The 40,866-nt window shown below is 68.2% G+C and carries 42 protein-coding genes; 16 read left to right on the forward strand and 26 right to left on the reverse strand.

Going from position 1 to position 40,866, the window contains the following annotated elements; genetic code table 11:
* The 12 genes from PMI14_RS00880 to PMI14_RS00935 all read right to left on the reverse strand — a co-directional run.
* On the reverse strand, window positions 1-851 hold an 851-nt coding region (locus PMI14_RS00880), incomplete at its 3' end, for a sigma-E factor regulatory protein RseB domain-containing protein (RefSeq protein WP_238541783.1).
* Between the two features lie 29 nt (window positions 852-880).
* The gene (locus tag PMI14_RS00885) at window positions 881-1,534 is read right to left on the reverse strand and encodes a sigma-E factor negative regulatory protein (RefSeq protein WP_007848146.1); all 654 of its coding nucleotides are present in this window, start codon (window positions 1,532-1,534) and stop codon (window positions 881-883) included.
* A gap of 58 nt (window positions 1,535-1,592) precedes the next feature.
* On the reverse strand, window positions 1,593-2,222 hold the full coding sequence (rpoE, locus tag PMI14_RS00890; protein ID WP_035201873.1) for an RNA polymerase sigma factor RpoE: 630 nt from the start codon (window positions 2,220-2,222) through the stop codon (window positions 1,593-1,595).
* A gap of 14 nt (window positions 2,223-2,236) precedes the next feature.
* Entirely contained in the window at window positions 2,237-2,740 is a 504-nt protein-coding gene (locus tag PMI14_RS00895; protein WP_007848150.1) for a hypothetical protein, read from the reverse strand.
* A 110-nt stretch (window positions 2,741-2,850) separates the two neighbouring features.
* On the reverse strand, window positions 2,851-4,095 hold the full coding sequence (gene fabF, locus PMI14_RS00900) for a beta-ketoacyl-ACP synthase II (RefSeq protein WP_007848152.1): 1,245 nt from the start codon (window positions 4,093-4,095) through the stop codon (window positions 2,851-2,853).
* Window positions 4,096-4,143: 48 nt separating this feature from the next.
* Window positions 4,144-4,383 carry an acyl carrier protein gene (gene acpP / locus PMI14_RS00905; protein WP_003058049.1) on the reverse strand — a complete coding sequence of 80 codons (240 nt, stop codon included), beginning with the start codon at window positions 4,381-4,383 and terminating at the stop codon, window positions 4,144-4,146.
* A 103-nt stretch (window positions 4,384-4,486) separates the two neighbouring features.
* Window positions 4,487-5,236, reverse strand: coding sequence for a 3-oxoacyl-ACP reductase FabG (gene fabG / locus PMI14_RS00910; RefSeq protein WP_007848198.1), 750 nt, complete (start codon window positions 5,234-5,236; stop codon window positions 4,487-4,489).
* Window positions 5,233-6,183: an ACP S-malonyltransferase gene (fabD, locus tag PMI14_RS00915; RefSeq protein ID WP_007848200.1), complete on the reverse strand. Its 951-nt coding sequence runs from the start codon at window positions 6,181-6,183 to the stop codon at window positions 5,233-5,235. Before fabD ends, fabG begins: the two co-directional genes overlap by 4 nt.
* Before the next feature lie 56 nt (window positions 6,184-6,239).
* Window positions 6,240-7,217, reverse strand: a complete 978-nt coding sequence (locus PMI14_RS00920; RefSeq protein ID WP_007848202.1) for a beta-ketoacyl-ACP synthase III — start codon at window positions 7,215-7,217, stop codon at window positions 6,240-6,242.
* Window positions 7,217-8,269 (reverse strand): phosphate acyltransferase PlsX, encoded by a 1,053-nt coding sequence (plsX, locus tag PMI14_RS00925; protein WP_007848205.1) that lies wholly within the window; start codon window positions 8,267-8,269, stop codon window positions 7,217-7,219. The genes PMI14_RS00920 and plsX overlap by 1 nt, the downstream gene beginning before the upstream one ends.
* 108 nt (window positions 8,270-8,377) lie before the next feature.
* The gene (gene rpmF, locus PMI14_RS00930; protein ID WP_005794249.1) at window positions 8,378-8,560 is read right to left on the reverse strand and encodes a 50S ribosomal protein L32; all 183 of its coding nucleotides are present in this window, start codon (window positions 8,558-8,560) and stop codon (window positions 8,378-8,380) included.
* A gap of 98 nt (window positions 8,561-8,658) precedes the next feature.
* Entirely contained in the window at window positions 8,659-9,210 is a 552-nt protein-coding gene (locus PMI14_RS00935; protein ID WP_007848215.1) for a DUF177 domain-containing protein, read from the reverse strand.
* A 25-nt stretch (window positions 9,211-9,235) separates the two neighbouring features.
* Between PMI14_RS00935 and PMI14_RS00940 the strand changes: the two genes are divergently transcribed.
* The 3 genes from PMI14_RS00940 to PMI14_RS00950 are packed head-to-tail and all read left to right on the forward strand — an operon-like array spanning window position 9,236 to window position 11,844.
* Complete coding sequence (locus PMI14_RS00940) at window positions 9,236-9,835, forward strand: Maf family nucleotide pyrophosphatase (protein ID WP_007848227.1); 600 nt, start codon at window positions 9,236-9,238, stop codon at window positions 9,833-9,835.
* The gene (locus PMI14_RS00945; RefSeq protein WP_007848230.1) at window positions 9,832-10,647 is read left to right on the forward strand and encodes an SAM-dependent methyltransferase; all 816 of its coding nucleotides are present in this window, start codon (window positions 9,832-9,834) and stop codon (window positions 10,645-10,647) included. Before PMI14_RS00940 ends, PMI14_RS00945 begins: the two co-directional genes overlap by 4 nt.
* 15 nt (window positions 10,648-10,662) lie before the next feature.
* Window positions 10,663-11,844: a toxin-antitoxin system YwqK family antitoxin gene (locus PMI14_RS00950; RefSeq protein WP_007848233.1), complete on the forward strand. Its 1,182-nt coding sequence runs from the start codon at window positions 10,663-10,665 to the stop codon at window positions 11,842-11,844.
* On the opposite strand, the gene PMI14_RS00955 is transcribed toward PMI14_RS00950, so the two are convergent.
* The 4 genes from PMI14_RS00955 to PMI14_RS00970 form a co-directional block, all read right to left on the reverse strand.
* Window positions 11,845-12,885, reverse strand: coding sequence for a S49 family peptidase (locus PMI14_RS00955; protein ID WP_007848236.1), 1,041 nt, complete (start codon window positions 12,883-12,885; stop codon window positions 11,845-11,847).
* 82 nt (window positions 12,886-12,967) lie between these two features.
* Window positions 12,968-13,345, reverse strand: a complete 378-nt coding sequence (locus tag PMI14_RS00960) for a Rieske 2Fe-2S domain-containing protein (protein WP_007848237.1) — start codon at window positions 13,343-13,345, stop codon at window positions 12,968-12,970.
* Between the two features lie 30 nt (window positions 13,346-13,375).
* Window positions 13,376-14,047, reverse strand: coding sequence for an HAD family hydrolase (locus PMI14_RS00965; RefSeq protein WP_007848238.1), 672 nt, complete (start codon window positions 14,045-14,047; stop codon window positions 13,376-13,378).
* Window positions 14,048-14,059: 12 nt separating this feature from the next.
* Window positions 14,060-15,070, reverse strand: a complete 1,011-nt coding sequence (locus PMI14_RS00970; RefSeq protein ID WP_007848239.1) for an RluA family pseudouridine synthase — start codon at window positions 15,068-15,070, stop codon at window positions 14,060-14,062.
* A gap of 591 nt (window positions 15,071-15,661) precedes the next feature.
* On the opposite strand from PMI14_RS00970, the gene PMI14_RS00975 reads away from it, so the two are divergent.
* The 4 genes from PMI14_RS00975 to queF all read left to right on the forward strand — a co-directional run bounded on the left by PMI14_RS00975 (window position 15,662) and on the right by queF (window position 21,579).
* Window positions 15,662-18,847: a ribonuclease E/G gene (locus tag PMI14_RS00975; RefSeq protein ID WP_007848240.1), complete on the forward strand. Its 3,186-nt coding sequence runs from the start codon at window positions 15,662-15,664 to the stop codon at window positions 18,845-18,847.
* Window positions 18,848-19,000: 153 nt separating this feature from the next.
* Window positions 19,001-19,780 (forward strand): peroxide stress protein YaaA, encoded by a 780-nt coding sequence (gene yaaA, locus PMI14_RS00980; RefSeq protein WP_007848241.1) that lies wholly within the window; start codon window positions 19,001-19,003, stop codon window positions 19,778-19,780.
* 8 nt (window positions 19,781-19,788) lie between these two features.
* Window positions 19,789-20,688 (forward strand): 2OG-Fe(II) oxygenase, encoded by a 900-nt coding sequence (locus PMI14_RS00985; RefSeq protein ID WP_007848242.1) that lies wholly within the window; start codon window positions 19,789-19,791, stop codon window positions 20,686-20,688.
* A 39-nt stretch (window positions 20,689-20,727) separates the two neighbouring features.
* Window positions 20,728-21,579 (forward strand): NADPH-dependent 7-cyano-7-deazaguanine reductase QueF, encoded by an 852-nt coding sequence (queF, locus tag PMI14_RS00990; RefSeq protein ID WP_007848254.1) that lies wholly within the window; start codon window positions 20,728-20,730, stop codon window positions 21,577-21,579.
* A 33-nt stretch (window positions 21,580-21,612) separates the two neighbouring features.
* Here the strand turns inward: queF and PMI14_RS00995 are convergent, their stop codons facing one another.
* The 7 genes from PMI14_RS00995 to PMI14_RS01025 form a co-directional block, all read right to left on the reverse strand.
* Window positions 21,613-21,873 carry a hypothetical protein gene (locus PMI14_RS00995; RefSeq protein WP_007848258.1) on the reverse strand — a complete coding sequence of 87 codons (261 nt, stop codon included), beginning with the start codon at window positions 21,871-21,873 and terminating at the stop codon, window positions 21,613-21,615.
* Between the two features lie 75 nt (window positions 21,874-21,948).
* Window positions 21,949-23,217: a DNA polymerase IV gene (locus PMI14_RS01000; RefSeq protein ID WP_007848260.1), complete on the reverse strand. Its 1,269-nt coding sequence runs from the start codon at window positions 23,215-23,217 to the stop codon at window positions 21,949-21,951.
* A gap of 65 nt (window positions 23,218-23,282) precedes the next feature.
* Window positions 23,283-24,980, reverse strand: coding sequence for a thiamine pyrophosphate-binding protein (locus tag PMI14_RS01005; RefSeq protein WP_007848263.1), 1,698 nt, complete (start codon window positions 24,978-24,980; stop codon window positions 23,283-23,285).
* 47 nt (window positions 24,981-25,027) lie between these two features.
* Entirely contained in the window at window positions 25,028-26,254 is a 1,227-nt protein-coding gene (locus PMI14_RS01010; RefSeq protein WP_007848268.1) for a pyridoxal phosphate-dependent aminotransferase, read from the reverse strand.
* Window positions 26,251-27,150 carry an amino acid ABC transporter substrate-binding protein gene (locus PMI14_RS01015; RefSeq protein WP_007848271.1) on the reverse strand — a complete coding sequence of 300 codons (900 nt, stop codon included), beginning with the start codon at window positions 27,148-27,150 and terminating at the stop codon, window positions 26,251-26,253. Before PMI14_RS01015 ends, PMI14_RS01010 begins: the two co-directional genes overlap by 4 nt.
* An 83-nt stretch (window positions 27,151-27,233) precedes the next feature.
* The gene (locus PMI14_RS01020; protein ID WP_007848272.1) at window positions 27,234-28,409 is read right to left on the reverse strand and encodes an FAD-binding oxidoreductase; all 1,176 of its coding nucleotides are present in this window, start codon (window positions 28,407-28,409) and stop codon (window positions 27,234-27,236) included.
* A gap of 32 nt (window positions 28,410-28,441) precedes the next feature.
* Window positions 28,442-29,974 carry an aldehyde dehydrogenase family protein gene (locus PMI14_RS01025; RefSeq protein WP_007848274.1) on the reverse strand — a complete coding sequence of 511 codons (1,533 nt, stop codon included), beginning with the start codon at window positions 29,972-29,974 and terminating at the stop codon, window positions 28,442-28,444.
* Window positions 29,975-30,179: 205 nt separating this feature from the next.
* On the opposite strand from PMI14_RS01025, the gene PMI14_RS01030 reads away from it, so the two are divergent.
* Window positions 30,180-31,100: a LysR family transcriptional regulator gene (locus tag PMI14_RS01030; protein WP_007848276.1), complete on the forward strand. Its 921-nt coding sequence runs from the start codon at window positions 30,180-30,182 to the stop codon at window positions 31,098-31,100.
* Here the strand turns inward: PMI14_RS01030 and PMI14_RS01035 are convergent.
* From PMI14_RS01035 to PMI14_RS01045, 3 genes are all read right to left on the reverse strand, one after another.
* Entirely contained in the window at window positions 31,095-31,403 is a 309-nt protein-coding gene (locus PMI14_RS01035) for a TipAS antibiotic-recognition domain-containing protein (RefSeq protein ID WP_199234327.1), read from the reverse strand. The genes PMI14_RS01030 and PMI14_RS01035 overlap by 6 nt on opposite strands.
* A gap of 205 nt (window positions 31,404-31,608) precedes the next feature.
* Complete coding sequence (locus PMI14_RS01040) at window positions 31,609-32,004, reverse strand: MAPEG family protein (RefSeq protein ID WP_007848280.1); 396 nt, start codon at window positions 32,002-32,004, stop codon at window positions 31,609-31,611.
* 90 nt (window positions 32,005-32,094) lie between these two features.
* Window positions 32,095-32,955, reverse strand: coding sequence for an IclR family transcriptional regulator (locus PMI14_RS01045; protein ID WP_007848282.1), 861 nt, complete (start codon window positions 32,953-32,955; stop codon window positions 32,095-32,097).
* Between the two features lie 251 nt (window positions 32,956-33,206).
* Here PMI14_RS01045 and PMI14_RS01050 point away from each other — a divergent pair, with 251 nt between their 5' ends.
* The 8 genes from PMI14_RS01050 to PMI14_RS01085 form a co-directional block, all read left to right on the forward strand.
* Window positions 33,207-34,298, forward strand: a complete 1,092-nt coding sequence (locus PMI14_RS01050) for an ABC transporter ATP-binding protein (RefSeq protein ID WP_007848285.1) — start codon at window positions 33,207-33,209, stop codon at window positions 34,296-34,298.
* A complete protein-coding gene (locus PMI14_RS01055; protein WP_007848288.1) occupies window positions 34,295-35,155 on the forward strand; it encodes an ABC transporter permease in 861 nt (286 codons plus the stop codon). Before PMI14_RS01050 ends, PMI14_RS01055 begins: the two co-directional genes overlap by 4 nt.
* A 28-nt stretch (window positions 35,156-35,183) precedes the next feature.
* Window positions 35,184-35,978 carry an ABC transporter permease gene (locus tag PMI14_RS01060; protein WP_007848291.1) on the forward strand — a complete coding sequence of 265 codons (795 nt, stop codon included), beginning with the start codon at window positions 35,184-35,186 and terminating at the stop codon, window positions 35,976-35,978.
* 3 nt (window positions 35,979-35,981) lie between these two features.
* Window positions 35,982-36,296 (forward strand): (2Fe-2S)-binding protein, encoded by a 315-nt coding sequence (locus PMI14_RS01065; protein ID WP_007848294.1) that lies wholly within the window; start codon window positions 35,982-35,984, stop codon window positions 36,294-36,296.
* Window positions 36,293-37,693 (forward strand): NAD(P)/FAD-dependent oxidoreductase, encoded by a 1,401-nt coding sequence (locus PMI14_RS01070; RefSeq protein ID WP_007848297.1) that lies wholly within the window; start codon window positions 36,293-36,295, stop codon window positions 37,691-37,693. The genes PMI14_RS01065 and PMI14_RS01070 overlap by 4 nt, the downstream gene beginning before the upstream one ends.
* Window positions 37,690-38,862: an FAD-binding oxidoreductase gene (locus tag PMI14_RS01075; RefSeq protein WP_007848300.1), complete on the forward strand. Its 1,173-nt coding sequence runs from the start codon at window positions 37,690-37,692 to the stop codon at window positions 38,860-38,862. The genes PMI14_RS01070 and PMI14_RS01075 overlap by 4 nt, the downstream gene beginning before the upstream one ends.
* A 47-nt stretch (window positions 38,863-38,909) precedes the next feature.
* Window positions 38,910-39,977, forward strand: a complete 1,068-nt coding sequence (locus tag PMI14_RS01080; RefSeq protein WP_007848301.1) for an ABC transporter substrate-binding protein — start codon at window positions 38,910-38,912, stop codon at window positions 39,975-39,977.
* A gap of 185 nt (window positions 39,978-40,162) precedes the next feature.
* Window positions 40,163-40,866 (forward strand): c-type cytochrome (locus PMI14_RS01085; protein ID WP_007848303.1); only part of this gene is annotated, 704 nt, incomplete at its 3' end.

Below are 40,866 nucleotides of genomic sequence, written 5' to 3' on the forward strand. Positions count from 1 at the left end.
CCCGCCAGCCGCTTGTGGCAGCTTTGCGGCACAAAGCCGGTCACCGGCTGCCGCAGGCGCCAGCCCTCCTCCAGCGCTGTGGTCTTGGCCGCAGCCGGGGCGATCACCTTGTAGCCCGACACATCGTCCATCATGCGCGCGAGCTTGTCCATGGACACGGAGGCGTTAAAGTCGAGCTCGGAGAACGCCGCCTGCTCCAGCACCCTGCCGTCCGTTGCCAGGGTCTGCATCTTGACCACCAGGCCCGACCCCCTTTCGCTCCAGATGCGGTAGCCGAAACGCAATGCATCGAGCGGCTTGAACCAGACCACATCGGCATCCAGTCCCGCCACGCGCTCCTGCCCGAGCACCTGGGCTTCATAGTGCTTGGCCAGGGAGGTGCCTTGCACCGACGGCAATTGCGGGAAAAGACCCCGCGCATCCCCGCGCTCCGTGCGCACGGTGCGCTCCTCGGGCAAAAAGGTGCGCACCTCGTCGTTGCGCCGAAAGACCTTGCGCGGCGTGCCGCTCAGGCCATCCACGCGCTCAAGTTGCTGCTTGCCATCGCAGGCATTCCAGATGCGCGAGCTGAACATGGCGCCCGACGACGACAGCACCACGAAAGTGCCGACATAGGAGCGCTTGCGCGGCGCCTCGTGCATGCGCTCGATCCATTGGGCGATATCCCGCGCGGGGGTCACCACCGACATCGGCGGCAACGCCGATGCGGACGGCCCTTGCGCGGGCTGGGCCTGGGCGCACGGCACCGCACCCACGACCGCCAAGGCCGCACCCATCCACAACGCCACACCCGCGATCATTCGGCGCCACCACCGGCTTTCCGTGGCACCCACCAGGGCAAGATCAGGCATCAATCCGATTCCAAGGCAAGCGGCAGCCGTCAGCGGCTGGGCGAGGCAAACGTGGCGTTGCGCAGGAAGCCCGCAGGCATCTGCAGCGCCGAGGTGCTGCCGAATTGCTTGTGGGCAGCCAGCAGCTCATCCAGGCGCGGATCGCGGATCATGACCTGCTGCCCCTCGTTGTCGGCCACGGCGACCAGGGGCGCGGATGGCAGCAAGCCCTGGGGCTGCTGCGACGCCTGGATCACCGGCACCCCGGAAGACGCCAGCTGCGGACCAGACGCCCCGCGCCCACCCTGCAACGCACCGACCGACGACCACCCGATGGCCGCCACGGCCGCCAGGGAGGCCACACCGGCCACCATCTTCCAGCGGAACACCGAGGCGTTGGCCGCCGGCAGCTGCGCCTGCGCCACCACGGCCAACCCGGATTCGGGCGCCAGGGCCACCGGGCGCTGCACCGGGGCCTCCTGGGCCATCTGTTCGCGCAGGCGCGACAGCAGCACGCTGCTGCCATCGGCACGCGCCAGTTCGTTCGAACGCAGCACATCACCCACCAGGTGGTAGAGCTGCCACGTGGCCAAACCTTCATCGTCGCCCGTGCACGCCATGGCATCCGCAAACGCATCACCGTGCAATTGGCCATCGGCCAGTGCCGAAATCTGTTCGCGCTTCGCTGTCACATCATTGTTCATGGTTTCACCTGCATATCCGTCACCGAACACTGCTTCGCCCTTGCCGTACACCACACCATCACCACCTTTTGCCCGTCTGGTTTTCCAGCATCGGGCGCACGCGGGCCGAAATCGCCTCCCGCGCACGGAAAATACGCGACCGCACCGTGCCTATGGGGCACCCCATGGCGGCAGCGATCTCTTCGTAACTGAGCCCCTCGATCTCGCGCAGCGTCACGGCCTGGCGCAAATCCTCGGGCAGCGCCTCCATGGCGGCATTCACCGCCTGGGCGATTTCATTGGCCGCCAGCACCGTTTCAGGGGTCTCGTCGCTGGTTAGTTCATGCCCGACACGAGAAGTTTCATCTTCGTCATCGGCACCCCTCAGGGCATTTTCCGAAACCACCGGGTTGCGCTTCATGTCCATCAGCGCCTTCTTGGCCGTATTCACGGCAATCCGGTACAGCCAGGTGTAGAACTGGGCGTCCCCCCGGAACTGGTGCAAGGCCCGGTAGGCGCGGATGAAGGTTTCCTGCGCAATGTCCTGGATGATGTCCGTGTCGCGCACCATGCGGCCGATCAGGCGCTCGATGCGGCGTTGGTACTTGATGACCAGCAGCTCGAACGCCCGCTGGTCGCCCGCCACCGTGCGCTCCACCAATTGAAGATCGCTGTTGTCGGGTACAGGAGGCGGCGTTTGGGCAGTCATCAAATGGGGGTTCTTCACGCCTCTCGGCTGTGGATCGGCGCGAACTCGGCAGCACCCACGGTGCCCGTTCCGGCGCGCGAATATACCGCACGGCGCAGATCGGGCCAGCGCTCGGGCTGTTGGCGGCACTCCAGCCACAGCCAGGTGCGCGCTCGCCCGGGGGTGGCATGGGCACACACCCACAGATGGTCCTGCAGGTCCCACTGCACCTCGGGCGCGCCTTTCAAGGGCATCGGTGAGCCCCCAGGGAGCAGGCGGTCCAGCCACCATTGCTGGCCATCCCAGCGCAGCTCCCCGCAAAACTGGCCGAGCCACCAATGCCAGGCCGCCGCCACTGCGGCCAGCCAGGCGGCAGCACCGGCAGCGGCCACGAGCGCGCCCCGACCCGCTCCCACCAGCCACCAGGCCAGCAATGCTGCGCCCCCGGCCAGCGCCAGTGCCGCCAGCACGCCCCCCACGGCACGGCTGCGCCGCACCGGAAAGCGCACGGCAGGAGCACGGCGTGCCGTGGAACTCATGGAAGAAAAAGGAAGCGCGGGGCCATCATCGCCCTGCAGTTTGCCGCAAACCGCCGGCCAGCGCGCACCGCAGCCCCACGACAGGGGCCCGGCACGGAGGCAGCGGCCGCTCAGACCCGCTTGAACACCAGGGAGCCGTTGGTCCCGCCGAAGCCGAAGTTGTTCTTGAGCGCATAGTCCATCTTCAGATCACGGGCCGTATTGGCGCAGTAATCGAGGTCGCACTCGGGGTCCTGGTTGAACAGGTTGATGGTCGGCGGCACCTTCTGGTGGTGCAGCGCCAGCACGGTGAACACGCTTTCGATCCCGCCCGCGCCACCGAGCAGGTGGCCCGTCATCGACTTGGTGGAGCTGACCACCGTCTTGTAGGCGGCATCGCCCAATGCGGCCTTGATGGCATTGGTTTCATTGAGGTCGCCCAGGGGCGTGGAGGTGCCGTGCGCGTTCAGATAGCCCACGTCCTCGGGGTTGATGCCGGCGTTGCGCATGGCGCTGATCATGGCGCGGCGCGGGCCGTCCATGTTCGGTGCGGTCATGTGGCCGGCATCGGCGCTCATGCCGAAGCCGCTGAGCTCGGCATAGATCTTGGCGCCACGGGCCTTGGCATGCTCGTACTCCTCGAGCACCAGCACGCCCGCGCCTTCACCCAGCACGAAACCATCACGGTCCTTGTCCCAGGGGCGCGATGCCGTCTTGGGATCATCGTTGCGGGTGGACAGTGCACGCATCGCGGCAAAGCCGCCGATGCCCAGTGGGGACACCGTGGATTCCGTGCCACCGGCAATCACCACGTCAGCGTCGCCGTATTCGATCATGCGGCCACCCTCGCCGATGCAGTGCAGGCCTGTCGTGCAGGCCGTCACCACCGCCAGGTTCGGGCCCTTGAAGCCAAAACGCATGGACACATGGCCCGCCACCATATTGATGATGGAGGCCGGCACGAAGAACGGCGTGATACGCCGTGGTCCGCGGTTGGTCAGCTCGGCATGGGTGTCCTCGATCAGCGGCAGGCCACCGATTCCGGATCCGATCACACAGGCGATGCGCGTGGCGAACTCGTCGTCCAGCGCCTCTCCGGTGGGCAGCCCCGCATCCTGTATGGCCTGCGCTGCCGCAACAATGCCGAAATGGATGAAGGTGTCCATCGAGCGCGCATCCTTGGCGCTGATGTACGACTCCAGGTCAAGCCCCTTGACCTCCCCCGCAATCTTGCAGGCAAAGTTCGACGCATCGAACTTGGTGATGAGGTCAATGCCGGAATTTCCGGCGAGGACATTGGCCCAGGCATCTGCCACCGTGTTTCCCACGGGGCTGACGCAACCCAGGCCGGTCACGACAACGCGACGACGGCTCATGCGTAAAAACCTTCTGCTGATCGCTCAAGTCAGGCGCGGTGCGCCGGCTCAGGCCTTCTGATGGGTGTTGGCGTAATCGATGGCGTTTTGCACCGTCGTGATCTTCTCGGCGTCTTCGTCAGGGATCTCGATGCCGAACTCGTCTTCCAAGGCCATCACCAGTTCCACCGTGTCGAGCGAGTCGGCACCGAGGTCTGCCACGAAGGCCTTTTCATTGGTGACTTGGGACTCTTCCACACCGAGTTGTTCGGCAATGATTTTTTTGACGCGTGCTTCGATATCGCTCATGGTTTCCCTCTGGGGGTTGTGAATGAATCCGCGATTCTAGCCGCTTCAGGAGAAGCCCCTCAGCAGCCCGCCGTCCGGATGAACCGGCGTTATCTTTCAACAATTACATGTACATGCCGCCATTGACATGCAACTCCTGCCCGGTCACATAGCCTGCTTCACGCGAAGCGAGGTAGGCGACCGCATGTGCGATGTCCGAAGGCTTGCCCAGATGGCCCAGGGCGATCTGCGTTTGCAGGGCTTTTTGCTGCTCTTCAGGCAGGCCGGCGGTCATGTCGGTCTCGATGAACCCGGGGGCCACGCAGTTCACAGTGATGCTGCGGCTGCCCAGTTCACGCGCCAGCGCGCGCGTCATGCCGGCCACGCCGGCTTTTGCAGCAGCATAGTTGGCCTGGCCTGGATTGCCCGATGCACCGACCACGCTGGTGATGCTGATGATGCGTCCGAAGCGCTGCTTCATCATGGGCCGGATGGCGGCCCGGCTCACGCGAAAGACCGCCTTGAGGTTGGTGTCCAGCACCGCATCCCAGTCATCGTCCTTCATGCGCATGGCCAGGGTGTCGCGCGTGATGCCGGCATTGTTCACCAGCACATGCAGGCCACCCTGCTGCTTGACGATGGCATCGATGGTGGCCTCGATGGCCGCACCGTCGTTCACATTGAGATTGACGCCCTTGGAGCCCGGGTAGGCCGCCAGCGCCGCAGAGATGCGCGCCGCGCCATCGTCGGTGGTGGCCGTGCCGACCACCTGGTAGCCGCGCACCGCCAGCTCCAGCGCGATCGCCGCACCAATGCCGCGCGACGCGCCGGTGACCAGCGCCACCTGGGCGGGTTGTTGAACAGAATCCGTCATGCCAGCAACTCCCGTGCTTCGGCCAGCGAGGCCGTGTCAAATACTGCGGCACCGACCAGCTCGGGGTCGATGCGCTTGGTCAGGCCGGCCAGCACCTTGCCGGGGCCACACTCCACGATATGCGTCACGCCGCGCGCCTTGAGCGCCTGCACGCATTCCACCCAGCGCACGGCACCAAAGGCCTGGCGCACCAGCGCATCGCGGATCGCGTCGGCATCGCTGTGCACCGCCACATCCACGTTGTTGACCACGGGAATGGCGGGTGCCGCCAGCGCCACGCTGGCCAGCGCCTCGCGTAACTTGTCGGCTGCGGGCTTCATCAGGCTCGAATGGAAAGGCGCCGACACCGGCAGCAGCAGCGCGCGCTTGGCACCAGCCGCCTTGAGCACCTCGCAGGCCTTGTCCACGGCCGCCTTGGTACCGGCAATCACGGTCTGGATGGGGTCGTTGAAATTCACGGCCTCCACCACCTCGGCACTGCCGGGGCCGAACGCAGCCACCGCCTCGGCGCAACCGGCGATGACCCTGGAAGCCTCCATGCCCAGGATGGCCGCCATGGCGCCAGTCCCCACAGGCACGGCCTCCTGCATCGCGGCAGCACGCAGGCGCACCAGGGGCGCCGCCTGCGACAGCGTCAGCACACCCGCAGCAACCAGCGCGGAGTACTCACCCAGCGAGTGCCCGGCCAGCGCGACGGGCGCAGCGCCCCCCTCGGCACGCCACACACGCCACGCCGCCACACCGGCGGCCAGCATCACCGGCTGGGTGTTGGTGGTCAGGGCCAACGCCTCCTTGGGGCCTTCCTTGATCAGGAGGGCAATATCTTCACCCAGGGCATCCGAGGCCTCGCGCAGGGTCTCGGCCACCGCGGGGTGATCACCCCAGCCGTCGAGCATGCCGACCGACTGCGAGCCCTGCCCGGGAAAAACAAATGCAAATGACTTCATGCCAGCACAGATAGAAGAAAGGAATCGGGTACTGCAGGCCGCGCGCAGGCGGCAGGCTACAGCTTCAGGAGCACGGCGCCCCAGGTGAATCCACCGCCAACGCCTTCGAGCAGCAGCGTTTCACCCTTCTTGACCTGCCCGCTGCGCACCCCGTGGTCGAGCGCCAGCGGAATGGAGGCCGCCGATGTATTGCCATGCTGGTCCACCGTGACCACCACCTTGTCCATCGGCAGCTTGAGCTTGCGGGCCGTGCCCTGCATGATGCGGATGTTGGCCTGGTGGGGAATCAGCCAGTCCACATCGGCTTCGGTCAGGCCGGCCTTGGCCAGCACGGCGTGGGCCGCCTTTTCAAGCACCCCCACGGCCAGCCGGAACACGGCCTGGCCATCCATCTTGAGCACGGGATCGCCGAGCACCTGGCCACCCGAGACATTGCCCGGCACGCACAGGATGCCGACATGCTTGCCATCGGCATGCAGGTCGCTCGACAGGATGCCCGGCGTGTCGGACGCCTCCAGCACCACGGCCCCGGCGCCATCACCGAACAGCACGCAGGTGGTACGGTCCTTGAAATCCAGGATGCGGCTGAACACCTCGGCGCCGATCACCAGGGCGCGGTTGGCAGCGCCGGTCTGGATCATGGCATCGGCCACCGACAGCGCATAGACGAAGCCGCTGCACACGGCCTGCACATCGAAGGCCGGGCAGCCATTGGCACCCAGCTTGTTCTGCAGAATGCAGGCGACCGAAGGAAACACCATGTCCGGCGTGGACGTGGCGACGATGATCAGATCGATGTCCTGCGCCTGCAGGCCCGCGGCCGAGAGGGCATTGCGGGCCGCTTCCAGACCGAGGTCGCTGGCCGCCACGTCGGGGGCCGCAAAATGCCGCGCCCGGATTCCCGTGCGCTCGACGATCCACTCGTCCGAGGTTTCGATGCCATCGCGGGCCAGCTCGGCCACCAGGTCGGCATTCGTGAGCCGGCGCGGTGGCAGGTAGCTGCCAGTGCCGGTGATGCGGGAATAGCGTCTCATTAATGTGTCGTCGCCGCTGCAGGCCGGGGCTGGGCATCGGCAGGGGCCAGGAGCGGCGCTGCGTGCGCAATCCGGGCCCGGACACGGTCGAGCAGGTTGTTGCGGGCTGCATCATACGCCCGGTTCAGCGCCTGCTCGAAGGCCATGGCGTCGGCCGAGCCGTGGCTCTTGAACACCAGTCCGCGCAACCCGAGCAAGGCGGCGCCGTTGTAGCGCCGGTAATCCATGCGGGTCATGAGCGCTTTTAGCACCGGATAAGCAATGATGGCAGCAGCTTTGGTGAAGATGTTCTTGGAAAACTCATTCTTGAGCCCACCAATCACCATGGCCGCAACCCCCTCGCTGGCCTTGAGCGCCACGTTGCCGACAAATCCGTCACAGACCACGATGTCCACCGTGCCCTTGAAGATGTCATTGCCTTCAACGTTTCCGTAAAAGTTGAGATCACCCGCTTCGGCCGCAGATCGCAGCAGTTCACCCGCTTTTTTGATAACTTCGCTGCCTTTGATGATCTCCTCACCAATATTGAGCAAGCCAACGGTCGGCTCCCCGCCATCATCGCGCAGGGCCGACACCAGGGCCGAGCCCATGACCGCAAACTGCAGCAGGTGCTCAGCCGAGCAGTCCACATTCGCCCCCAGGTCCAGCACCGTGGTGGCGCGCCCCTGGTTGTTGGGCAGTTGGGTGGCAATCGCGGGCCGGTCGATGCCGTCCAGGGTCTTGAGCAGGTAACGTGCAATGGCCATCAAGGCGCCGGTGTTGCCAGCCGAAACCGCTGCTGCTGCCGTGCCATCCTTGACCTGCTGGATGGCCACACGCATGGAAGAGTCTTTTTTACGGCGCAGGGCCACCTCGACGGGATCGTCCATGGCCACCACTTCGGTGGCGGGGACGATGGTGGCGCGGTCGTGGGAAAAATCGTGCAGACTGTCCGCCAGGCCGACCAGCAGCAAGCGGGCATCCGGGTGATTGCCAAGGAACTGACGGCACGCCGCGAGCGTGACGCGGGGGCCGTGATCGCCCCCCATGCAGTCAACAGCCAGTGTGATCATGGGCGACTTGTCCGGCCAACAGCGCGGGCCGGAAGATGGATACAACGGTCAAAACAAAGGCCCGCGCTACAAACTCAGTAGCAACGGGCCTTTGAGGGGTACTGAAGATCAGGCTTCAGACTTGTTCTTGAGCACCTGGCGGCCACGGTAGAAACCGTTGGGGCTGATGTGGTGGCGCAGATGGGTTTCGCCGGTGGTAGGTTCCACAGCAATGCCCGGCACATTCAGGGCATTGTGCGAACGGTGCATACCGCGCTTGGAAGGGGACTTTTTGTTTTGCTGAACGGCCATGATGGCTCCTGGTCTTAAATAGGTTGGTAAATACGCGATGGGCCCATAGAAGACACGAGGGGATTCGCGCGAAGCCCTCGATTATAGCCCAAATGGATTCAGTGCTTGTGGCTGTCTTTTTTGAGGCCTGCCAGCGCCGCAAATGGATTGGGCTTGTCCGCGTTCGCTTCCTCGAAGTCGTCATCCGACGATGCCAGCGGCACGGCCGTAGGGCACTCGTCGTGCTTGGGCACCACGGGCAGCGCCATCAGCAGCTCGTCCTCGATCAACTCGTGCAGGTCGAACTCGCGGCTCATGGCCAGCAGGTCTTCTTCGCTCTCGTCGTCGAGGGCCTCGGCCGTGGCCTCGTCGGCCACGAAACGGAAGGCGCGGTCCACCTCCAGCGGCACGTCCACGGGCGTGAGGCAGCGCTGGCATTGCATCGGGAAGGCGGCACGCACCTTGAGCACCAGCCACACCTGGCTGGCCCCACCGAGCGCCGTGCGCACTTCTCCCTGTGCCTGCCAGTCCACCAGCAGGTCGGGATGCAGGCCCCGGGCCTCCTGGGCCAGGCGCTCATACTTCAAAAGGGAATCATGGCCGGCCAGGCGCGCGCCAGCCAAAGCAAACGCCTTGACGTCGAGCCGGTCCACTGAGAATTCCTTGGTCATGGCGGCAGTGTAAGAGAATCAGCGAATGCATCAATCCCCCGCCCTGCAACGCCCTGTGGTATTGGGCTCCACCTCGCGCTACCGGCGCGAACTGCTGTCCCGCCTGAACCTGCCTTTCGAAGTCGCCTCGCCCGAGGTCGACGAGACCCCCGCCCCCGGGGAAGCCCCACGCGATCTGGCCCTGCGCCTGGCCCTGGCCAAGGCCCGGGCCGTGGCACGCCTTCATCCCGAGGCCGTGGTCATCGGTTCCGACCAGGTGGCGGACCTGGCGGGCCAGCCCCTGGGCAAGCCTGGCACCCATGAGCGCGCCGTGCAGCAACTGCGCCAGATGCGCGGGCAGACCGTGATTTTCCAGACCGCCGTGGCCACCGTGTGCCAGGCCAACGGCTTCGAGCAGGTGGACATCGCCCCCGTGGAAGTGCGCTTTCGCGATCTGTCGGACGAGGAGATCGAACGCTACCTGCGCGCCGAACAGCCCTACGACTGCGCCGGCAGCGCCAAGAGCGAGGGCCTGGGCATCGCCCTGCTCGACGCCATCCACAGCGATGACCCCACAGCCCTCATCGGCCTGCCGCTGATCCGCACCTGCCGCATGCTGCGCGCCGCCGGGGTGGTCCTGCCATGAGCACGCGCCCCGCCACACCCGTGGACGCGCCCGCCCATGCCGCCGCCAGCGGCACGCTGTACCTGGTGCCCGCCCCGCTCGACTTCGGCTGCGACGTGGAAATCCCACTGCAGGAAGCCCTGCCCGCCGGCACCCTGCAGCAGGCGGCTCAGCTCACCCACTGGGTCTGCGAGAACGCCAAGAGCACCCGTGCCTACCTGAAGCGCATCGATGCCCTGCACCCCTTGGCCGCCCCCCTGCAGCAGCAGCAGATCACCGAATTGCCGCGCGAGGTGCACAAGAAGGGCGACCACGGCGACAAGGGCTCGGCCCACTTCGACGCCAAGCCCCTGCTGGCGCCCGCCCTCGCCGGCCACGCCATGGGCCTGGTCAGCGAGGCCGGCATGCCGGCCGTGGCAGACCCGGGCTCGTCCTTGGTGCGCGCGGCGCACGACCTGGGTATCCCCGTCGTGCCGCTGGTGGGCCCGGTCTCGCTGCTACTGGCCCTGGCCGCCAGCGGCCTCAACGGCCAGAGCTTCGCCTTTGCCGGCTACCTGCCGCAGGACGGGCAGGAGCGCACGCAGCGCATCCGCGAGCTCGAGTCCCTGGCCCTCAAGACCGGCCAGACCCAGCTCTTCATCGAGACGCCCTACCGCAACCCCGCGCTGTGGCAGGCCCTGGTACAGACCCTGCAGCCCCACACCCGCCTGGCCCTGGCCAGCGGGCTGACCCTGCCCGACGCGCAGATCCGCAGCCAGCTCGTGCGCCAGTGGCGTGCCCAGCCCCTGGTACCCGGCAACCGCACGCCCATGGTGTTCGCCCTGGGCCGCTGACCCCTCCTTCACGCCATGCAACGCCTGCCCGCCCTTCTGCTTCTTGCCCTGGGCACCTGCGCCACGGGCGCAAACGCCATCATCCGCTGCGAATTCAACGGCAAGCCGGTCAACCCCAGCAATGGGGCTGAAACCGCCGGCCTGACCGGCCTGCTGCGCTGCCGCGACGAGAACACCGGCCAGCTGCAGCGCGAGCAGGAGCTCAAGGACGGCAAGTACCTGGGCAAGGAACGCTTTTTCGACCGGGAGGGCAAGCTGCTGCGCGAGCGCAGCGTGAACGAGCGCGGCAACAGCCAGGGCCGTGTGGCCGAGTTCTGGCCCAACGGGCAGCTCAAGCGCGAGGAATTCGCCGAGAACGGCAGCACCGTCGGGGCGGTGCGCCGCTTCGATGGCAATGGCCGGCCCGAGCGCCTGTCCTTCCACACCGGTGGGCAGGAGCAGTTCGTCATCGAATACAACGCCGCCGGCCAGCCCACGCGGCTGCAGTGCCCACGCACCAGCGTCCTGCCCGAAGACCGCAAGCCCTGCGGCTTCGAGGGCGCCGTCGACACCCCGCTGTTCACCAGCGCGGGTGCCAAGACTGGCCAGGTGCGCTACGACCAGGGCCGGCTGCTGCTGTCCACCGAATGGACAGGCGAGGGCCTGGTCGCGCAGCAGATGCTCTTCGAGGAAGGCCGACGCGTGCACCGCAGCTTTTTCACCGAGGGCGGCAAGAGCGTGCTGCGCGAGGAGCGCATCTTCCTGCCCGACGAACAGCGCTTTCTGCGCGACACCCGTGGGCCACTGCACAGCCTGCGCCGCTTCGGCAGCACTGGCCAGCTGACCGAGCAGCACAGCTATGCCGACGGACGCGAGGTGCTGCTGGAGCGCTGGTACCTGAACGGAGCGGCGCGCGAGCGCTCGACCATGACCGGCACCGGCGAGGCCGCCCGCATCCAGCGCGAACTGCGCGACGACGAGGGCCGGCTCACGCGCAAGGAAACACTCACCGAACAGCAGCAGCGCACCGGCGTGCAGCAACTGTTCTACCCCAATGGCCGCCTGGCCCAGGAAGACCGCTACACCGCGCCCGACGCCCGGGGCCGCACCCGGCTGGAGGCGCGCAAGCAGTGGGATGACTCGGGCAAGCTGCTGGCCGACGACACCATCCTCGAAGACGGCTCACGCCAACGCAAGGCTGGCGGACTGGATTCCTGATCAGCGCAGTTGCGGCCCGGCAGACATCATGGCCTTGGCCGCGCCGATGCCCATGGCCGCGCCGAAGCGCTTGGCCAGGCGTTCGGCCACATTGTCACGGCGGGTGTAGTCGATGATCTCCTCGGCCTTGACCACTTCGCGCGCCACGAAGTCGAGGTTGCCGAGCTTGTCGGCCAGTCCCATCTCCACGGCCTGCTGGCCGGTCCAGAACAGGCCGCTGAAGGTCTCGGGCGTGGTCTTGAGCCGATCGCCCCGGCCCGCCTTCACCACGGCGATGAACTGCTGGTGGATCTGGTTGAGCATGGCCTGCGCATACTCGCGCTGCTTTTCGGTCTGGGGACTGAAGGGATCGAGGAAGCCCTTGTTCTCGCCCGCGGTGAGCAGGCGGCGCTCCACACCGAGCTTTTCCATGATGCCGGTGAAGCCGAAGCCATCCATCAGCACGCCGATGCTGCCCACGATGCTGGCCTTGTCCACGAAGATCTCATCGGCCGCTGCCGCAATGTAATAGGCAGCCGAGGCGCAGGTCTCCTCGACCACGGCATACACCGGCTTGTTGTACTTGGCCTTCAGGCGCACGATCTCGTCATTGATGATGCCGGCCTGCACCGGGCTGCCGCCCGGCGAGTTGATCAGCAGCACCACGGCCTGGGAGCCCTCGTCCTCGAAGGCGCTGCGCATGGCCGCCACCACGAACTCGGCACTGGCCTCGGCCCCCGAGGCGATCTCGCCCTTGACGTCCACCACCGCCGTGTGCGGCGTGCTCTTGCTGGCGCCCGTCGACGCCTGGCGCATGGCCCCCCAGGCCAGCGCGACGATCAGGAACAGCCATGCGAAGCGGAAAAAGATCTTCCAGCGCCGGGCCGAGCGCTGCTCGCTGAGCGCCGCAAAGGCCAGCTTCTCCAGCGTGGCACGCTCCCAGCCGGGCTCCTGCGCCGCCGCGCGGGCGCCGGACGGGGCGGCCGATTGCGACCACAGGTCCTGCGAAGGGGGAAAATTCTTGTCGGAACCCGGGGTTCCGGGCTGTTGCGGATCGGTCATTTCAGGCCTTTTGAGACACCGTGCACCCCGGGCAGGCAGGGGTGCAGAAAAACAGGGGCATGCCCGTTCGGATCATCATGCTCTAGAACACGACGGGCTGGAGGTTGTAGGCAGTATGCCAGTGCACCACACCGTCGGACTCCGAGAGGGTGATCTTCACCAGGCCGCCCCGGCAGGGCCCGCCCGCACACTGGCCCGTGTCGGGCAGGTAGGCGGCGCCATGCGTGGCGCACAGCAGCCAGTTGCCGGAATCGTCGAAAAAACGGTCCGGCTGGTAGTCCATCTCCATCGCCACGTGCGTGCAGCGGTTGAGGTAGGCGTGCGGCGCCCCGCGGTAGCGGATGGCGAAGGCGCGGCAGGTCTGGCCGGCGTAGGTCACATCGAACGGCACCGCAAGGCCGCCGTCCGCCAGGTCGGCGCTGTTGCACAGGGCGATGGGGGCGGATTCGGTGGTGCTCATGGCAGGACAGCAGTGGCGCGGGGGTTCAGATCAGCCATTGGCCCGCAGCCAGTCATGCAACTCGCGCACGGAATGCGCCACGGCCAGCGGCTGCAGCACATGGAAGGCGTCGGGCTCATGGGCGCCATAGCTCACCCCCACGCTGGCACAGCCGGCGTTCAGCGCCATCTGCAGGTCGTGCGTGGTGTCGCCGATCATCAGCACGCGCTCGGGCAGCACATCGAACTCGGCCATCAGCTCCTGCAGCATCAGCGGGTGGGGCTTGCCGGCTGTCTGGTCGGCCGTGCGCGAACCGTCGAACACGCCCTTGAGGTCCTTGGAGTGCAGCACGTCGTCCAGCCCGCGCCGGCTCTTGCCCGTGGCCACCGTGAGCAGGTGCCCGGCGTCGCGCAGGTCGGCCAGCATGGGCAGCACGCCCTCGAACAGGCTCAGGTCGTCCTGGTGCTGCAGGTAGTGGAAACGGTAGCGGTTGCCCAGCTCGGGGTATTTTTCGGGCGGCACATCGGGCGCTGCATGGGCCAGCGCCTGCATCAGCGCCATGCCGATCACGTACGAAGCGGCCTTGTCCGTGGGCACGGTGCCGCCCACGTCCTTCACGGCCGCCTGGATGCAGCGCACGATGATCTGCGTGGAATCGAACAGGGTGCCATCCCAGTCAAAGGCAATCAGGTCGAAGCGGCGGGGACGGGACGTGGGGCGCATGGAGGAAGGCACTCAGGCAGAAGGGACAAAATCGGCCAGTTCGGGCGGCAGTTCGGCGTTGAGCGCTACGCGCTCGCCATTGGCCGGGTGGTTGAACTGTAACCTCCAGGCGTGCAGGAACATGCGCCGCATGCCCAGCTTCTGCAAGCGTTTGTTCAGCTCGAAATCACCGTACTTGTCGTCCCCGACGATGGCGTGCCCCTGGCTGGCCAGGTGCACGCGGATCTGGTGCGTGCGCCCGGTCTTGATGGTCACCTCCAGCAAGGTCATGGCCGGCAGGCCCTGCTCCTGGCGCGCGGGCACCTTCTGGCGCACCTTGACCAGGGTGATGGAGCGCATGCCATCGGGGTCGTCGGCCGTGGTCACGCGCACCCGGCGCTCGCCATCGGCCTGCAAATACTTGTGCAGCGGCAGGTCGATGACCTTGTTGCTGGCAGCCCACACGCCCGTGACCAGGGCCAGGTAGGTCTTGCCGGTCTCGCGCTCGCGGAACTGGTCCTGCAGGTGCGTGAGCGCCGAGCGCTTCTTGGCCACCAGCAGGATCCCCGAGGTGTCCCGGTCCAGCCGGTGCACCAGTTCCAGAAATTTCGCGGCCGGCCGCGCCTGGCGCAACTGCTCGATGACGCCGAAGCTGACCCCGCTGCCGCCATGCACGGCCACGCCTGCGGGCTTGTCGAGCGCGATCACATGCTCGTCCTCGAGCAGGATGGGAAATTCGCGCGCGGGCGCCGGGCGCTCGGCCTTCTCGGCCACCTTCTCGGAGACACGCACGGGCGGCAGGCGCACCTGGTCGCCCGCCTCCACCCGGGTGTCGGCGCTGGCGCGGCCCTTGTTGATGCGCACCTCGCCGCTGCGGATGATGCGGTAGACATGCGTCTTGGGCACGCCCTTGAGATGCCGTATCAAAAAGTTATCGAGGCGCTGGCCCGCCGAGTCCTCGTCGACCTCGACGAGCCGGGCGGCTGGCGGGTTGGAAGCCGGGGCGGGACCGGACGGCGGTTTGCCCCCTATAATGTGTTTCACCTGCGCGTTGCTGTGTAAGTGGTTGATTTGTCTGGAGTTTAGTCCACACGACCGCCACACGGGCGCAGGCCGGTCGATGCCAGCGGGTGTCGCCCACGCAGATTGCAGGCCAGATGCCTGCAATGGCCTGGGCGCCAGCCGGCGGGCTGACAGATTGAAACACTGATACGGAATCCCCCAAGCTGGCAGATGCGCCCCACCAGGGCAAGGTCTGCCAGCGGATCGAAGCGAGCATGTGGTTGTTGATGGCCTGGATTGTGACCTTGTGGCGGTGGCGCATGCCCCTGGCCATGCGCGCGCAATGGCAAGGGCCTGTGGCATCCACCCGGCAAGCGCAACCAGCCGCCTTGTTCGTGGCAAAACTGCGCCTCTCCCACTCGCCCCCTTCCACGCGCCCCTGCCTTTTGCTGCCGCGCTAACGCGCGGCAGGCTTTCGGCATCCCCGGCAATTCCCTTCGTTTCGACGCGTCAGTCCAGGCATTCACGGCTCCTGTAGAGCTTGTTCAATGGTTTGGAACTGCGGGTGGCAGCCCGCTGCAGCACTGATGGCTGCGCCGCTGCCCACCGCGAAACACAAGAAGGAATCGCATCATGAAGCGGATGCTCATCAACGCCACGCAGCCCGAAGAACGGCGCCTGGCCATCGTCGACGGACAAAAGCTCCTCGACTACGAGATCGAGATCGAGGGGCGCGAGCAGCGCAAGGGCAACATCTACAAGGCCGTCGTCACGCGCGTCGAGCCTTCGCTGGAAGCCTGCTTCGTCGACTACGGCGAAGACCGCCACGGCTTCCTGCCGTTCAAGGAAATCTCGCGCAGCTATTTCGCCCCTGGCGTCTCCCCCAGCCAGGCACGCATCAATGAAGTGATCCGCGAAGGCCAGGAACTGCTGGTCCAGGTCGAAAAGGAAGAGCGCGGCAACAAGGGCGCAGCCCTGACCACCTTCGTCTCGCTGGCCGGCCGCTATGTGGTGCTGATGCCCAACAACCCTCGTGGCGGTGGCGTCTCGCGCCGCATCGAGGGCGAGGACCGCGCCGAGCTCAAGGAGGCGATGGACCAGCTGGAATACCCCAACGGCATGTCCATCATCGCGCGCACCGCCGGCATCGGCCGCACCGCGCCCGAGCTGCAGTGGGACCTGAACTACCTGCTCAAGCTGTGGAACGCCATCGACGGCGCCGCCAAGGGCGGCAAGGGCGCCTTCCTGATCTACCAGGAATCGAGCCTCGTCATCCGCGCGATCCGCGACTACTTCAACAACGACATCGGTGACATCCTCATCGATACCGACGACATCTACGAACAGGCGCAGCAGTTCATGGCGCACGTCATGCCCGAGCATGCCGCCCGCGTGAAGCGCTACCGCGACGACGCCGCCCTGTTCAGCCGCTTCCAGATCGAGCACCAGATCGAATCGGCCTACGCACGCACCGTGCAACTGCCCTCGGGCGGCGCCATCGTGATCGACCACACCGAAGCGCTGGTCAGCGTGGACGTGAACTCGGCCCGCGCCATCAAGGGCGGCGACATCGAGGAAACCGCCACCCGCACCAACCTGGAAGCCGCCGACGAAGTGGCGCGCCAGATGCGCCTGCGCGACCTGGGCGGCCTGATCGTGATCGACTTCATCGACATGGAGGAGAGCAAGAACCGCCGCGAAGTGGAAAACCGCCTGCGCGACGCGCTGCGCCAGGACCGCGCCCGCGTGCAGTTCGGCACCATCAGCAAGTTCGGCCTCATGGAAATGAGCCGCCAGCGCCTGAAGCCAGCGCTGTCCGAAGGCTCCTCCATCCCCTGCCCGCGCTGCGGTGGCTCGGGCCACATCCGCGACACCGAGTCCTCGGCGCTGCAGATCCTGCGCATCATCCAGGAAGAGTCGATGAAGGACAACACGGCCGCCGTGCACTGCCAGGTGCCGGTGGAAGTGGCCTCGTTCCTGCTGAACGAAAAGCGCACCGAGATCGCCAAGATCGAGCTCAAGCAGCGCGTGGCCGTGCTGATGGTTCCCAACAAGACGCTGGAAACCCCCAACTACCGCCTGGAACGCCTCAAGCACGACGACCCGCGCCTGGACCACATCGAAGCCAGCTACAAGCTCGCCGAGGAAGTGGAAGACCCCACGGCCGTGACGCGCCGCTCGCAGGAGCCCACCAACAAGCAGACTCCGGTGATCAAGGGCGTGCTGCCCGACGCACCCGCCCCGCAGGTCGAGCCCCGCCCCGAAGGCACGGCCCGCCCCGCACGCGCCGGCCAGGGCCAGCGCCCCGCAGGCACACCAGCCGCCGCTGCCCCCACGCCCGCACCGGCACCTGCTGCAGCTGCCCCGGCCGCGCCGCAGGAGCAAGGCATCCTGGCCTTCATCAAGGGCTTCTTCGGCTTCGGCGACAAGCCAGCAGCACCGGCCCCGGTGGCAACCCCTGCCGCCGCGCCCGCACCTGCCGCGGCAGAAGCCACCGCCCGTGAACCCCGCCGTGATGGCCGCGGTGAAAGCCGTGGCGGACGCCGCAGCAACCGCGACGCGCCTGGCCGCAGCGATGGCCAGCGCGAAGGCGGCGGCCGTGACGGTGGCAACCGCGATGGCGCCGCAGAAGGCCGTGGCCGCCGCGGTGAACGCTCGGCCGAAGGCCGCGCACCGCGCGATGCCGAGGGCCAGGGCAACCGCCCACCCCGCGAAGGTGGCGAGCGCCGCCCCGAGGGTGAAGGCCGCGAGGGCCGTGAAGGACGCGGCGGCCGCAATGGCCGTGGCCGCAACGACGGCGAAAGCCGCAACCAGGCCAACGGCGCTGCGCTGAATGGCGAGCAGGCCGCTGCAGTTGCCGGCGCCCAGGTGGAAGGCCCGATCGGTAGTGGCGCCGACGCCGCCGCCGGCCAGCCCCCCCGTGGCGAGCGCGGCCCCCGCCGCGAGCGCGGCGACGGCTCCGGCCGCCGTGAACGTGGCGAGCGCGGTGAGCGCGCCCCCCGCAATGCCGAGGGCGCTGAACAGGCGGCACCGGCCGGCGACTTCGCCGATACCTCGCCGCTGGCGCTGCTGCCCGACCTGGACCTGACCGGCAACGAGTCGGCCAACGCCGCTGCAGGCAGCGAAGAGCAACGCCGTGAGCGCCGCTCGCGCGACCGCTACGGCCGCGACCGCCGCGAACGTGGCGAGCGCGGTCCGCGCGACAATGCCGAGGGCGCAGCCGCACCGGCACCGGCAGCAGCCCCGCTGCTGGACTTCGATACCTCGGCGGTCCCAGCCCCCGCGGCCGAGCCCCAGGACGATGCACCACGCCGCAGCTACTTCAGCGCCCCTGCCGAAGCCGCAGCACCCGTGGCAGCCCCTGTGGCAGCGCCCGTGCAGGAAAGCACCCCTGCCCCGGTCGCACCAGTCGCAGCAGCACCCGTCGCCCCCGTGCCAGTGGCACAGGCACCAGCCCCTGTGGCAGCACCCGTGGTTGCCCCTGTGACAATGCCTGTGGCCGCCCCGGCGCCCGCAGCCGCCGCCCCGGTGGCGGCAGCCCCGGCCCCCGCAGCCGGCCTGCCCCGTGTGCAGGCATTCACCCTGCCGCTCGGCGAGCTGCAGCAGGTTGCCGAGTCGTCGGGCCTGCAGTGGGTGAACTCCGATGCCGCAAAGATCGCCGCCGTGCAGGCTGCGATCGCAGCAGAGCCCAAGCCCATCCACGTGCCGCGCGAGCGTCCACCCGTGGTGGTGGTCGACGAGGGCCCGCTGGTGCTGGTGGAAACCCGCCGCGACCTCTCGGCGATGAAGCTGCCTTTCGAGCAGCCACCGGCCGCCTGATGCGGTGAGTGCACAAGAAGGCGGCCTCGGCCGCCTTTTTGCTTTTCGGGCCCCCCTTTGCGCAGGCGCATGGCCGATGCCGGTATCCTTGCGGCCACGCCCGCCGGTGCCCCACTTTCCTTTTGTTCGACCTCGACGAACCACCACGCCACCATGCTGTTCCTGCTGTCCCCCGCCAAGTCGCTGGACTACGAAACCCCGCTGCCACCCGACCTGCCGCACACACTGCCGCAGTTCGTGCCGCAATCCAAGGACCTGATCAAGGTGCTGCGCGAGAAGTCGCACCAGGACATCGCCACGCTGATGTCGCTGAGCGACCCGCTTGCCGCACTGAACGTGGCGCGCTACCAGGCCTGGAAGCCGCGCTTTACCGACACCAACTCGCGCCAGGCCCTGCTGGCCTTCAATGGCGACGTCTACGAAGGCCTGGACGCGCGCACGCTGGGCAGCGAAGACCTGCAATGGGCACAGGACCATGTCTGCATCCTGAGCGGCCTGTACGGCCTGCTGCGCCCGCTGGACCGGATGCAGCCCTACCGCCTGGAGATGGGCACGCGCCTGGCCACCGAGGCCGGCAGCAACCTTTACCAGTTCTGGGGCGACCGCATCGCCAGGCACCTCAATACCCGGCTGCGCGCCGACACCACGCCGGTGGTGGTGAACCTCGCCTCGCAGGAGTACTTCAAGGCCGTGGACACCAAGGCCCTCAAGGCGCGCGTGGTCGAGTGCGTCTTCGAGGACTGGAAGGGTGGCATCTACAAGATCATCAGCTTCCATGCCAAGCGCGCGCGCGGGCTGATGGCGCGCTACGCCGTGACCCAGCGCATCGCCACCCCGCACGGCCTCCAGGGCTTTGGCCTGGAAGGCTACACTTTTGCTCCCGCTGCCTCCCAACCCGAGCGCCTGGTGTTCCGGCGCAAGACCAACGTGTGAGATCTGCCATGGCATCGTCTTCCGAACAGTCGCCTTCCACCACCAGCACTGCCGCTGCGGCACGCCAGGCCATCACGCCCGAGCTGCGCCGCTGGATCGTCGAACAGGCCGAGGCCGGCTTTGCCGCGCCCGTGGTGCTGCAATCCATGCGCGATGCCGGTTGGAACGAGGACGTGGCCGCCGAGGCCCTGGAAATCACGCTGCAGGACCACCTCAACGCGCTGGCCGAGCAGCAGGGCCAGCCGCCCGCCGTGAGGGTGCCCGAACCCCTGCTGGACGAATCGCCGGCCCAGATCGACGCTGGCGACCGCGCTGTGAACATCCTGCTGGCCATCGCCAAGCCGCGCATCGTGGTGTTCGGCAACCTGCTCTCTGCCGAGGAATGCGACGCCCTGATCGCCGCGGCCGCGCCCCGCATGGCACGCTCGCTCACGGTCGCGACCAAGACCGGCGGCGAGGAGGTCAACGACGACCGCACCAGCGACGGCATGTTCTTTCAGCGCGGCGAGAACCCGGTGGTGCAGCGCATTGAGGAGCGCATCGCCCGGCTGCTGGATTGGCCCATAGAGAACGGCGAGGGCCTGCAGGTGCTGCACTACCGCCCCGGCGCCGAGTACAAGCCGCACTACGACTATTTCGACCCGGGCGAGCCGGGCACGCCCACCATCTTGAAGCGCGGCGGGCAGCGTGTGGGCACACTGGTGATGTACCTCAACACGCCCGAAAAGGGCGGCGGCACCACCTTCCCCGACGTGCACGTCGAAGTGGCTCCCCAGCGCGGCAATGCCGTGTTCTTCAGCTACGAGCGCGCCCACCCTGCGACCCGCACGCTGCATGGCGGCGCACCGGTGATTGCCGGCGAGAAATGGATCGCCACCAAGTGGCTGCGCGAGCGCGAATTCAAGTAAGGCGGCACCACCGCCCAGCCAACCAGGGAAGCACCCGCCATGAACGACAACACCCCCGAGCAATCCCAGCTGGGCAAGGCCTCCGCCTATGTGGACCAGTACGACGCCTCGCTGCTGTTCCCCATCCCGCGCGCCGGCAAGCGCGCCGAGATCGGCATCACCGCAGCCCCGCCCTTCTTCGGCGCGGACCTGTGGACGGCCTTCGAGCTGTCCTGGCTCAACCAGCGCGGCAAGCCGCAGGTGGCCCTGGTGCACATCACCATCCCCTGCGAGACGCCGAACATCGTCGAGAGCAAGTCCTTCAAGCTCTACCTGAACAGCTTCAACAACACGCGCTTTGCCGATCCGTCCGAGGTGCAGGCGCGCATCCGCACCGACGTGAGCGAGGCCGCCTGGCGCGGTGCCGAGCACCCGGCCACGGTGGGCGTGCGGCTGCTGCTGCCGGAGATGTTCGACCAGGAACCGGTGCACGAGCTCGACGGCCTGAGCCTGGACCGCCTGGACGTGGAGTGCACCCACTACCAGCCCGCGCCACACCTGCTGCACGCCGTGCATGACGAGCCCGCCGTCACCGAAGTGCTCACCAGCAACCTGCTCAAGAGCAACTGCCTGGTGACCGGCCAGCCCGACTGGGGCAGCGTGCAGATCCGCTACACCGGCGCCCCCATCGACCAGGAAGGGCTGCTGCAGTACCTGGTGAGCTTTCGCAACCACAACGAGTTCCACGAGCAGTGCGTGGAGCGCATCTTCATGGACCTGTGGACACGCTGCAAGCCGCTCAAGCTCACGGTCTACGCGCGCTACACGCGCCGCGGCGGCCTCGATATCAACCCGCTGCGCACCAGCCACCCGCAGGCCCTGCCGGGCAACGTGCGCACCGCACGGCAGTAAACACCTGAGCCGGCGCGACCTCTCAGGTGGTGTTCACGCCCTGAGCCAATCGCATCGCAACTTGTTCAAGCGGTGCGCCCGGGCACGCCAGCCCACGTAGAGGCTGGGCAACAGAGTCCCGGCAAAACACAGGGGCGCAGCCCAGGCGTCACCCAGCGCGCACGTGGGCACCCAGCCCACCCAGCCCATGAGCCAGAGCGTGAGGACCATATCCCACAGGTGGTATTCCAGCGGATGCTCCACCCGGTGGTCCACATGCCATTGCTTGATGCGTTGGAGCTCCTTGAGCGTCATGACCATCTCCCGCCAGAGGAATGATCAATGTAAGTTTGACGTAAGACTTCGTCAAGCCCCCCCGCCCGTCGGCCCTCAGAACAGCGGTCGGGTGTGCGGGTCGGCCTCGCGCACCCGGGGGGCGCGTGGTTCGGGCGGGCCGTCGGGCACCTCGCCCTCGCGCTCCAGCGTGCCCACGCGCACGCCCAGCAAACGCAGCTTGCGGTCCAGCGGCACCCGCTTGAGGCACAGGCCCGCCGTGCGGCGGATGGTGGCCGCGTCCTGGGTGTAGCGGTCCAGCGTCTGGTCGCGCGTGGCGATCCTGAAGTCGTCGTAGCGCAGCTTGATGCCGATGGTCTTGCCGACATAGCCCTTGCGCTGCAAATCGGCCGCCACGCGCTCGCACAGGTCGGTAAAGATGCGGCCGAGCTCGGCTTTGTCGCGCACGGCATGCAGGTCGCGGTCGAAGGTGGTCTCGCGGCTCATGCTCACGGGCTCGCTCTCGGTCACCACAGGGCTGTCGTCGCGGCCCCAGGCCACGCGGTGCATCCAGGCGCCGCTCGATTGGCCGAAGCGTGCGATGAGCCACTGTGGATCCTGCGCGGCCAGCTCGCCGATGGTCGTGATGCCCAGCGCCGCGAGCTTCTCGCCCGCCTTGGGGCCGATGCCGTTGATCTTGCGCACGTTGAGCGGCCAGATCCTGTCCTTGAGGTCTTCCTCGTGGACGATGGAGATGCCGTTGGGCTTGTTGAACTCGCTGGCCATCTTGGCCAGCAGGCGGTTGGGCGCCACGCCGATGGAACAGGTCAGGCCCGTCACGTCGAAGATGCTCTTCTGGATCAGCCGCGCCAGCACCCGACCCCCTTCGCGCTGGCCGCCGGGCACGTCGGTGAAGTCGATGTAGACCTCGTCCACCCCGCGGTCCTGCATCACGGGCGCGATCTCGGCGATGGTGCTCTTGAACAGGCGCGAGAAGCGGCGCACCTCGTCGAAATCCACGGGCAGCACGATGGCATGCGGGCACAGTTTGGCGGCCTTCATCATGCCCATGGCCGAGCCCACGCCGAACTGCCGCGCCGCGTAGGTGGCGGTGGTGATGACGCCCCGGCCCACATAGTCCTTGAGCAGTGGAAAGTCGGCCACCGGAATGAAGTGCGGCTCGCGCAGACCCTGGCCATCAGGGCTCTGGTGCAGCAGCTCGTCCACCTTGCGCCGCCCGCCGCCGATGACCACGGCCAGGCCCTTGAGCTGCGGGTAGCGCAGCAACTCGACGGATGCGAAGAAAGCATCCATGTCGAGGTGCGCGATGCGGCGCAGGCGCGGTGCGGAAGGCTCGTCGGGTGGTGGGGAGGTCACGGCCTCCATTGTGCGCAAAAGCGCAGACACCCTGCTGTCAGCCGCCCAGCCGACCACAGGGTTTGGACGCGGTATTACTTCTTGGCGAGCGCCGCGTTGCGCAGGCCCTGCAGCGTTCCCGTCGGCGTGATCGCCTCGGGATCGATCAGGCAGTGCAGCACACTGGGCAGGCCGCTGGCACGGGCGCGGGCCAATGCAGGGCCGAACTCCTCGGTGGTAGTGACGCGCTCGCCATGGCCGCCGAAGGCCTGCGCGTAGGCCTTGAAGTCGGGGTTCTTGAGCGCGGTAGCGCTGACGCGGCCCGGGTACTCGCGCTCCTGGTGCATGCGGATGGTGCCGTACATGGCGTTGTCCAGCAGCACCACGATGATGGGCAGGCCGTACTGCACGGCGGTGGCGAACTCCTGGCCATGCATGAGGAAGTCGCCGTCGCCGGCAAAGACCACCACCTCGCGCTGCGGCCACAGGCGCTTGCCGCCCACGCCGGCCGGCAGGCCGTAGCCCATGGAGCCGCTGGTGGGCGCCAGCTGGCTGGCGTAGGTGGTGAAGGGCCAGAAGCGGTGGATCCAGGTGGCGAAGTTGCCCGCGCCGTTGCAGAAGATGGTGTCGGCCGGCAGCACCTCCTTCAAGTGCTGCATCACCTGGCCCATCTGCAGGTCGCCGGGGATGCGGATGGGGGCGGTGTCGCTCCAGGCCAGGTATTCGGCGTGGGCGGCCTCGGCATGGGCCGCCCAAGGCACGGCGGCCGTGGGGCGCACCGTGGCCAGCGCCGCAGTGAAGGCCTGGGGCGTGGCATGCATCGGTTGCGCCGCGCGGTAGAGCCGGCCCAGTTCGTCCGCATCGGCGAGCACATGCACGATGGGCTGCACGGGGTTGGGAATGGCGAATAGCTCATAGCCCTGCGAGGGCACCTCGGACAGGCGCCCGCCGACCACCAGCACCAGGTCCGACGCGCGGATGCGCGCCAGCAGCTTGGGGTTCACGCCCAGGCCCAGGTCGCCGCCATAGCAGGCATGCGTGGCCGGGAACAGCATCTGCCGGCGGAACGAGCAGTACACGGGCAGCGACCAAGCCTCGGCAAAAGCCGTGAACTCGTGCACGGCTTGCTCGGACCAGCGGCTGCCGCCCAGGATGGCGACGGGCTGCTGGGCCTTGCCCAGGCGCTCGGCCAGCTCAGCCATCTGCGCAGCGCCGGGGTGGGTCTCGGTCACCTGGTAGGGCAGCGCGTCGGCCACCGTGGCGGCCTCGGTCAGCATGTCCTCGGGCAGGGCCACCACCACCGGGCCGGGCCGGCCCGAGGTGGCGACGTGGAAGGCGCGCGAGATGAGCTCGGGCACGCGGGCCGGGTCGTCGATCTGCACCACCCACTTGGCCATGGTGCCGAACACGGCACCGTAGTCCAGCTCCTGAAAAGCCTCGCGCCCCAGCGCCCCGCGCGCCACCTGGCCCACGAACAGGATCAGCGGCGTGGAGTCCTGGTGCGCGATGTGCACGCCGGCCGAGGCATTGGTGGCCCCGGGCCCGCGCGTGACGAAGCAGATGCCCGGCTGGCCGGTGAGCTTGCCCTGGGCCTCGGCCATCATGGCGGCGCCGCCCTCCTGGCGGCAGACGGTGACGGCAATGTCGGCGTCGTGCAGCGCATCCAGCACGGCCAGGTAGCTTTCACCGGGCACGCAGAACAGCTGCTTGACGCCATGGGTGATGAGCTGCTGGACCAGGATCTGGCCGCCCGTGCGGCTGGCGGTGTTGCTGGAGGAGAAAGGCGTGGTCATGTCAGGGGTCCGGAACGAAAGAACAGAAGAAAGAAATTACAGGGGCATCAGCGCAGCGCCTCGCAGGCACGGCGGATGCGCGCGCAGGCTTCCTGCAGGTCGGCCATGGACGCAGCGTACGAGATACGGAAGTACGGCGCCAGCCCCAGCACGCTGCCGGGGACCACGGCCACATGGAACTCGCGCAGCAGGTAGTCGCAGAAATCCGCATCGCTGCGCAGCGTGGCGCCACCCGGCGTGGTGCGCCCCAGCACGCCTTCGCAGCTGGCAAAGGTGTAGAACGCCCCTTCAGGCACACGGCAGCGCAGCCCCGGCGACGCGTTGAGCGCGGCCACCACCAGGTCGCGCCGCGCCTGGAATTCGCGGCAGCGCTCGGCCACGATGTCCTGCGGCCCGGTGAGCGCCGCCACGGCCGCCGCCTGGCTGATGGACGAGGCGCACGAGGTGGCCTGGCTCTGCACCACGGCCATGGCCGCGATCAATGCGCGCGGGCCCGCGCCGTAGCCGATGCGCCAGCCCGTCATGGCATACGACTTGGAGACGCCGTTCACGGTGAGCGTGCGCTCGCGCAGCGCAGGCATCACCGCCGCGGGGGTGGCGAAGGCGTGGCCGTCGTACAGGATGTGCTCGTAGATGTCGTCCGCCAGCACCCAGACCTGCGGGTGGTGCAGCACCACCTCCAGGATGGGCTGGAGCTGCTCGGCGCTGTAGGCCGTGCCGCTGGGGTTGGAGGGGGAGTTGATGAACACCCAGCGCGTGCGCGGCGTGATCGCGGCGTCGAGTTGTTCGGCCGTGATGCGAAAGCCATTGGCCTCGCTGCACGGCACCACCACCGGCACGCCGCCCGCGATCAGCACCATGTCGGCGTACGAGGTCCAGTACGGCGCGGGCAGGATCACCTCGTCGCCGGGGTTCAGGCTGGCCATCAGCGCGTTGTAGATGACCTGCTTGGCACCCGCTCCCACCGTGATCTCGTGGGTGGCGAACTCCAGCCCGTTGTCATGGCGGAACTTGCGCTGGATGGCGGCCTTGAGCTCGGGCGTGCCGTCCAGCACGGTGTAGTGCGTGTCACCCCGCGCCATGGCCTGCTGCGCGGCTTCCTGGATGTGGGCCGGGGTGTCGAAGTCCGGCTCGCCCAGGCCCAGCACGATCACGGGCTGGCCCTGGCGCTTGAGCTCGTTGGCGGCCTGGGTGATGCGCACGATGTCCGACACGCCGATGGCGCTGATGCGGTCGGCCGCGCGAAAGGCCGTGGCGGGGATGGCGGCGTTCATTGCTGGTAGGTCTCCAGGGGCTTGTCGTTGGGGGCGGCGAACAGCTGGCGCAGCGTGGTGCCCAGCGGCAGGCTCAGACCCAGGTTCTTGGGCGGGATGGGGCTGACGAACCACTTGGTGTAGATCTTCTCCATCTCGCCGCTCTGCATGAGCTTGGTGAGCACACCGTCCACGGCCGCCTTGAAGCTCGGGTCGTCCTTGCGGAACAGCAGCGCGATCGGCTCGGCGCCCAGCGGCTCGCCCACGATGCGGTAGGCCGAGGGGTCCTTGGAATTGGCGATCATCCCGGCCAGCAGGTTGTCGTCGAGCACGAAGGCATCGGCACGGCCCGATTCGAGCAGCAGAAAGCTTTCGTGGTGGTCCTTGCCCAGCACGGTCTTGATGGGCGCACCGCCCAGGGCGCGCTCCTGCCTGCGCAGCAGCTGTACGGCCGTGGTGCCGGTGGACGCCGCAATGGTGCGGCCCGCGAGCTGGCTGATGGACTTCAGGTCCGAATCCTTGCGCACCGCCATGCGCACTTCGCTCACATAGGTGGTCACCGCGAAGGCCACCTGCTGCTGGCGCGCGGTGTTGTTGGTGGTGGGGCCGCAGCCGATGTCGAGCGTGCCGTTCTGCACCAGCGGCAGGGTGTTCTGCGCCGTCACGGCCATGTACTCGAGCTTGGCGTCGGGCACGATGTCCTTGAGCACGCGCTCGCACAGCTCGACGTGGTAGCCCACGTATTTTTCATTGGCACCCAGTGCATAGGCCATGGGCGGCGAGGTCTCGCGCACGCCGAGCACGACCTTGCCGCTGGCCTTGATCTTCTCGAGCGTGGTCTGGGCGCTGGCGCCTGCGGCGCACAGCAGCGCTGCCAGTGCCACGGCCATCATCTTGCGGTTGGGGGAAAAAGCCATGTCGTCGTCTCCTCGTTGGTTGTTGTGGATGGCGTTGGGAAAGCAATGCAGGGCGCGCCACACCCACGCGGCGGACCCCAGGTTCAGATGACGTTCTTCTCCAGCAGCGGCCGGTTCTCGGCAATGCGCGTGATGGACAGCGGCGACAGGTCGAGGCTCTGGTAGCTGCCGGTGAGCAACAGCTCGGCCACGCCCCGGCCCACGGCCGGGCACTGCTGCAGGCCGTGGCCCGAGAAGCCGTTGGCGAAGACCAGGTTGTCGCAGTCGGGGGACAGGCCCACGATGGCGTTGTGGTCGAAGGTGTTCATCTCGTAGTAGCCGGCCCAGGCGCCCTGCATGCGCAGCGCCTCGAAGCCGGGGATGCGCTCGGCCAGCGTGGGCCAGACATGCTCCTCGAACGCGTGGTACTCGGGCTCGAGCGGGGCGAAGTCGGCATCCTGGTCGGCGGGCGGCGCAAAACCGGCAATGAAGCCGCTGCCCTCGGGCCGCAGCCAGATGCCACTGGTGTCGATGAGCAGGGGGCAGCGGGGCAACGGGGCCGGGCTGGACAGGTGGAACACGGTGCGGCGCTTGCCCACCACGGGCAGCGCGATGCCGGCCCAGCCCGCGATGGCAGCGGCCCAGGGGCCGCCGGCATTCACCGCACGGCTGCAGGGCAGCGTGGTGCCGCTTTTCAGCTGCACGGCGGTGACATGCTGCACGCCATCGCTGGCAGACATGTCCAGGCCCACGGCCTCATCGGCCACGTAGCGCACGCCCTGGCTCTGCGCCTTCCTGCGCAGCGCGGTGAGCAGCAGGTAGCCGTCGAACCAGCCCTCGCCCGACAGGCCCAGCGAGCCCAGCACCACGTCCTGCAGCGCCAGCCAGGGGAAGCGCGTGGCCAGTTCGTCCGCAGTGAGCAGCGCCACATCGGCGCCATGGCGCTTTTGCAGCCCATGGTTGTCGCGCAGCGTGGCCTCGCCGGCTGCTGTGGCCAGGTACAGGTAGCCGCCCTCGTGCAGGCCGATGTGGGGCACATCGCCGTTGCATGCCAGGAGCGTGTCCACATTGCGCAGAAAGCCGATGCCATGGGCCGATATCTGCACGTTGATGTCGGTGGAGAACTGCTGGCGGATGGAACTGGCCGACAGCGCCGAGGAGGCGCGTGCATAGCCCGGGTCGCGCTCCACCACCACGACCTCGCAGCCGGGCTGCTGGCGTGTCAGCTCGTAGGCGATGGCACTGCCGATGACGCCGCCGCCGATGATCACGATGGGCATGGGGGTGGTGCTCCCGGACGTTGGCACAGCGCTCAGACGTCGAACTTCACGCCCTGCGCGAGCGGCAGGGCGGTGGAGTAGTTGATGGTGTTGGTGGCACGGCGCATGTAGGCCTTCCAGCTGTCGGAGCCGGCCTCTCGGCCACCGCCGGTTTCCTTCTCGCCGCCAAAGGCCCCTCCGATCTCGGCACCGCTCGGGCCGATGTTGACGTTGGCGATGCCGCAGTCGGATCCCGCGGCCGACATGAACTGCTCGGCCTCGCGCACGTTGAGCGTGAAGATCGAGGACGACAGGCCTGCCCCCACGGCGTTGTTCCAGGCGATGGCCTCGTCGAGCGTACGGTAGCGCACCACGTAGAGGATGGGCGCGAAGGTCTCGTGCAGGGCCGGGCCTTCATGCTTTTGCAGTTCCACCAGCGCGGGACGCACGTAGTAGGCATCGCTGCCGCCCAGGCCCGGTACGCGCTCGCCGCCGTGCACCTTGGCATCCAGGGCACGGGCTTCTTCCAGCGCCTTTTGCATGCCGTCGTAGGCACCGCGGTCGATCAGCGGGCCGACCAGGGTGCCGGCAGCGCGCGGGTCGCCCACCTGCACGTTGCCGTACACCTTGCGCAGTTGGGGCACCAGGGTGTCGTAGAGGCTCTCGTGCACGAACAGGCGGCGCAGCGTGGTGCAGCGCTGGCCGGCCGTGCCCATGGCGGCGAAGGCGATGCCGCGCAGGGCCAGGTCCAGGTCCGCCGAGGGCGCGACGATGGCGGCGTTGTTGCCGCCCAGCTCCAGGATGGCGCGCGCGAAGCGGGCCGCCAGGCGCGGGCCGACAGCGCGGCCCATGGCCGTGGAGCCGGTGGCCGAGAGCACGGCCACGCGGGCGTCGTCCACCAGCACCTCGCCGATGCCGCGCTGGCCAATCAAGAGTTCGAGCAGGCCCTCGGGCGCATCGCCGAAGCGGGCCAGGGCGCGCTGGGCGATGGCATGCGTGGCCAGGGCGGTGAGCGGCGTCTTCTCGGACGGCTTCCAGACCACGGAGTCGCCGCAGACCAGGGCCAGGGCCGCATTCCACGACCACACGGCCACGGGGAAATTGAAGGCCGAGATCACGCCGCACACGCCCAGCGGGTGCCAGGTTTCCATCATGCGGTGGCCGGGGCGCTCGGTGGCGATGGTCAGGCCATAGAGCTGGCGCGACAGGCCGACGGCAAAGTCGCAGATGTCGATCATCTCCTGCACCTCGCCCAGGCCTTCGGACGGGATCTTGCCGGCCTCGATGGTCACGAGCAGGCCCAGGTCGTCCTTGGCGGCGCGCAGCTCTTCGCCGAGCAGGCGCACCAGTTCGCCGCGGCGCGGGGCCGGCACATTGCGCCAGGCCTGGAACGCGGCCTGCGCGCGCGCGATGGCGGCGGTGGCGTCGGCCGGCGAGACCTCGTGCACGGCGCCGATGGCCTCGCCGGTGATGGGCGAACGCACCGACAGGCCGCCACCTGTGTAGGCGGCACGCGGCACGCCCAGGCGCTGCAGCAGCGCATCGGCGTCGGTCACGAGGGAAGCAGAGGCGGAGGTATCGGACATGGCGGCGTTGGATAGAAGGGGTTCAGCAATGCCCCCAATATCGCCCAATCGCCATCTGCCGGATAGCAAAAAATTGGAACAACTTGATTCGCAAATAGAATCAACTCCCTTCAATACCCGGGCCATTTTGGGGAATGGATAGGCACCATCGCAGTGCGCCAGCGGTGTAAACCCTGAGAATCATTCTCCTCACGCATGAACAGCCATGTTCCGCAAGACCTTCCTGCCACCGGTGGCCGACCTGCTCGCCTTCGAGGCGGCCGCGCGCCACACCAGCGTCTCGCGCGCAGCCGAAGAGCTGCACCTGACGCAAAGCGCCGTCTCGCGCCAGATACGCCAGCTGGAGGAGCAACTGGGCATGGCCCTGTTCCACCGCGTGCGCCAGCGCGTGGTGCTGACCGATGCCGGGCGCGTCTACGCGGCCGACGTGCGCGCCCTGCTGCAGCAGCTGTCGGCCGCCACGCAAAAGGCCATGGCCTTTTCGAGCGCGGGCGGGCTGCTCAACCTGGCCGTGCTGCCCACGCTGGGCACACGCTGGCTGATACCGCGGCTGCCGGGCTTCATGGCGCTGTACCCCGATGCCACGGTGAATTTCTCGGCGCGCTCCGAGCCCTTCGACTTTGCGCAGGAGCCCATGGACGCGGCCATCCACTTCGGCGCGCCGCACTGGGCCGGCGCCGTCTGCGAGTACCTGATGCACGAGCAGGTGTTGCCCGTGTGCAGCCCGCACTACCGTGCCCAGCAGGGCCTGCGCACGCCCGCCGATCTGGCCGGTGCCGTGCTGCTGCAGCAGAACACCCGACCCACGCAATGGACCGAATGGTTCGAGCGCATAGGCGCCCCCACCCCCCAGGCGCTGCGCGGCCCGCGCTATGAGCAGTTCTCGATGATCGCGCAGGCGGCGGTGTCAGGCCTGGGCGCTGCGCTGCTGCCGCGCTTTCTGATCGAAGGCGAACTCGCTTCGGGGGCCCTGGTGGCCCTGTCCACCGAGGTGCTCACCAGCAGCGAGGCCTACTACCTGGTCTACCCCGAGGCGCGCGCCCAGACGCCACTGGTCAAGGCCTTCAGGGATTGGCTGCTCGCGCAGTGCGCGGGCATCGCCACGGCCGCCCGCCCCAGCCTATAGATGGCTGTGCGCGTAGGTGTGGATGGCCTCACCGAGAAACGCCACCATGCGCGGGTGGTAGGCATTGTGAAAAGCCTTCATGTCGGGGTTGTCGGCATAGAACAGTGCCGTGCCGATATAGGCCTCGCGTGACGGCGCATAGAAGCGCGACGCAATGGCATGGTGCCGTGCCATGAGGGACTGGATGGCCGGCGAAGAGGGCACGGCGCTGTCGATCAGCGGCGCCAGTTCCTCATAGAAACGCTGGAAGTCCTGGTGCGCCCGGGCCTTGTCGACATGGGCCCACTGGTGGGTGGCCGCCAGCGAGGCGGCCTGCTCTGCGCCCTGCGCATCGCGTCATTGCTGGAGGTAATCGGGGCTTGCGTTCTGCAATGTAGTCATGGGTGCGGCATTCGGCCGTATGGAGAGGAACACGGACTGTAGGCGCCGCCCCGCAGTTCCGGCCCCAGTCCTTGCGGTGCCTTGTGTCCGGCATCACCGGTTGCACACCCTTCGCATTGCGGGCGAACTACAGCAAGGCCGCCACCATGATCGCCAGCCCGGCGATGCTCACGGCCCAGGTGGCCGTGCGCACATACGGGATGCCGATGTAGTACACCGGGATGTAGACCATGCGCGCCCAGAAGAACACCTGGGCGCCCAGCTCCACCTGGCTGCCGGTGCGGTTGCTGGCCGTGGCCGCCAGGCCCAGGATGGCAAAGAACACGAGGTTGTCAAAGCTGTTGCGCGCCGTACGCTCGGCGCGGCCGGCAAAGGCCCCCAGGTCGGCCAGGTGGTCGCGGTTGCCGAAAGCCAGCAGCAGGCCCGAGGGCGTCCAGGCGCGGGCGCGGATCAGGCTGGCCACGACCACCAGCAGCCAGGTGATGATGGCGAAGTACACGACGAGAGTGAGGATGGGGTTCATGGCAGCCCTGGGGCAAGGGGGTTGGAAAACGCCGCATCCATGGCACCTGGACAGGGCAGGAACCCGCAGCATACGCCGCGGGACTCCGTGTCAGTTCGGTGCCGCCGGGACACCGCCTGGCACCAGGCGCTGCTCGGGCTGCTGCCCTGCCAGGCTTTGCGCGGGGCGGCGCAGGGTGGCGTCGAACGGGTGGATGCGCGGACCGATGGCAGCGGCCTCGCGCTTGAGCAGCTCCACCACCGTGGGCAGGCGGTCTTCGTTGAGGCGCGCCGAGATGGTGCCCACGCTGAGCGCGGCCACGGCGCGGCCCTCGCGGTCGAGCACGGGCACGCCCACGCCGGCCATGCCTTCCAGCAGGCCGGTATTGCGGGCGGCATAGCCGGTCTGGCGCACGCGCTCGATCTCGGTGCGCAGGTAGACCTCGTCGTACACGCCGTACTCGCGCACGCGCGACAGGTTGAAGCGGATCACCTCTTCGCGCTCGGCCTCGGGCAAAAAGGCCAGGATGGACAGCGCCCCCTGCCCCACCCCCAGCGCCACCCGGCCGCCGATGTCCCCGGTGAAGGAGCGGATCGGGAACGGCCCCTCGCTGCGGTCCAGGCAGATCGCATCGAAACCGCTGCGCACCAAAAGGAAGATGCTGTCGCCCAGGCTCGCGCTCAGGCGCAGCAGCGCGGGCCGGCACAGGCTGCGCAGGTCGCCCGGGTTGCCGGCCTTGGCCGCCAGGGCGAAGAACTCGGTGGACAGGCGGTAGAGCTTGCTGCGCTCGTCCTGCTCGGCCATGCCCTCTGCGACCAGTGACTGCAGCAAACGGTGCGTCGTGCCCTGGGTCAGGCCCACGGCGCGCGCCAATTGGGTGACGCGCCCCCCCTCGGCCTGCACCTCGGCCAGAGCCCGGATGACGGCAAACATGCGGGGCACGCCGCCCGTGGAGGTGGAAGCTGGTTCCATGCACTGCTCCTGTGGAATAGATGGCATTTTGAAGGTCCATCATATTCCATTAAACGGAATAAATTCAATAAATATTCTGATTAATGGAATACCCGATGCGAACTGGCCTGATTACTGCAATACATTGAATCGAAAGCGCAAGACAGTCCACGGGATGCCAACCCCCTGCACCGCCCCGGTGCAGACAGGGAACAGGCACCACAGCGACTGCCGCAGCGCGGCGATGAAACAGCGACCAGAAAGGCCCGTGCATGTCCTTCCTTCAACTCACTGACGTGACCAAGTTCTACGGCAGCACCTGCGCGGTGCAGGCCATGAACCTGGCGGTGGAAAAAGGCGAATTCGTGTCACTGCTGGGCCCTTCGGGCTGCGGCAAGACCACCACCTTGCAGATGGTGGCGGGCTTCGAGGCGGTGAGCAGCGGCCGCATCGAACTCGACGGGCGCGACATCACGCACGCCAAGGCCAACACGCGCGGCCTGGGGATCGTGTTCCAGAGCTACGCCCTGTTCCCGCACATGACGGTGGCCGACAACGTGAGCTTCGGCCTGGAGATGCGCAAGGTGGGGAAGGCCGAGCGCAAGGAGCGCGTGGCCCAGGCCCTGGGGCTGGTGCACCTGGAGGCCCACGCCACGCGCTACCCGCGCGAGCTATCCGGCGGCCAGCGCCAGCGCGTGGCGCTGGCGCGCGCGCTGGTGATCGAGCCACCCGTGCTGCTGCTCGACGAGCCCCTGTCCAACCTCGATGCCAAGCTGCGCGAGGAGATGCAGTTCGAGCTGCGCCAGATCCAGCGCAAGGTGGGCACGACCACGGTGATGGTCACGCACGACCAGAGCGAGGCCATGTCCATCAGCGACCGCGTGGTGGTGATGGAGGCCGGCCGCGCCACGCAGATCGACCACCCGCACCGCGTCTACGAGCACCCGCGCACGCGCTTCATCTCCACCTTCGTGGGCAAGGCCAACCTGCTGCCCGGCAAGGTCACGGCCAGCGGCACTGAGCGCACCCACGTGGCCGTGGGTTCGCTGGCCGTGCAGGTGGAGGGCCCGGCGTTCCGGCCCGGCGCCGCCGTGCTGCTCAGCGTGCGGCCCGAAAAGCTGCAGCTGGTGCCTGCCGTCCAGGGCCGGCTCGACGGCGAGGTGGGCGAGCGCTTCTTCCTGGGCAGCCAGTGGCTGTACCGCGTGGCCACACCCGTGGGCGACCTGATGGTGCTGGCCCCCAACGATGGCCGCAACGCGCTGAACGAAGGTGACCGCACCGGCGTGGACTGGCCCGACCACTGCATGCGCCTGCTGCTGGCCGACGAAGACAGCGCATTGCACGACGCCAAGGTGGCCGCATGACCAGCGCTGCACGCAAGGCCGTGCCCTGGTGGCTCTCGGGCCCGGCACTGCTGCTGTTCACCGCGCTGCTGCTGGTGCCGCTGGCGCTCACGGCCGTGCTGTCGTTCAACGCCTTCGACCCGGCCACGGGCGTGAAGGCCGGCGAGTACACGCTGGAGCACTACGCCCACGTCTTCGCCGATTCGTACTACCACGCCATCTTCTGGCGCACCTTCTGGATCTCGGCCCTGGTCACGCTGATCTGCGTGCTCGTCGGCGCGCCCGAGGCCTATATCCTGAGCCGCATGCGCAACCCCTGGCGCTCGGTGCTGCTGCTGGTGGTGCTGGCACCGCTGCTGGTGTCGGTGGTGGTGCGGGCCTTCGGCTGGAGCATGCTGCTCGGGCCCGAGGGCCTGGTCAACGGCACGCTCAGGCTCGTCGGCATCGGCCCGGTGAAGATGCTCTACACCGAGATCGCCGTCATCATCGCCCTGGTGCATGTGATGCTGCCCTTCATGGTGATCCCCGTGTGGACCTCGCTGCAAAAGCTCGACCCCGGCGTGCAGAACGCCGCGCTGTCGCTCCGGGCATCGCCGTTCACCACGCTGCGCCGCATCGTGCTGCCGCAGGTGCTGCCGGGCATCCTCTCGGGCAGCCTGATCGTCTTCGGCCTGGCGGCCAGCTCCTTCGCCATCCCCGGCCTGCTCGGTGGGCGGCGCCTGAAGATGGTGGCCACCGTGGTCTACGACGAATACCTGCACGAGCTGAACTGGCCCCTGGGCGCCGCCGTGGCCCTGACCCTGCTGGTGGCCAACCTGGTGGTGATGCTCAGCTACAACCGCCTGGTCGAGGGCCGCTACAAGAAGGCACTGGGATGACGACGCAGAGCCCGCAGGAAATCTGACCATGCAAAAAAACGGCCCCATCGCCCTGGCGTTCAACGCCCTCGTCATCGCCTTCATGCTCGCCCCCCTGCTGGTCGTGTGCGTGGTGGCCTTCACGCCCGAAAACACGCTGACCCTGCCGACCACCGCGTTCTCGCTGCGCTGGTTCAAGGCGGTGTTCGACCACCCCGACTTCGTGCAGTCGTTCTGGAACAGCCTGTGGCTGGCGCTCGCGTCGGCGACGCTGGCCACGGTGCTGGCCGTGCCTGCGGGTATCGCCATCACGCGCTACGAATTCCCGGGCCGTGGCTTTCTCAACGGCCTGTTCCTGTCGCCGCTGATCATTCCGCACCTGGTGCTGGGCGTGGCCCTCTTGCGCCTGTTCGCGCTGGTGGGCGGCACGGGCAGCTTCGGCTGGCTGGTGCTGGCCCATGCCCTGATCGTCACGCCCTACACGCTGCGCCTGGTGGTGGCGGCGCTGGTCGGGTTCGACCGCAGTGCCGAACACGCGGCGCTGTCGCTCGGTGCCAGCCAGGCCACGGTGTTCACGCGCATCACGCTGCCCATGATCCTGCCGGGCGTCACCGGCGGGTGGATGCTGGCCTTCATCAACAGCTTCGACGAGGTGACCATGTCGATCTTCGTCACCTCGCCGAGCACGGTGACGCTGCCCGTGCGCATGTACATGTACGCCACCGAGTCCATCGACCCGCTGATGGCCGCCGTGTCGGCCCTGATGGTGGCCGTGACCGCGGTTGCCATGGTACTGCTCGACCGCGTCTATGGCCTGGACCGCGTCCTCGTGGGACGCAAGTAAGCCATGGCCATGACGATGACCTCCCCTGCTTCGCCGCTGCTGCGCCGTGTGGCCGAAACCACGCGCCAGGCCGTGCCCTTCGTGCTCGACGGCCAGCCGGCCAGCGCGCTCGAAGGCGACACCGTGCTCACCGCCATCCTCACCCTGCAGGCGCGGCTGCGCCACAACGAGTTCAGCCACGAGCCCCGCGCGGGCTTTTGCATGATGGGCGCCTGCCAGGACTGCTGGGTGCAGACCGAGGGCGGCGAGCGCCTGCGCGCCTGCGCCACCTTCATACAGCCGGGCATGGCCCTGCGCACCCAGGAAGGCGCGGCATGAGCGAGCGCACGACCCTGCAGGCCGTGGTCGTGGGTGCGGGCCCCGCCGGCATACGCGCCGCGCAGACCCTGGCCGCCCATGGCGTGCGACCCGTGCTGCTCGACGAATCGGCGCGCGGCGGCGGCCAGATCTACCGGCGCCCGCCCGCGCACTTCGCACGCCCGGCCTCGGCCCTGTACGGCACCGAAGCAGCGCGCGCCACGGCCGTGCATGCCGCGCTCGACGGCATGGCAGGAGAGATCGACTACCACCCCGACAGCCTGGTGTGGAACGCCCAGGGCGGCCTGCTCGATGTGCTGCACGGCCCCACGCAGACCACGCGCACCGTGCCCTACGGCCCGCTCATCGTGGCCAGCGGCGCCGCCGACCGCGTGCTGCCCGTGCCGGGCTGGACCCTGCCCGGCGTCTACAGCCTGGGCGGCGCCCAGGTGGCGCTCAAGTTCCAGGGCTGCACCATCGGCAGCCGCGTGGTGCTGATGGGCACCGGCCCGCTGCTGTACCTGGTGGCCTACCAGTACGCACGCGCCGGTACCACCGTGGCCGCCGTGCTGGACACCGCGCGCCTGGCCGACCAGGTGGCCGCCGTGCCGGCCCTGCTGACCCAGCCCGCCACCTTCGCCAAGGGCGTGTACTACGTGGGCTGGCTGCGCGCGCATGGCGTGCCCATCCACACCGGCGTGCGCCCCGTGCGCGTGCTCGGCAGCGAGCGCGTGGAGGGCGTGGTGTGGAGTGACGGCACCCGCGAGCACACGCTGGCCTGCGATGCCGTGGGCCTGGGCTACGCCCTGCGCTCCGAGACCCAGCTGGCCGACCTGCTGGGCTGCCGCTTTGCCTGGGCGCCCCTGCACCGCGTCCACCTGCCCGAGCGCGATGCCGCGGGCCGCACCAGCGTGGCCAACGTCTACCTGGCCGGCGACGGCGCGGGCATCATGGGCGCCGATGCGGCCGAGTGGGCCGGCGAGCGCGCTGCGCTGGCCTTGCTGGCCGACCAGGGCATGGCGGTGGATGCGGCCCGCGCGCAGGCGCTCGAAGACAGGCTCGCCCACCTGCAGCGCTTTCGCGAAGGGCTGGAGCGCGCCTTTCCCTTCCCGGCCGACTGGGCCGCGCATGCACCCGACGATCTGGTCGTGTGCCGCTGCGAGAATGTCACCGCGGGCCAGTTGCGCGAGACCGTGCGCGAGGCCGGCGCCGACGAGATGAACCGCCTGAAGGCCTTGACCCGCGTCGGCATGGGCCGCTGCCAGGGCCGCAGCTGCGGGGTGGCGGCGACGGAGATCCTGGCCCATGCAACCGGCAAGCCGGTGGAGCTGGTGGGCCGGCTGCGCGGCCAGGCCCCGATCAAGCCCATTCCCATCCACCTGCAGGCCGCCAGCCCGCACCACGGAACCGCAGCATGAGCACCGCCACGCCAACCCTGACCAGCAGCCCGCGGGTGCTGGACACCGATGTCGCCATCGTCGGTGGCGGCATCGTGGGCGCATCGGCCGCGTTGGCGCTGCGCCGCCGGGGTGTGGACGTGGTGCTGCTCGAACGCGACCTGTGCGGCTCGCGCTCCAGCGGCGTGAACTATGGCGGTGTGCGCCGCCAGGGCCGGCCGGTGAGCCAGCTGCCGCTGGCGCAGCGCGCCCACGAGATCTGGGGCCGCCTGCCCGCGCTGCTGGGCACCGATGGCGAGTACCAGCGCACCGGCCATTTCAAGATCGCGCGCAGCGAGGCCGACCTGGCCTCGCTGGAGAAGTACCAGGCGATGAGCCGCGACTTCGGGCTCGGGATCGAGCTGCTGTCGGGCGCCCGCCTGCGCGAGCGCTGCCCCTGGCTCGGAGGCCGCGCCGTGGGCGGGTCACTGTGCCCCGACGACGGGCAGGCCAACCCGCGCTTGGTGTCACCCGCGTTCGCCCTGGCGGCGCGGCGCGCGGGCGCGCACATCTTCGAGCGCACGCCGCTCGATGCGGTGGAGCACGATGGCCGGCAGTTCACGCTGCACTCGGGGCAGCAGTTGCAGGTGCGCGCGCCCGTGCTGATCAACTGCGCCGGCGCCTGGGCCGGCCCGCTGGCGGCGCAGTTCGGCGAGGCCGTGCCGTTGCGCTCGGGCCACCCGGCAATGGCGGTGACCGAGCCCCTGCCCTATTTCATGCAATGGAGCCTGGGCGTGGAAGGCGGCGGCATCTACTGCCGCCAGGTGGCGCGCGGCAACCTGGTGCTGGGCGGTGGATCCGGCGTGGCGCTGGACGGCGACCGCGCCCGCTCTGAGCGCAGCGCCATTGCGGCGCTGGCGGTGCAGGCCATCGAGCTGCTGCCGGCACTCAAGCATGCCCATTTCATCCGTACCTGGAGCGGTACCGAGGGCTACCTGCCCGACCGCCAGCCGGTGCTGGACACCAGCCGCACCACGCCCGGACTCATCCACGGCTTCGGCTTTGCGGGGGCGGGTTTCCAGATCGGCCCCGCGGTGGGCGAGGTGCTGGCCGAACTCGCACGCGACGGGCGCAGCAGCACGCCCACCGACGCCTTTGCCATTGACCGATTCGCCACCGCAGATGCGCCAGCGGCCGCAGCTGCCCATTGATCCCCATCCCCTGCCCGCTACCGACTACAACCTGAAAGGAAAGACCCATGACCTCTTCTCGCCAGACCTCTTTTCTGCGCCGCGCGCTGCCCGCGGCCGCTGCAGCAGTGACGCTGGCCGCCAGCGGCATGGCCGGGGCGCAGACGAAAACGATCTACATCGGCATGAACGGCGGCACGATGGAGAAGGCGTACACGCAGTACGTCTTCCCGGCCTTCGAGAAGCTGCACGGCGCCAAGGTGGTGGTGGTGCCGGGCACCTCCTCGGACATCCTGGCCAAGGCGCAGGCCAACAAGGACAAGCCGCAGATGCACGTGATGTTCCTCGACGACGGCATCATGGTGCGCGCCATGGGCATGGGCCTGTGCCAGAAGCAGCGGCCCAACCCGCACCTCGCCGAGATCTACCCGGCCGCCCGTTTCAAGGACGACCTGGCCAGCGGCGTGAGCCTGGGCATGACCGGCATTGCCTACAACACCAAGATGTTCACCGAGAAGGGCTGGGCACCGCCGACCTCGTGGATGGACTTCGCCGACCCCAAGTACAAGGGCAAGGTGGTTTTCCAGTCCATGCCTTCGTCGTCCTTCGGGCTGCATGGCTTCCTGATGTTCAACCGCATCCAGGGCGGCAACGACAAGAACGTGGAGCCGGGTTTCAACAACTGGGCCAAGACCATCGGCCCGAACGTGCTCGAGTACATCCCGAGCTCGGCCAAGATCTCGGAGATGGTGCAGACCGGCGAGGCTGCGATGTTCCCGCTCACGCCAACGGCCGTGGCCGCGCTCAAGACCAAGGGCATCCCGGTGGAGTACGCGCAGCCCAAGGAGGGCTCGGTGGTGCTGATGGTGGGCCAGTGCGTGATCGCCAACAACAGCGAACCCGAGCTGGCGCAAAAGCTCGCCGAGTTCCTGCTGAGCCCGCTGGCCCAGGCCAATGTGCTGCAGTTCGGCGCCCAGATCCCCACCAACCCCAAGGCCCCGGCCGTGGGCGAAGGGGCAGCCCAGGTGGCCCAGATCAGCCAGTGGATGAAGAATGCCGTGACGCTGGACTGGGATGCCGTGAACGCCAACCGCCCCGCCTGGAACGCGCGCTGGAACAAGACCGTCGAGCGCTGATCGGCCTTGGCGGCAGGGGCATGGCCTGCCCCGCGGCGACCTGGTGGGCCGCGCGGGCAGGCTATCCGTGACATATGTCACCGGGGCCGCCCGCGCCTGGCGCGCGCAGTGCGCCAAACGGCCTGCAGGACTTCAGAATCCGCTCCATCGAGTTTCTGACCCCCTTCCTACAAGGCTTCCCCACCATGAAACGCTGGATCCAATGGACCGCCTGCAGCGCCCTGGCACTGGGCGTGCTGGTTGCCGCAACGGCGGCCACCGGCCTGTACCTGGCCGAGCAAAAGCGCAACCGCTACATCGACGTCAAGCCCCGCCCCGTGGCCTACACGACCGAGGCGCAGACCATCGAGCGCGGGCGCTACCTGTTCAGCTCGCGCGGCTGCACCGACTGCCATGGCGCTGCGGGCACGGGCCGCGAGTTCGTCAACGACGGCAAGGGCACGCGCCTGGCCGGCCCCAACATCACGGCGGCCGGCGTGGTGGCCCGCTACCAGCCCGAGGACTGGAACAGCGCCATCCGCCACGGCGTCAAGCCCAACGGCCGCCCGCTGCTGGTGATGCCCAGCGAGGACTACAACCGCCTGACCAACGACGACCTGAACGCCCTGGTCTCCTACATCCGCCAGTTGCCTGCCAAGGAGGGCACGCCTGCCGCCATCGAGCTGCCGCGCCCAGCCTGGGTGCTGTACGGGCTGGGCCTGATTCCCGACGCCGCCGCGCGCATCGACCACCAGTTGGCCCCCTCGCGCCCGGTACCCGCCGGCGTGACAGTGGCCAATGGCCAGTACGTGGCGAACATGTGCATCGGCTGCCACGGCGCCAACCTGGCGGGCGGCAAGATCCCCGGCGGCCCGCCGGACTGGCCGGGCGCCGCCGGCATCCGCCCCCG

This window comes from Acidovorax sp. CF316, from assembly GCF_000276605.1.
Classification (GTDB): Bacteria; Pseudomonadota; Gammaproteobacteria; order Burkholderiales; family Burkholderiaceae_C; genus Acidovorax.

Coding starts and splice junctions, on each gene's coding strand:
- fabD (WP_007848200.1), bottom strand. CDS start 6,183: ATGAAGTCATTTGCATTTGTTTTTCCCGGGCAGGGCTCGCAGTCGGTC.
- PMI14_RS01080 (WP_007848301.1), top strand. CDS start 38,910: ATGACCTCTTCTCGCCAGACCTCTTTTCTGCGCCGCGCGCTGCCCGCG.
- PMI14_RS01050 (WP_007848285.1), top strand. CDS start 33,207: ATGTCCTTCCTTCAACTCACTGACGTGACCAAGTTCTACGGCAGCACC.
- PMI14_RS01015 (WP_007848271.1), bottom strand. CDS start 27,150: ATGGCTTTTTCCCCCAACCGCAAGATGATGGCCGTGGCACTGGCAGCG.
- PMI14_RS00935 (WP_007848215.1), bottom strand. CDS start 9,210: ATGACCAAGGAATTCTCAGTGGACCGGCTCGACGTCAAGGCGTTTGCT.
- PMI14_RS01065 (WP_007848294.1), top strand. CDS start 35,982: ATGGCCATGACGATGACCTCCCCTGCTTCGCCGCTGCTGCGCCGTGTG.
- PMI14_RS00895 (WP_007848150.1), bottom strand. CDS start 2,740: ATGAGTTCCACGGCACGCCGTGCTCCTGCCGTGCGCTTTCCGGTGCGG.
- PMI14_RS00985 (WP_007848242.1), top strand. CDS start 19,789: ATGGCATCGTCTTCCGAACAGTCGCCTTCCACCACCAGCACTGCCGCT.
- plsX (WP_007848205.1), bottom strand. CDS start 8,269: ATGATCACACTGGCTGTTGACTGCATGGGGGGCGATCACGGCCCCCGC.
- PMI14_RS00995 (WP_007848258.1), bottom strand. CDS start 21,873: ATGACGCTCAAGGAGCTCCAACGCATCAAGCAATGGCATGTGGACCAC.
- PMI14_RS01070 (WP_007848297.1), top strand. CDS start 36,293: ATGAGCGAGCGCACGACCCTGCAGGCCGTGGTCGTGGGTGCGGGCCCC.
- rpmF (WP_005794249.1), bottom strand. CDS start 8,560: ATGGCCGTTCAGCAAAACAAAAAGTCCCCTTCCAAGCGCGGTATGCAC.
- fabF (WP_007848152.1), bottom strand. CDS start 4,095: ATGAGCCGTCGTCGCGTTGTCGTGACCGGCCTGGGTTGCGTCAGCCCC.
- PMI14_RS01025 (WP_007848274.1), bottom strand. CDS start 29,974: ATGTCCGATACCTCCGCCTCTGCTTCCCTCGTGACCGACGCCGATGCG.
- acpP (WP_003058049.1), bottom strand. CDS start 4,383: ATGAGCGATATCGAAGCACGCGTCAAAAAAATCATTGCCGAACAACTC.
- PMI14_RS00950 (WP_007848233.1), top strand. CDS start 10,663: ATGCAACGCCTGCCCGCCCTTCTGCTTCTTGCCCTGGGCACCTGCGCC.
- PMI14_RS01000 (WP_007848260.1), bottom strand. CDS start 23,217: ATGGAGGCCGTGACCTCCCCACCACCCGACGAGCCTTCCGCACCGCGC.
- PMI14_RS00945 (WP_007848230.1), top strand. CDS start 9,832: ATGAGCACGCGCCCCGCCACACCCGTGGACGCGCCCGCCCATGCCGCC.
- PMI14_RS01055 (WP_007848288.1), top strand. CDS start 34,295: ATGACCAGCGCTGCACGCAAGGCCGTGCCCTGGTGGCTCTCGGGCCCG.
- PMI14_RS01020 (WP_007848272.1), bottom strand. CDS start 28,409: ATGCCCATCGTGATCATCGGCGGCGGCGTCATCGGCAGTGCCATCGCC.
- PMI14_RS01060 (WP_007848291.1), top strand. CDS start 35,184: ATGCAAAAAAACGGCCCCATCGCCCTGGCGTTCAACGCCCTCGTCATC.
- PMI14_RS00955 (WP_007848236.1), bottom strand. CDS start 12,885: ATGACCGATCCGCAACAGCCCGGAACCCCGGGTTCCGACAAGAATTTT.
- PMI14_RS01005 (WP_007848263.1), bottom strand. CDS start 24,980: ATGACCACGCCTTTCTCCTCCAGCAACACCGCCAGCCGCACGGGCGGC.
- PMI14_RS00965 (WP_007848238.1), bottom strand. CDS start 14,047: ATGCGCCCCACGTCCCGTCCCCGCCGCTTCGACCTGATTGCCTTTGAC.
- rpoE (WP_035201873.1), bottom strand. CDS start 2,222: ATGACTGCCCAAACGCCGCCTCCTGTACCCGACAACAGCGATCTTCAA.
- PMI14_RS01010 (WP_007848268.1), bottom strand. CDS start 26,254: ATGAACGCCGCCATCCCCGCCACGGCCTTTCGCGCGGCCGACCGCATC.
- PMI14_RS00940 (WP_007848227.1), top strand. CDS start 9,236: ATGCATCAATCCCCCGCCCTGCAACGCCCTGTGGTATTGGGCTCCACC.
- PMI14_RS00975 (WP_007848240.1), top strand. CDS start 15,662: ATGAAGCGGATGCTCATCAACGCCACGCAGCCCGAAGAACGGCGCCTG.
- PMI14_RS01030 (WP_007848276.1), top strand. CDS start 30,180: ATGTTCCGCAAGACCTTCCTGCCACCGGTGGCCGACCTGCTCGCCTTC.
- PMI14_RS01075 (WP_007848300.1), top strand. CDS start 37,690: ATGAGCACCGCCACGCCAACCCTGACCAGCAGCCCGCGGGTGCTGGAC.
- yaaA (WP_007848241.1), top strand. CDS start 19,001: ATGCTGTTCCTGCTGTCCCCCGCCAAGTCGCTGGACTACGAAACCCCG.
- PMI14_RS00885 (WP_007848146.1), bottom strand. CDS start 1,534: ATGAACAATGATGTGACAGCGAAGCGCGAACAGATTTCGGCACTGGCC.
- PMI14_RS01040 (WP_007848280.1), bottom strand. CDS start 32,004: ATGAACCCCATCCTCACTCTCGTCGTGTACTTCGCCATCATCACCTGG.
- PMI14_RS00960 (WP_007848237.1), bottom strand. CDS start 13,345: ATGAGCACCACCGAATCCGCCCCCATCGCCCTGTGCAACAGCGCCGAC.
- PMI14_RS01045 (WP_007848282.1), bottom strand. CDS start 32,955: ATGGAACCAGCTTCCACCTCCACGGGCGGCGTGCCCCGCATGTTTGCC.
- fabG (WP_007848198.1), bottom strand. CDS start 5,236: ATGACGGATTCTGTTCAACAACCCGCCCAGGTGGCGCTGGTCACCGGC.
- PMI14_RS00920 (WP_007848202.1), bottom strand. CDS start 7,217: ATGAGACGCTATTCCCGCATCACCGGCACTGGCAGCTACCTGCCACCG.
- queF (WP_007848254.1), top strand. CDS start 20,728: ATGAACGACAACACCCCCGAGCAATCCCAGCTGGGCAAGGCCTCCGCC.